Annotated in this window: 48 protein-coding genes and 2 pseudogenes (2 of these 50 only partly in view); 39 read left to right on the top strand and 11 right to left on the bottom strand. The window is 63.3% G+C overall.

The annotated features are described in order from the left end of the window. A protein-coding gene (rsmD, locus tag KI797_RS19155) for a 16S rRNA (guanine(966)-N(2))-methyltransferase RsmD (RefSeq protein WP_226170668.1) crosses the window boundary here: on the bottom strand, positions 1-165 show its 5' portion. 465 nt of this gene lie to the left of the window's left edge; 165 of the gene's 630 nt are visible here — the first part of the coding sequence; its start codon is at positions 163-165; its stop codon lies off the left edge, out of view. A 111-nt stretch (positions 166-276) separates the two neighbouring features. Between rsmD and ftsY the strand changes: the two genes are divergently transcribed. From ftsY to hutH, 10 genes are all read left to right on the top strand, one after another. Beyond that, complete coding sequence (gene ftsY / locus KI797_RS19150) at positions 277-2082, top strand: signal recognition particle-docking protein FtsY (RefSeq protein WP_226170665.1); 1806 nt, start codon at positions 277-279, stop codon at positions 2080-2082. Positions 2083-2152: 70 nt separating this feature from the next. Further along, entirely contained in the window at positions 2153-2824 is a 672-nt protein-coding gene (gene ftsE / locus KI797_RS19145) for a cell division ATP-binding protein FtsE (protein ID WP_005323433.1), read from the top strand. Continuing rightward, positions 2824-3777 carry a permease-like cell division protein FtsX gene (gene ftsX / locus KI797_RS19140; protein ID WP_005323432.1) on the top strand — a complete coding sequence of 318 codons (954 nt, stop codon included), beginning with the start codon at positions 2824-2826 and terminating at the stop codon, positions 3775-3777. The genes ftsE and ftsX overlap by 1 nt, the downstream gene beginning before the upstream one ends. A gap of 464 nt (positions 3778-4241) precedes the next feature. Further along, a complete protein-coding gene (gene rpoH / locus KI797_RS19135) occupies positions 4242-5096 on the top strand; it encodes an RNA polymerase sigma factor RpoH (RefSeq protein WP_043131310.1) in 855 nt (284 codons plus the stop codon). A gap of 202 nt (positions 5097-5298) precedes the next feature. Further along, positions 5299-5958 (top strand): carbonate dehydratase, encoded by a 660-nt coding sequence (can, locus tag KI797_RS19130; RefSeq protein WP_041206790.1) that lies wholly within the window; start codon positions 5299-5301, stop codon positions 5956-5958. Positions 5959-5969: 11 nt separating this feature from the next. Then, complete coding sequence (gene hutC / locus KI797_RS19125; RefSeq protein WP_043131324.1) at positions 5970-6674, top strand: histidine utilization repressor; 705 nt, start codon at positions 5970-5972, stop codon at positions 6672-6674. A 155-nt stretch (positions 6675-6829) separates the two neighbouring features. Further along, a complete protein-coding gene (gene hutI, locus KI797_RS19120; protein WP_226170663.1) occupies positions 6830-8065 on the top strand; it encodes an imidazolonepropionase in 1236 nt (411 codons plus the stop codon). Continuing rightward, positions 8058-8996, top strand: coding sequence for a formimidoylglutamase (gene hutG / locus KI797_RS19115; protein ID WP_226170661.1), 939 nt, complete (start codon positions 8058-8060; stop codon positions 8994-8996). Before hutI ends, hutG begins: the two co-directional genes overlap by 8 nt. Positions 8997-9062: 66 nt before the next feature. Then, positions 9063-10766, top strand: a complete 1704-nt coding sequence (gene hutU, locus KI797_RS19110; protein WP_226170659.1) for a urocanate hydratase — start codon at positions 9063-9065, stop codon at positions 10764-10766. Between the two features lies 1 nt (position 10767). Continuing rightward, positions 10768-12300: a histidine ammonia-lyase gene (hutH, locus tag KI797_RS19105; protein WP_043131319.1), complete on the top strand. Its 1533-nt coding sequence runs from the start codon at positions 10768-10770 to the stop codon at positions 12298-12300. Between the two features lie 127 nt (positions 12301-12427). On the opposite strand, the gene KI797_RS19100 is transcribed toward hutH, so the two are convergent. Together KI797_RS19100 and KI797_RS19095 are read right to left on the bottom strand one after the other, a co-directional pair. After that, positions 12428-13525, bottom strand: a complete 1098-nt coding sequence (locus KI797_RS19100; protein ID WP_226170658.1) for a calcium:proton antiporter — start codon at positions 13523-13525, stop codon at positions 12428-12430. 166 nt (positions 13526-13691) lie between these two features. Beyond that, a pseudogene (locus tag KI797_RS19095) lies at positions 13692-15247 on the bottom strand (EAL domain-containing protein). Between the two features lie 484 nt (positions 15248-15731). Here KI797_RS19095 and KI797_RS19090 point away from each other — a divergent pair. Beyond that, positions 15732-17651 (top strand): EAL domain-containing protein, encoded by a 1920-nt coding sequence (locus KI797_RS19090; RefSeq protein WP_171273063.1) that lies wholly within the window; start codon positions 15732-15734, stop codon positions 17649-17651. Positions 17652-17710: 59 nt separating this feature from the next. On the opposite strand, the gene KI797_RS19085 is transcribed toward KI797_RS19090, so the two are convergent. Next, positions 17711-18631, bottom strand: a complete 921-nt coding sequence (locus KI797_RS19085; protein WP_182787337.1) for a 1-aminocyclopropane-1-carboxylate deaminase/D-cysteine desulfhydrase — start codon at positions 18629-18631, stop codon at positions 17711-17713. A gap of 96 nt (positions 18632-18727) precedes the next feature. Here KI797_RS19085 and KI797_RS19080 point away from each other — a divergent pair, with 96 nt between their 5' ends. From KI797_RS19080 to tldD, 25 genes and pseudogenes are all read left to right on the top strand, one after another. Continuing rightward, entirely contained in the window at positions 18728-19591 is an 864-nt protein-coding gene (locus KI797_RS19080) for an MSHA biogenesis protein MshI (RefSeq protein ID WP_226170656.1), read from the top strand. 109 nt (positions 19592-19700) lie between these two features. Further along, on the top strand, positions 19701-20294 hold the full coding sequence (locus tag KI797_RS19075) for a PilN domain-containing protein (protein WP_139439242.1): 594 nt from the start codon (positions 19701-19703) through the stop codon (positions 20292-20294). Beyond that, complete coding sequence (locus KI797_RS19070) at positions 20294-20941, top strand: type 4a pilus biogenesis protein PilO (RefSeq protein ID WP_226173181.1); 648 nt, start codon at positions 20294-20296, stop codon at positions 20939-20941. The genes KI797_RS19075 and KI797_RS19070 overlap by 1 nt, the downstream gene beginning before the upstream one ends. Then, positions 20934-21248, top strand: a complete 315-nt coding sequence (locus KI797_RS19065; protein WP_226170654.1) for a SctD/MshK family protein — start codon at positions 20934-20936, stop codon at positions 21246-21248. Before KI797_RS19070 ends, KI797_RS19065 begins: the two co-directional genes overlap by 8 nt. A 70-nt stretch (positions 21249-21318) precedes the next feature. Then, complete coding sequence (gene mshL, locus KI797_RS19060) at positions 21319-22998, top strand: pilus (MSHA type) biogenesis protein MshL (RefSeq protein WP_226170652.1); 1680 nt, start codon at positions 21319-21321, stop codon at positions 22996-22998. Between the two features lie 163 nt (positions 22999-23161). Beyond that, a pseudogene (locus KI797_RS19055) lies at positions 23162-24047 on the top strand (ExeA family protein). Then, positions 24044-25159, top strand: coding sequence for a tetratricopeptide repeat protein (locus KI797_RS19050; protein WP_226170650.1), 1116 nt, complete (start codon positions 24044-24046; stop codon positions 25157-25159). Before KI797_RS19055 ends, KI797_RS19050 begins: the two are co-directional and overlap by 4 nt. Positions 25160-25191: 32 nt before the next feature. Beyond that, positions 25192-26904, top strand: coding sequence for an MSHA fimbrial ATPase MshE (mshE, locus tag KI797_RS19045; RefSeq protein ID WP_226170647.1), 1713 nt, complete (start codon positions 25192-25194; stop codon positions 26902-26904). 3 nt (positions 26905-26907) lie between these two features. Beyond that, positions 26908-28128: a type II secretion system F family protein gene (locus tag KI797_RS19040; RefSeq protein WP_226170645.1), complete on the top strand. Its 1221-nt coding sequence runs from the start codon at positions 26908-26910 to the stop codon at positions 28126-28128. Between the two features lie 144 nt (positions 28129-28272). Next, positions 28273-28734, top strand: a complete 462-nt coding sequence (locus KI797_RS19035; RefSeq protein WP_161507629.1) for a hypothetical protein — start codon at positions 28273-28275, stop codon at positions 28732-28734. A 76-nt stretch (positions 28735-28810) separates the two neighbouring features. Further along, positions 28811-29470, top strand: coding sequence for a prepilin-type N-terminal cleavage/methylation domain-containing protein (locus KI797_RS19030; protein WP_226170643.1), 660 nt, complete (start codon positions 28811-28813; stop codon positions 29468-29470). Positions 29471-29488: 18 nt separating this feature from the next. Continuing rightward, the gene (locus KI797_RS19025; RefSeq protein WP_226173180.1) at positions 29489-29947 is read left to right on the top strand and encodes a prepilin-type N-terminal cleavage/methylation domain-containing protein; all 459 of its coding nucleotides are present in this window, start codon (positions 29489-29491) and stop codon (positions 29945-29947) included. A gap of 64 nt (positions 29948-30011) precedes the next feature. Then, entirely contained in the window at positions 30012-30497 is a 486-nt protein-coding gene (locus KI797_RS19020; protein WP_226170641.1) for a pilus assembly FimT family protein, read from the top strand. Then, positions 30484-31056, top strand: coding sequence for a prepilin-type N-terminal cleavage/methylation domain-containing protein (locus tag KI797_RS19015; RefSeq protein ID WP_226170639.1), 573 nt, complete (start codon positions 30484-30486; stop codon positions 31054-31056). The genes KI797_RS19020 and KI797_RS19015 overlap by 14 nt, the downstream gene beginning before the upstream one ends. Next, complete coding sequence (locus KI797_RS19010; RefSeq protein WP_226170636.1) at positions 31056-31835, top strand: PilW family protein; 780 nt, start codon at positions 31056-31058, stop codon at positions 31833-31835. The genes KI797_RS19015 and KI797_RS19010 overlap by 1 nt, the downstream gene beginning before the upstream one ends. Continuing rightward, on the top strand, positions 31825-32286 hold the full coding sequence (locus KI797_RS19005) for an MSHA biogenesis protein MshP (protein ID WP_226170633.1): 462 nt from the start codon (positions 31825-31827) through the stop codon (positions 32284-32286). Before KI797_RS19010 ends, KI797_RS19005 begins: the two co-directional genes overlap by 11 nt. Positions 32287-32408: 122 nt before the next feature. After that, positions 32409-35774: a DUF6701 domain-containing protein gene (locus tag KI797_RS19000; protein WP_455550426.1), complete on the top strand. Its 3366-nt coding sequence runs from the start codon at positions 32409-32411 to the stop codon at positions 35772-35774. A gap of 216 nt (positions 35775-35990) precedes the next feature. After that, entirely contained in the window at positions 35991-37031 is a 1041-nt protein-coding gene (locus KI797_RS18995; RefSeq protein ID WP_005308111.1) for a rod shape-determining protein, read from the top strand. A gap of 41 nt (positions 37032-37072) precedes the next feature. Further along, complete coding sequence (mreC, locus tag KI797_RS18990) at positions 37073-37981, top strand: rod shape-determining protein MreC (RefSeq protein WP_042648847.1); 909 nt, start codon at positions 37073-37075, stop codon at positions 37979-37981. Continuing rightward, positions 37981-38466, top strand: a complete 486-nt coding sequence (mreD, locus tag KI797_RS18985; protein ID WP_005328018.1) for a rod shape-determining protein MreD — start codon at positions 37981-37983, stop codon at positions 38464-38466. The genes mreC and mreD overlap by 1 nt, the downstream gene beginning before the upstream one ends. Positions 38467-38517: 51 nt before the next feature. Then, positions 38518-39105, top strand: a complete 588-nt coding sequence (locus KI797_RS18980; protein WP_005328019.1) for a Maf family protein — start codon at positions 38518-38520, stop codon at positions 39103-39105. A gap of 79 nt (positions 39106-39184) precedes the next feature. Continuing rightward, the gene (gene rng, locus KI797_RS18975; RefSeq protein ID WP_005328020.1) at positions 39185-40654 is read left to right on the top strand and encodes a ribonuclease G; all 1470 of its coding nucleotides are present in this window, start codon (positions 39185-39187) and stop codon (positions 40652-40654) included. Continuing rightward, positions 40655-44557, top strand: a complete 3903-nt coding sequence (locus tag KI797_RS18970; RefSeq protein ID WP_226170630.1) for a YhdP family protein — start codon at positions 40655-40657, stop codon at positions 44555-44557. 121 nt (positions 44558-44678) lie between these two features. After that, positions 44679-45485 (top strand): carbon-nitrogen hydrolase family protein, encoded by an 807-nt coding sequence (locus KI797_RS18965; RefSeq protein WP_226170627.1) that lies wholly within the window; start codon positions 44679-44681, stop codon positions 45483-45485. 113 nt (positions 45486-45598) lie between these two features. Next, positions 45599-47047 (top strand): metalloprotease TldD, encoded by a 1449-nt coding sequence (gene tldD / locus KI797_RS18960; RefSeq protein ID WP_162519299.1) that lies wholly within the window; start codon positions 45599-45601, stop codon positions 47045-47047. A 135-nt stretch (positions 47048-47182) separates the two neighbouring features. On the opposite strand, the gene KI797_RS18955 is transcribed toward tldD, so the two are convergent. The 3 genes from KI797_RS18955 to KI797_RS18945 form a co-directional block, all read right to left on the bottom strand. After that, positions 47183-47386, bottom strand: coding sequence for a hypothetical protein (locus tag KI797_RS18955; RefSeq protein ID WP_041206780.1), 204 nt, complete (start codon positions 47384-47386; stop codon positions 47183-47185). 160 nt (positions 47387-47546) lie between these two features. Beyond that, on the bottom strand, positions 47547-48254 hold the full coding sequence (locus tag KI797_RS18950) for a MarC family NAAT transporter (protein WP_043130706.1): 708 nt from the start codon (positions 48252-48254) through the stop codon (positions 47547-47549). A 131-nt stretch (positions 48255-48385) separates the two neighbouring features. Continuing rightward, complete coding sequence (locus KI797_RS18945; RefSeq protein WP_226170624.1) at positions 48386-49702, bottom strand: MFS transporter; 1317 nt, start codon at positions 49700-49702, stop codon at positions 48386-48388. 154 nt (positions 49703-49856) lie between these two features. Here KI797_RS18945 and KI797_RS18940 point away from each other — a divergent pair, with 154 nt between their 5' ends. After that, a complete protein-coding gene (locus tag KI797_RS18940; RefSeq protein WP_226170621.1) occupies positions 49857-50534 on the top strand; it encodes an adenine nucleotide alpha hydrolase in 678 nt (225 codons plus the stop codon). A 78-nt stretch (positions 50535-50612) separates the two neighbouring features. On the opposite strand, the gene ypfJ is transcribed toward KI797_RS18940, so the two are convergent. Further along, the gene (gene ypfJ / locus KI797_RS18935; RefSeq protein WP_226170618.1) at positions 50613-51467 is read right to left on the bottom strand and encodes a KPN_02809 family neutral zinc metallopeptidase; all 855 of its coding nucleotides are present in this window, start codon (positions 51465-51467) and stop codon (positions 50613-50615) included. Between the two features lie 74 nt (positions 51468-51541). Further along, positions 51542-51805 (bottom strand): hypothetical protein, encoded by a 264-nt coding sequence (locus tag KI797_RS18930; protein WP_005331711.1) that lies wholly within the window; start codon positions 51803-51805, stop codon positions 51542-51544. A 220-nt stretch (positions 51806-52025) separates the two neighbouring features. Between KI797_RS18930 and KI797_RS18925 the strand changes: the two genes are divergently transcribed. Continuing rightward, positions 52026-52547, top strand: coding sequence for a GNAT family N-acetyltransferase (locus KI797_RS18925; RefSeq protein WP_041206779.1), 522 nt, complete (start codon positions 52026-52028; stop codon positions 52545-52547). 113 nt (positions 52548-52660) lie between these two features. Here the strand turns inward: KI797_RS18925 and KI797_RS18920 are convergent, their stop codons facing one another. Both KI797_RS18920 and KI797_RS18915 read right to left on the bottom strand, forming a co-directional pair. After that, positions 52661-52837, bottom strand: a complete 177-nt coding sequence (locus KI797_RS18920) for a hypothetical protein (protein WP_005326732.1) — start codon at positions 52835-52837, stop codon at positions 52661-52663. 449 nt (positions 52838-53286) lie between these two features. After that, a complete protein-coding gene (locus KI797_RS18915; RefSeq protein WP_041206775.1) occupies positions 53287-54564 on the bottom strand; it encodes a cation:proton antiporter in 1278 nt (425 codons plus the stop codon). A 202-nt stretch (positions 54565-54766) separates the two neighbouring features. On the opposite strand from KI797_RS18915, the gene metH reads away from it, so the two are divergent. Continuing rightward, on the top strand, positions 54767-57671 hold the 5' portion of the coding sequence (metH, locus tag KI797_RS18910) for a methionine synthase (protein WP_226170615.1). 791 nt of this gene lie beyond the right edge of the window; only the first 2905 of its 3696 coding nucleotides appear in the window; it begins with the start codon at positions 54767-54769; the stop codon falls past the right edge of the window.

Here is a 57671-nt window from a genome sequence, read left to right as displayed (position 1 = left end):
GATGGTCTCCTTGACGCGATCCGTGGTGGGTCTGAGTCCGTCCACATCCCTGACCGGCAGTTTACGGCCCTTCCACTGGCCGCTGATGATTCTTACCACGCCCGCTCGCCCCTGGGGGGTTGGGCTCTTGCTCGGGCTGTTACGGCTGGATTTCACTCTGGGCATCGCGTTTCGTCGTCAGAAAATAAAGTGGTAGTATAAGGCGGTTCATTTTTATGCCGACCCGCCGAGGGACGGCTATCTTAGCAGTCAGCCAACGAAGTGAGTATTTTTTAGATGGCAAAAGGTTTGTTTTCCTGGCTGGGTTTCGGCCGCAAGAAAGAAGAGGCTGAGGCCGTCCAATCACAGGCCCCTGACGCCACCCCGGCTGTCGCCGAGTCCGAGGCCCCTGCTGTATTGCACGAGGCGCCCCTGGCGACCCCTGACGAAGGTCCCCTGGTGGTGGAGGAACCTGCCTCCGAACTCGAGCCCGTCATCGTCAATGAGGCTCTGATCGCCGCTGAAGCCGAGGCCGCCAACGCTGCATGCGTTGCCGCTGAGGCCCAGGCTGCGGAAACCGCCCGTGTTACCGCCGAAGCTCAGGCTGCGGAAGTCGCTCGTGTTGCCGCCGAGGCACAAGCTGTGGAAGCTGCTCGCGTTGCTGCTGAGGCACAGGCTGCGGAAGCCGCCCGTGTTGCCGTCGAGGCCGAGGCTGTCGAAGCTGCACGCGTTGCCGCCGAGGCCCAGGCTGCGGAAGCTGCACGCGTTGCCGCTGAGGCCCAGGCTGCGGAAGCCGCCCGTGTTGCCGCTGAAGCTCAAGCTGCGGAAGCCGCTCGCGTTGCCGCCGAGGCACAGGCTGCCGAAGCTGCTCGTGTTGCCGCCGAGGCTCAGGCTGCGGAAGCCGCTCGTGTTGCCGCCAAGGCACAAGCTGCCGAAGCTGCTCGTATTGCCGCCGAGGCACAGGCTGCGGAAGCTGCTCGTATTGCTGCCGAGGCACAGGCTGCGGAAGCTGCTCGTGTTGCCGCCGAGGCAGAGGCTGCGGAAGAGGCTCGTATCGCCAAAGAGGCCCAGAGAGCGGAAGATCTGCGTCTGGTGGCCGAGATGGAGGCGGATGCCGCCGCGCTGGCAGCCCTGCCGCTGGCCGCCAAGGTGGACGACGACACTCAGGACAAGCCGCAGCGGGAGGGCTTCTTTGCCCGCCTCAAGCGCAGCCTGGTGCGCACCAAGGAAAATATCGGCTCCGGCTTCTTCGGCCTGTTCCGTGGCAAGAAGATCGATGACGAGCTGTTCGAGGAGCTGGAGACCCAGCTGTTGACCGCTGATCTCGGCGTGGATACCACCAGCCGCATCATTGAAAGCCTGGTGCAGCACGCGGATCGCAAGCAGCTCAAGGATGCCGAGGCGCTCTACGGCCTGCTCAAGCAGGACATGGGCGAGATGCTGGCGAAAGTCGAGCAGCCGCTGGTGATCGACACCAGCAAGAAACCCTATGTGATCCTGATGGTCGGCGTGAACGGCGTCGGCAAGACCACCACCATCGGCAAGCTGGCCAAGCAGTTCCAGGCCGAAGGCAAGAGCGTGATGCTGGCGGCGGGTGATACCTTCCGTGCCGCTGCGGTCGAGCAGTTGCAGGTGTGGGGTCAGCGCAACAATATTCCGGTGATCGCCCAGCACACTGGCGCCGACTCTGCCTCCGTCATCTATGACGCCATCGAGGCAGCCCGCTCCCGAGGTGCCGACGTGTTGATCGCCGATACCGCTGGCCGCCTGCAGAACAAGAGCAACCTGATGGAAGAGCTCAAGAAGGTGGTGCGGGTGATGAAGAAGCTGGATGAGGAAGCGCCTCACGAGATCATGCTGACCCTGGATGCGGGCACAGGCCAGAATGCCCTGAGCCAGGCCAAGCTGTTCAGCGAGGCGGTGGGCTTGAACGGCATCACCCTCACCAAACTGGACGGGACCGCCAAGGGCGGCGTCATCTTCGCGGTGGCCGACAAGTTCCAGATCCCGATCCGCTACATCGGGGTGGGCGAGGGGATCGACGATCTGCGTCCCTTCGTTGCCAACGACTTTATCGAGGCACTCTTCAGCCGCGATGAATGAGTCCGGCCGCGATGAGTAAGTGTTCCATACCCCGGCCCAGGTCGGGGTTTGTCAATATCAGGAAACCGTTATGATCCGTTTTGACAAGGTCAGCAAGGTATACAGCGGTGGCCATCAGGCGCTGCAGAAAGTCAGCTTCCACCTGCGCAAGGGGGAAATGGCCTTCCTGACCGGCCACTCGGGGGCGGGCAAGAGTACCCTCCTCAAGCTCATCAGCGTGATGGAGCGGCCGACCGATGGGCGCGTCTTCTTCCATGGCGATGACGTCAGTCATATCCAGCGCAGCCAGATCCCCTATGTGCGTCGCCAGATCGGCATGATCTTCCAGGATCACCGGCTGCTGATGGACAGAACCGTGTTCGACAACGTGGCCCTGCCCCTGGTGATCGATGGCTATAGCCATGCTGACATCAACAAGCGAGTGGCGGCGGCGCTGGACAAGGTCGGCCTGCTCGGCAAGGAGCGCTACCAGCCACGCATGCTCTCCGGTGGTGAGCAGCAGCGGGTCGGCATCGCTCGCGCCATCGTCAACAAGCCCCCCCTGCTGCTGGCGGATGAACCAACCGGCAACCTGGATCCTCAGCTCTCCATGGACATCATGCGGCTGTTCGAGGAGTTCAACCGCTTCGGGGTCTCGGTGCTGATTGCCACCCACGATCTGGGGCTGATCGCCCGCATGCGCTATCGCACCCTGACCCTGAAGGCAGGGCGCATGTATTCCCAAGAGCAGGAGGAGAGCTGATGGCTATCGTTCGTCATAAACAGCCGCCGCTGCGTCGTCTGATGATGTACGGTGTGGACCACGTGCGTCAGGCCTTTGCCAGCCTGGGAGAGCTGTGGCGCAATCCGCTTGCTTCCCTGATGACGCTGGCGGTGCTTGGTGTCAGTCTGGCGCTGCCCTCCTGCTTTCACGTGCTGCTGAAGAACGCCGAAGTGGTGGAAGGGAGCTGGCAGACCAGCTCCCAGATCTCCCTCTATCTGCGCAAGGATCTGCCGGAGCAGAGCATCCTCGACATGAAGCAGCGGATCCTGCTCTATCCCGAGGTGGAATCCGTCACTTATATGAACCGGGACGAGGCGCTCAAGGAGTTCCGCGAGATCTCCGGTTTCGGCGATGCTCTGGATTACCTCGACAGCAACCCGCTACCGCCGGTGCTGAGCGTCATCCCGGATCCGCGCTGGCAGAATCCGGAAGGGGCCGCCGAGCTGCTCGCCAAGCTGGAGAACGAACCCGGCATCGAGCAGGGCAAGCTGGATCTGCAGTGGCTGACCCGGCTGCAGGGGATCATGAACCTGTTGCGCCACACCATCACCGGCATAGCGGTGCTGCTGCTTTCTGCCGTGCTGCTGATCGTCGGCAACACCCTCAGGCTCAATATTCTCAACCAGAGATCCGAGATCGAAGTGCTCAAGCTGGTGGGGGCGACCGATGCCTTCATTCACCGTCCCTTCCTCTACACCGGCATCTGGTTCGGGGTCATCGGCGGCATGCTGGCCTGGTGGCTGACCGAGGTAATGGTGATCTGGAGCGAGGGGGTGGTGAAGGAGCTGGCGGGGCTTTACAACAGCAACTTCCGGCTGGTGGGGATGGGGGCGTTCGACGGCTTCAACCTCATACTGCTGGGGGCCTTGCTGGGGTTGATCGCGTCCTGGTTCTCGGTGCACAGGCACATTCGTGACATAGAACCGTCCTGATTAATTTATCAGCATTTTAAAGCGCTGGATTTTGCGAACTGGATCAAGTAAAAGAGTGGCCCGTTTCTGGCACGGGCCACTTTCTCAGAGTAATCTGAATGATGCCTACGCCAAGGATCATATTTGGATCCTGTGAACCTTTTGATTTATAAACAGTCTATCTAGTGCAACAGAATGTATACGGGTGTGGCCCCTCTGCCTTGCTCGTCTGACTTGGCAAGCATGTGAAGGTTGCGAGCTCCGCAACAATGGACTTAGCATGCTACTTTTCAGGGGTCCTTCATTGTGACCCCTTTTTTTTGACCGTTCATTCATGATTCATCCCGTCGGCCTAAGATAGGCCGGGCTCACGCTGAGGCCGATGTTTGACTTGTGTTTGATGTGGGCCGCAGAATGACTCCCGGTCAGTAGACAGACCCTCTCAGGGTGTTAGACTGATTCGATTGAAAAGTAAGAGGTAGAACATGGGAACTTCATTGCAACGCACTATGGCTATGATTCCGCAAGGTAGTCTGGAAGGCTATATCCAGGCCGTCAACTCGATCCCCGTGCTGAGCGCGGAGGAAGAGCGTGAACTGGCGATGCGTTTGCAGCAGGGTGGCGACCTCGAGGCTGCCCGTCAGCTGGTCATGTCGCATCTGCGTTTTGTCGTTCACGTGGCCAAGAGCTACTCCGGCTATGGCCTGCCTCAGGCCGATCTGGTGCAGGAAGGCAACATCGGCCTGATGAAGGCCGTCAAGCGCTTCGACCCGAGTGTCGGGGTGCGCCTGGTTTCCTTCGCCGTGCACTGGATCAAGGCCGAGATCCACGAATATGTGCTGCGCAACTGGCGCATGGTCAAGGTGGCCACCACCAAGGCCCAGCGCAAGCTGTTCTTCAACCTGCGCAAGTCCAAGAAGCGTCTGGGCTGGCTGAACCACGAAGAGGTGCAGGCCGTTGCCGCGGATCTCGGGGTCTCTGCCGCGGACGTCACCGAGATGGAAGCGCGCATGAGCAATTACGATCAGGCCTTCGATCTGGTTGGTGACGATGAGGATGAAGGCGGCTTCGCCCCCGTCCATTATCTGGAAGACAAGTCTTCCGATCTGGCCGCGACCATAGAGAACGACAACTGGGACAGCCATGCCACCCGTCGCCTGAGTGCGGCCATGGCGACCCTGGACGAGCGTAGCCAGCACATCATCCGTGCCCGCTGGCTCGATGACGAGAGCAAGACCACCCTGCAGGAGCTGGCCGATACTTACGGCGTCTCGGCCGAGCGTGTGCGCCAGCTTGAGAAGAACGCACTCAAGAAGCTGAAAGACGCCATGGATGCCTGAGGGCATTCGCCGAGCGTGTGCGCCAGCTTGAGAAGAACGCGCTCAAGAAGCTGAAAGACGCCATGAATGCCTGAGGGCATTCTCTTGTAGAAAACAGGGCCTGATGGTCCTGTTTTTGTTTCGCGGAGATCTGGTCGGCCTTGCCTTGGTTACCCTTGTGTATGGTATGTTGCCGCCACTGCCACAGTTAGGGAGAGCAGAAGTGAAACTGTTGAACGACCTGTTTACCAACAACCGCGAGTGGGCGGAACGGATCAAGGCCGAAGATCCCGAGTTCTTCGCTACCCTATCCGCCCAGCAGGCGCCCGAGTACCTCTGGATCGGCTGTTCCGACAGCCGGGTTCCCGCCAACCAGCTGATGGGGCTGCTGCCGGGGGATGTCTTCGTCCACCGCAACGTCGCCAATCTGGTGGTACACACCGATTTCAACTGCCTCTCCGTGCTGCAATACGCGGTGGAGGTGCTCAAGGTGAAGCACATCATCGTCTGCGGCCACTACGGTTGCGGCGGCGTCAAGGCGGCGATGCAGAACCAGGAGCTGGGCCTCATCGACAACTGGCTGCGCAACATCAAGGATGTCTATTTCAAGTACGGCGAAGAGCTCGAAGCCATCGAGGATGAGCACGAGCGCTTCGACTACCTGTGCGAGCTGAACGTGGCCGAGCAGGTCGCCAACGTCTGCCATACCACCATCATCCAGAATGCCTGGCGCAAGGGGCAGGAGCTGGCGGTGCACGGCTGGATCTACGGCATCAAGGACGGTCTGCTGCACGATCTCGATCTCTGCATCAGCGGCCCTGATCAGATCCCGGACGTCTACCGCGCCTGGCCGGACATGCGTCCGCCTCACCGTCGTCGCTGAGGAATCTATTGGTGGCACCCGCCCTCTATCTGCAGATCAAACAGCACATCCTGGACGGGATCCGCGAACGCCACTATCAGGCGGGCGACAGGATCCCGACCGAGGCCGCCCTGTGCGAGCAGTTTGCCGTGAGCCGGATGACGGTCAACAAGGCGCTGCGTGAACTGGTGGCCGAGGGCTGGCTCAATCGCACCGCCGGATCCGGCAGCTTCGTGGCGGACAGGCGTGCCGAGTCGCCGCTGCTGGCCATTCGCAACATAGCCGACGAGATCGCCGAGCGGGGGAGCCAGTACAGTGCCCGGGTGATCCGCCTGCAGCGTCAGGCTGCCGACGAGAAGGTGGCGGTGCGACTGGGTTTGCGGGTCGGGGCGCCCACCTTTCACAGCCTGATCGTCCATCAGGCCGATGGGGAGCCGCTGCAACTGGAGGAGCGTTTCGTCGATGCCGAGCGTCTGCCCGGCTATGGCGAGCAGGACTTCACGAGGCAGACGCCGAACAGCTATCTGATGGAAATCTGCCCGCTCTCCGAGATGGAGCACGTGGTGGAGGCGGTGCTGCCGAGCGCCGGCGAGGCGGGCTTGCTGCAGGTGAGGGTCGATACCCCCTGCCTGCTGCTGCATCGCCGCACCTGGTCGGATGGCTTTCTGGTCTCTTATGCCCGCCTGCTCTCGCCAGGCTCCCGCTACAAGTTGAGCTCCAAGACCCGACTGGCTTAATTGTATATACATATCTTGTTTTCAAAGCCCACCTATTGGTGGGCTTTTTTGTGCTTAAACTCTAATGAAACCGCTGTTATCAAGATGTGAACTTGATCCTTTCTTTCTCATCAGAGATCGGCTATAAATTATTGTATATACATTTAGAGGTCGGTATGAACAAGGAACTGTTGAACTGCGAGCGGGTCTGGCTCAACGTGACACCCGCCACACTGCGCCCCGATCTGGCGGACTACGGTCTGTTGGAACCCCATGCCCTCGGCGTGCATGAAGGCAGGATCCACGCCCTGGTCCCTATGCAGGATCTCAAGGGGCCCTATCCCGCCCACTGGCGCGACATGAAGGGCAGGCTGGTGACCCCTGGCCTCATCGATTGCCACACCCACCTCATCTTTGCCGGCAGCCGGGCTGAAGAGTTCGAGCTGCGCCAGAAGGGGGTCCCTTATGCGGAGATCGCCCGCAAGGGGGGTGGCATCCTCTCCACTGTGCGGGCCACCCGCGCGGCCAGCGAGGATCTGCTCTATGAGCTGGCGGTGCCGAGGATCAAGTCCCTGATCCGGGAAGGGGTCACTACCGTGGAGATCAAGTCCGGCTATGGCCTCACCCTGGCGGACGAGATCAAGATGCTGCGGGTCGCCCGCCGACTGGGGGAGGCGCTGCCCATCCGGGTCAAGACCACCCTGCTGGCCGCCCATGCGGTGCCGCCGGAGTACCGCGACGATCCCGACTCCTGGGTCGAAACTATCTGCCAGGAGATCATCCCGGCAGCGGCCGAGGCGGGTCTGGCGGATGCGGTGGATGTCTTCTGCGAGCACATCGGCTTCTCTCTGGCCCAGACCGAGCAGGTCTATCTGGCGGCGGATCAATACAATCTCGCGGTGAAGGGGCACATGGAGCAGCTCTCCAACCTGGGTGGGAGCACGCTCGCCGCCAACTTCGGTGCCCTCTCGGTGGATCACCTGGAGTATCTGGATCAGGACGGGATCCAGGCGCTGGCCCACCGTGGCGTGGTCGCCACCCTGCTGCCTACCGCCTTCTATTTCCTGAAGGAGACCAAGCTGCCGCCGGTCACCGCCCTGCGCAAGGCGGGCGTGCCCATGGCGGTCTCCTCCGACATCAATCCGGGCACGGCCCCCATCGTCTCCCTGCGCATGGCCATGAACATGGCCTGCACCCTGTTCGGCCTGACCCCGGTGGAGGCCATGGCCGGGGTGACCCGCCACGCCGCCCGGGCGCTCGGCGAGCAGGAGCGTCTGGGGCAGTTGAGGGTGGGTATGCAGGCCGATTTTCTGATCTGGAATTGCGCCCACCCCTCCGAGATCAGCTACCTGATCGGGGTCGATCAACTGGTCAGCCGGGTCCTCAACGGGGAGGAGACGCTCCATGGATAAGTTCAACATGACCGACATGTCGGTCTGGCAGGGGCGCCAGGATCCGGAAGATGGTGAACTGGCCCTGCGCTGGCACAACAAGGTGCAACCCTGGCAAGCCGACAGCGAGCCCGGCGTGGTGCTGCTCGGTTTTGCCTGTGACGAAGGGGTGCGCCGCAACAAGGGGCGGGTCGGCGCCGCCGCCGCACCGCTGGCGATACGCAAGCTGCTGGCCAACACCGCCTGGCATCTGGGCCGACTTGTCCATGACGGCGGCGACGTGCGCTGCGAGGACGGCGATCTCGATGCCGCCCACGACCGTCTGGCGGAACGGGTTGCGAGCGCGCTGGAGCTGGGCCACTTCCCGCTGGTGCTGGGGGGCGGCCACGAGGTGGCCTTCGGCAGCTGGAGCGGTCTCAATCGCCATCTGGGTGGCAAGGGCCGGGTCGGCATCATCAACTTCGATGCCCACTTTGACCTGCGCATGAAACAGGAGCTGGCAAGCTCGGGCACCCCCTTCTTCCAGATTGCCGAGCAGTGCGCCGCCCAGGGTACGCCCTTTACTTACGCCTGCCTCGGGGTGGCGGAGACCGCCAATACCCAAGCGCTGTTTGCCCGCGCCAATGAACTGGGGGTCTGGCACGTGCTGGACGAGGAGATGACTCCGGCTGACCTGCCCGAGCTTCTGAACGGGTTGGATGCCTTTGTCGCCCGTTGCGACCACCTCTACCTCACCCTGGATCTCGACGTGCTGCCTGCCGCCGTGATGCCGGGGGTGAGCGCCCCCGCCGCCCGCGGCGTCGAGCTGGCGGTCATCGAGCCCCTGATCGCCCATATCCGGGCCAGCGGCAAGCTCAGGCTTGCCGATCTGGCCGAGTACAACCCGAGTTTGGATCTGGACAACCGCAGCGCCCGCGTGGCCGCCCGGCTGGTCCATCAACTAACCAAGTAGTCGGCCGACTCGCCAGGGGGCACTGTGCCCCCGCATGGCGGCTGCATTGATAAACAAGGAGTGTCTATGTCTGTGCAACACCAGGATCCCCGTCACGACCCGAGCCGGGTCATTCGCGCCCCCCGTGGCACCGAGTTGACCGCCAAGAGCTGGCTCACCGAAGCGCCGCTGCGGATGCTGATGAACAACCTGGATCCGGAAGTTGCCGAGCATCCCCAGTCCCTGGTGGTCTATGGCGGCATCGGCCGCGCCGCCCGCAACTGGGCCTGCTACGACAAGATCGTCGAGGTGCTGACCCGTCTCGAGGACGACCAGACCCTGCTCGTGCAATCCGGCAAGCCGGTCGGGGTGTTCCAGACCCACAAGGATGCGCCCCGGGTGCTGATCGCCAACTCCAACCTGGTGCCCCACTGGGCCAACTGGGAGCACTTCAACGAACTCGATAAGAAGGGTTTGATGATGTACGGCCAGATGACCGCCGGCTCCTGGATCTACATCGGCACCCAGGGGATAGTGCAGGGCACCTACGAGACCTTCTTCGCGGTGGCGAACCAGCACTTCAACGGCGAGCCGAAAGGGCGCTGGATCCTCACCGGCGGCCTGGGTGGCATGGGCGGCGCCCAGCCTCTGGCGGCCACCATGGCCGGCTTCTCCATGATCGCCGTCGAGTGCGACGAGACCCGCATCGATTTTCGCTTGAAGACCCGCTACGTCGACAAGAAGGCTTACAGTCTGGATGAGGCGCTGGCCATGGTCGAGGAGGCCAAGCAGAGCGGTACCGCCGTCTCCGTCGGTCTGCTCGGCAACGCCGCCGACGTCTTCGCTGAGCTGGTGGCCCGTGGCATCACCCCGGACGTGGTGACCGACCAGACCTCGGCCCACGACCCGATCCACGGCTACCTGCCGCAAGGATGGAGCGTCGCCCAGTGGCGCGAGCTGCAAAAATCTGCGCCCCAGGAGGTGAACCAGGCGGCTCGTCACTCCATGGCGCGCCAGGTGGAAGCCATGCTGACCCTGCAAGCCCGCGGCGCGGCCACCCTGGATTACGGCAACAACATCCGCCAGATGGCGTTGGAGGAAGGGGTGAAAAACGCCTTCGACTTCCCCGGCTTCGTACCGGCCTACATTCGTCCGCTGTTCTGCGAGGGCATTGGCCCCTTCCGCTGGGTGGCTCTGTCCGGTGATCCGGAAGACATCTACAAGACCGACCAGAAGGTGAAGGAGCTGATCCCCGATGATCCTCATCTGCACAACTGGCTCGACATGGCCCGCGAGCGCATCGCCTTCCAGGGCCTGCCGGCGCGGATCTGCTGGGTCGGGGTCAAGGATAGAGTGCGCCTCGGTCTCGCCTTCAACGAGATGGTGAAGAACGGCAAGCTGAAAGCCCCCGTGGTGATCGGTCGCGACCACCTGGACTCCGGCTCGGTGGCGAGCCCGAACCGCGAGACCGAATCCATGATGGACGGCTCCGATGCCGTCTCCGACTGGCCGCTGCTCAACGCCCTGCTCAACACCGCAGGCGGCGCGACCTGGGTCTCCCTGCACCACGGTGGTGGTGTCGGCATGGGCTTCTCCCAGCACTCCGGCGTGGTCATCGTCTGTGACGGTACCGATGACGCCGCCAAGCGGGTCGGCCGCGTGCTGCGCAACGACCCGGCCACCGGGGTGATGCGTCACGCCGACGCCGGCTACGAGATTGCCATCAACTGCGCCCATGAGGCGAAACTGGATCTGCCGATGCTGAACACAGCTGGCAAGGGAGCGAAATAAGATGTTCGAACTCAATCTGCAACCGGGCAAGCTCTGCCTCGCCACCCTGCGCCGCGTCAGCCGCGAGCCTGTGCATGTCAGCCTGGATCCGGCCGCCCTGGCGGGGATCCACGCCTCCGCAGCCGTGGTCACCAAGGTGATAGAGCAAAACCGCGTGGTCTACGGCATCAACACCGGCTTTGGCCTGCTGGCCAACACCCGCATCCCGGTGGAGCAGCTGGACGAGCTGCAACGCTCCATCGTGCTCTCCCATGCCGCAGGGATTGGCGAGTACATGGATGACGCTACCGTGCGGCTGATGATGGTGCTCAAGGTCAACTCGCTGGCGCGGGGCTTCTCCGGCATCCGCCTGACGGTGCTCGAGGCCCTGATGCGCCTCATCAACACCGAAGTCTATCCCGTGGTGCCGAAGAAGGGCTCCGTCGGCGCCTCCGGTGACCTGGCCCCCCTGGCCCATATGAGCTGCCTGCTGATAGGTGAAGGCAAGGCCCGCCACAAGGGCGAGCTTATCGACGCCGCCACGGCGCTCAAGATTGCGGGCCTCGAGCCCATCGCCCTGGCGCCGAAAGAGGGGCTGGCCCTGCTCAACGGCACCCAGGCCAGCACGGCGTTCGCTCTGGAAGGCTTGTTCCATGCCGAGGATCTGTTCGCCGGTGCCATCACTATAGGCGCCATGAGTGTGGAGGCGGCCCTCGGTAGTCGCCGGCCGTTCGATGCCCGCATCCATGAGGTGCGCGGCCAGCGCGGCCAGATCGACGCCGCCGCCTGCTATCGCCACCTGCTGGTGGATGGCAGCGAGATCGGCATGTCCCACCACAACTGCGAGAAGGTGCAGGATCCCTACTCGTTGCGCTGCCAGCCCCAGGTGATGGGGGCCTGTCTGGCCCAGATCCGCCACGCCGCCGAGGTGCTGGTGTGCGAGGCCAACGCGGTCTCCGACAACCCCCTGGTGTTCGCCGAGGATGAGGAGATCCTCTCCGGCGGCAACTTCCACGCAGAGCCGGTGGCCTTCGCCGCCGACAACCTGGCCCTGGCCATCGCCGAGATTGGCTCGCTCTCCGAGCGACGCATGGCGCTGCTCATCGACTCGCGCATGTCGGGCCTGCCCGCCTTCCTGGTCAACAATGGTGGGGTGAATTCGGGCTTCATGATTGCCCAGGTCACCTCGGCGGCACTCGCCTCCGAGAACAAAACCCTGGCCCACCCGGCCTCGGTGGACAGCCTGCCCACCTCCGCCAACCAGGAGGATCATGTCTCCATGGCCACCTTCGCCGGTCGCCGTCTGGCGGACATGGCGGAGAACACCCGCGGCATACTGGCGGTCGAGCTGCTCGCCGCCGCCCAGGGCCTGGACTTCCGCGCCCCCCTGCGCAGCACCGAGCTTATCGAACTGGCCAAGGGGCGACTGCGTGAAGAGGTCAGCTTCTACGACAAGGACAGATACTTCTCGCCGGACATCGAGGCCGCCGCCGCCCTGCTGGGCGCCGCCAGCTACAACGATCTGATCCCGGCAGGGGTGCTGCCCAGCCTCTAAGGGGTCAGCCCGCACATAACAAAAGACCGCCCGATGGGCGGTCTTGTCGTTTCTGGCGCCGGTTATTCGTGCTCGAACATCAGGAACAGATAGACCACGAACAGCAACTGCTGAGTGCTGGCGCCGGTTATTCGTGTTCAAACATCAGGAACAGATAAACGACAAACAGCACCAGGTGGGTGGCGCCGTGCAGGGCATGGGTGCGGCCGCTGCTGAAGGTCACCTTGCAGACCATCAGGGTGGTGATGAGCAGCACCATGTTGGCAGCGTCGAGACCGAGGCGCACCTCCTGCCCGAGCAGGGCGCCGATGAACAGCACCGAGGGGACCGTCAGGGCTATGGTGGCCAGCACGGACCCGAAGTAGAGGTTCATGGCGCGCTGCAACTGGTTGTTGAAGGCCGCCTTGATGGCGCCGACCGCCTCCGGCGCGAGCACGATACAGGCCACGATGAAACCGCCCAGCGCGGCCGGGGCCTCCATCACATGCACCCCGTAGTTGATGGGGATGGCCAGGGTCTTGGCCAGCAGGATCACCACCACCAGGTAGGTGAGCAGCAGCAGGGTGTGGTAGACGTTGCTGCGCAGTATGCCGTGATGATCCTCGTGATCCTCGTGGTCGCTGTCGACGAAGAAGTGGCTGTGACTGCGGGTCTGGATCAGCAGGAAGACGCCGTAGAGCAGCACCGAGATGATGATCAGCATCCAGGACATGGCGCTGGACATGCTGCCGAGGGTGCCGCCCCGGGTGAAGTTTGGCAGCACCAGGCAGAGCAGGGCCAGCGGAATGATGGCGACCAGGTAGGATTTTACCCCGTCCAGATTGAAGTTCTGGGTGTGATAGCGCCAGCCGCCAAACAGCAGGGTGAAGCCCACCAGGCCGTTGGTCACCAGCATCACCACCGCGAACATGGTGTCGCGGGCCATGGTGGGATTGGGCTCACCGGTCAGCATCACGGAGGAGATCATCACTACTTCCAGGGAGATGACCGAGAGGGTCAGGATCAGGGTACCGAAAGGTTCACCCAGCTTGATGGCCAGGGCGTCGGAGTGACGTACGACGGAGAAGATGGCCCAGGTGACGATGGCGAGCAGGGCCAGTGACACCGGCAGGTAGACCGCAAGAGGGGTTGCTTCCGTCAGCAGGTCGCTGCCCAGGGTCTTGAAGAAGAGCAGGGTCAGCAGGCCAACGGGCAGGGCAATCTCTTGCCGGATAAATGACTTCATAGGCAGTGGTTCTCATCTCGGGGCGGCCGTAGCCGACGGGTAGGGAGACAACAGGCCGCGCCACAGGGGCGCGCCAGCCCATGATAAAGGGAGTTGTCCCGTCAGAGGAGAATCATTTTGTTGCAAGGAATGAGGGTCTCCTGGCGGGAACCCTCGTGTTTCGCGCTCATTGCCTGCCGGGCTGGCTCTGCCGCCATGCCAGCAGCCAGATCTTCAGCTTGTGGAGTGCCATGGGTCTGGCATAGACATAGCCCTGGATCAGGTGGACACCACGGCGGTGCAGGTAGTCGACCTGCTCCAGGGTCTCGACCCCTTCGGCGATCATCTCCATATCGGATTCATGGCCGAAGGCGATGATGGCGTCCAGCAGGGTGCGTTTGAGATCGTCGGTGCCTATGGTGTCGACGAACATCTTGTCGATCTTGATCTGGCGGATGCCGAGGCGCTGCAGGTAGGCGAAACCGCCATAACCGGTGCCAAAGTCATCCAGCTTGAAGTGATACCCCTTCTCCTGCAGCAGCGCTATCTCCCCCATGGCCGCCTTGATATCGGTGATCGGCTTGCGCTCGGTCAGCTCGAAGGTGAGTCTGGCCGGGGAGGGCCAGCCGTGGCGTTGCAACAGAGGGCGTAGATGGGGTTGCTCCAGGTGGGCGGCCACTATGTTGACGCTGACCCACTGCGTCGGCTCCAGCCAGGGCAGATCTGCGATGACCCGCTCCAGCAATTGCTCCGTCATGGGCAGAATCAACCCCTGTGTCTCCGCATAGTCGATGAAGGTGCCTGGCGGTACCAGCTCCCGGCCCCGCTGCCAGCGCAGCAGCGCCTCGAAACCGACCACCTTTCTGCTGCCGCTGTCCACTATGGGTTGATAGAAGGGGATGAACTCTCGCCGGACCAGGCCTGCCTGCAGCACAGTCCCTTGAGGGAGCGGCGATAGTTGCGCAGCCCCCAATAGGCGGCGACCAGCAGGAGTCCCAGTGCACCGCCATACAAGAGGCCATAGTGGCGGGCCTGTTGCTTCGCATACTCCTCCAGTGCCTTGCCCGCCCACAGGGTCTGCCTGATCTGGGGATCCGCATCGAAGAAGCTCAGACTCTGGTTGCCGGGCTCTTGCTTGATGGATTTGTCGCCACGGGGGAAGAGAGCGGTGACCTTGCCCGGGCTCTGCTGGCCAAACTCGAGGTAGAAGCAGCCCGAGCAGGGGGATTGCAGCTGATCGTGGCCCCAGCTGTTGTTCAGCACCCAATAGGCAACGTGATCTCCCTGTCTGAAATAGGCGACCAGCTCCTGCTCGGTGTTGAAGCGGGCATGGGTGGCCGTGAGGCCAAACTGCTCCTGTTTGGGATAGGGGGGCAGCTCGGCCAGGGTGAAGGGCAGATCCAGCCCCAGGCTGGAACAGCCACGGCCGGAGGCGAGCAGGATCCCCTGCAGCCGGATATGACTGTTGTAGAAGCGGGGATCCCGCAGCAGAGCCATGTCTGCTGGACCGCAATCGAAGGCGAACCTGGACAGCTGAGTGCGGATATTGTCATCCAGCGTCTTGTGGCGTTCCGTCAGCGCGGCCTCTATCTGCGCCTTCTTCTGCTGCAACAGCTGGTGGGCCAGGGGACTGCCCAGCAACTGGCTGAGGGGAAGGCTCGCCAGCACGGGCAGGCAGAGCAGCAGCAGACTGATCCAGAAGGGAGACGATCGTCGCAAGGGATACCTGCCCGGTGGGCGCATGGGATGCAAATGGATGGCAACATCATAGCATTAGCTGGTTCTATTTGAGTCACATCGGTCACACTTGGAACAATAATCATAATCCATTGATATACAACAAATATGACAAATTGATTGATGGAGATTCAATCGCTGACCTGTCATAAATGACAATTGTCCAGCTTATCTGAAATCGCTAGAGTAGCAGTGCGGTTTGACTCACCGTGTGTTCAATACTCCTGTATCTATTTTTGTCAGTAGCACAGAGTGTTAGTTTTGATATGAGTGTTTCTTTTGGTCCCCGCAGTGGGACCATTTTTCTGCCCGCCGTTTGGCTGGTTGCCCGATTTTATCCTCTCCCGAGTCCCCCCGTACGAATGACCCACGCCCGGGCATGAGCGGCCGCCGCGCTTATTTGCAGAAGCGGGATCTTCATCCATAGGTGGGGTTTGGCCAAGGCTGATACCATGAGGCTCTATGGATGCTGTCGGCTACGGAAAGGCACATGAAACTGACCACTCAACTCGTCTCCTTTATTACGCTGTGCGTGATCGCGGCCATGGCCGTGGTGATGCTGGGCGGGGTATTCAGTTTCCGCCAGATGGGGATGGAGCTGCAGCAGAACCGGGTCGACTCCCTGGTGGAGATCATCGACAAGCAACTGGGAGTGACCGACGATCAGCAGGCCTTGGCCCGCTGGCTGCCCTCCCTGTTGCGGGCTTCCCACGTGGTCGAGCTGGAGATCCGCCAGGACAGGCAGCGGGTCTACTGGTTTCGCGACGTACAACAACAGACCGACGAGAGTCTGCTGATCCCCTACAGCAAAGCCATTCCCAATCAGGTCGGCATGCAGGCCGAGTTCAAGCTGGACAGGCCGTTCAAGGAGTTTGAGTACTCCATGCAGGCCATGTTCGGCATCTCCCTCGGGGTCTTCATCGTGGTGTTCGGTCTCTGGTATTCCATCCGCTGGTTGCGACAGCAGCTGCGTGGTGCCGAGCTGCTGGCGGAGCGGGCCCAACTGATCCTGGATGGCAAACTCACCAAGCTGGCCCATGATCCCGCCGACGAATGGCCCCTCCCCGCCAGCCAGGCGCTCACCCATCTGCTGGCCGAGCTGGCCGATGCCCGCAAGGAGCGCAGCCGGTTCGACAACTTCATCCGCAGCAACGCCTTCGTCGACAAGACCACCGGCATTGGCAACCGCCTCTTCTTCGACAACCGGCTGGAAAACGCCATCATGGAGGCGAGCGTGATCAGTGGTGGTGTCCTGCTGATCGAGCTGGCCGGGCTGGAGGAGCTGGATCCCGAACTGAGCGGGCGCCCGAGTCAGGATCTGCTGATGGAGGCGAGTGCCTCCATCGGTGCCTTCGTGCGCAAGCACAGCGGTGCCCTGCAGGCCCGCTACGCCGGCCAGGTCTTTGCCGTGCTGCTGCCCAACATGTCCGAGAGCGAGATGGTGGACGGCGCCAGTCAGTTGCTCAAGAGCCTGCAGCGCCTGCACTGGCCCGAGTCGGTCAATCTGGACACGGCCGTCTATCTCGGTGCCGTCTGTTACCAGGCCGAGGACTCCCTGCTCAAGGTGCAGGAAGAGGCCGAGCTGGCGCTCAAGAGTGCACGCCTGCAGGGTCACAGCGGCTGGTTCCTCTACGAGAAGTCGCTGGACGAGGAGGCGAGCAACAAGGGGACGGTGCGCTGGCGCACCCTGATCAACCGCCGCATCGAGGAGCGGGGGATCTCCTTCTATCTGCAGCCGGTGCAGCAGGAGCGGGATCAGGTGGTGCTGCAACAGGAGCTGCTGATCCGCATTCATGACGAGCAGGGGCGGGAGTTGCAGGCAGGAGTCTTCATGCCCATGGCGGAGAAGGCCGGCCTGTTGCTGCCGTTGGACCGGCTGGTGGTCGCCCAGACCCTTCGCCTGCTGCGCCAGCGGCCGGAGTCGAGCTGCCCCGTCTGCCTGTCGCTCAGTGCCCAGAACCTGCTCAATCGCGAGTTCCAGCGGGATCTTTTCTTTGAGCTGTTCCAACTGCCGCGCAGCCTCAATGAGGGGTTGATCCTGCAGTTGTCGGAGTCTCAGGTGACCCGCCACTACGAGGCGCTCAAGCGGCCACTGCGGGCGCTGCGCATGTTGGGATGCCGGCTGGCCATCGATCACGCGGGCCAGGATGTGGTGAGCACGCAGTACATCAAGGAGTTCGAGATCAACTTCCTCAAGCTGCACCCCAGCCTAGTGCGGGAGATCCACCTGCGACAGGTCAACCAGATGGCGGTGCGCAGCCTGGTGGGGGGTTGCGCCAATACCCAGACCCGGGTGATTGCGGTCGGGGTGGAGAGCGGCGACGAGTGGAAGATGCTGCGTCATCTCGGCGTGCACGCGGGCCAGGGGCCCTGGTTCGCCGAACCACAGCGGCTGATCATGCCCGCCTGACGGGCCCGCCTGGTTCAGTGGCGACCCGACCCCTCTCCGGGCCCCTGAATCGCCCTGGCCTACAGCCTGCCCTGCTCCTTGAGGCCCGCCAGCCCCTGCAGGCCCCCGGTGTGGATGAAGACCACCTCGCTGCCGCGGGGGATGCGCCCGGCGGCCAGTTCCCGGAACAGCCCCCACATCGCCTTGCCGCTGTAGATGGGCTCGAGCGGCAGCCCGGTGTGAGCGCTGAAGGCCTGTACCCACTGCCACAGGGCCGGACTGAACCTGGCATAGCCGCCATCGTGATGATCCAGCGCAATGCGCCAGCCATCGGTGATGGCCGCCGCAGGATAGAGCCGGCACACCTCGTCGGCGATGAAGCCACCCCCCTTGAGCACGGCGATGGCGAGGATCTGCTCCCGTGCCTGCTTGCCCGCGATGAGCCCCGCCAGGGTGCCACCGCTGGCGCAGGGCAGCACCCAGAGATCCGGCGAGAAGGGCACCTCGGCCACCAGCTCGGCCACCCCGGGGATGGCGAGCGGGCTGCTCCCCCCCTCCGGCACTATCAGGGTGTCAGGTGCCGCGAACTGGGCCAGCCAGTCGGGATCCTGGCGGCGCCGGTAGCTCTGGCGGTCCACAAAAACGAGATCCATGCCCCAGCCTTTGGCCGCGCTCAGGGTTGCGTTGCTGACGCTGTCAGCCTCACCGCGTATGATGCCGGTGGTGCGCAGCCCGGACCTGAGGCCGGCCGCCGCCAGGGCGTGAATGTGATTGGAGTAGGCGCCCCCAAACGACAGCAGGTGGGTCTTGCCCTGCGCCCGAGCCTGTTGCAGGTGGTACTTGAGCTTGCGCCACTTGTTGCCGGAGAGGGTCGGGTGGATCAGATCATCCCGCTTGCACCAGAGCCGCACGCCGTGGGCATCCAGCAGAGGGTGGTGGACAGGGTGCAGGGGGGAGGGGATCTGAGCGGGTTCCAGTGGCGCATCCCAGGGGGAGGTCATCTTGGCCGTCAATGCATCGTTTGTCATAAAGTTGGAGGCTAATGGCCTGTTTATGTTAAGGTTTAATCCGTTTCATGCAGCCAGGTCCAGGTCTCGATGAAGTCACTTTTCCGACGTTCGCACCCCAGCCCTCAGGTGGGACTCCTGCTGGCCAGCGATCGCATCCTGCTGGCTTGTGTGGAACCCGTCCCGATCTTTACCAGTCGCGCCATCAATGGTCCTCACGACTGGCCCAGGGCCATGGGGGAGCTGTTTGCCCAGCATGGCCTGGCCAAGTCTAAGGTGCGGGTGGCCCTGGCCGCCAGCCTTTATCAGCAGATCCAGATAGACAAGCCCGCCGTGCCCGACGCCGAAATGGCGGGGGCCCTGCCCTGGGCCATCAAGGATTTCGTCAACGAACCCGTGTTGCAGCTCGCCATGGACTATGTGGACCTGCCGACGCCCCCTGCGGGTCGGCCGCGCATCAACGTGATCTGCGTGCCCAAAGCGCGGGTGCAGCAACTGGCGGACGCGGTCAACGGCGTGGCGACTCTGGAGGCCATCGTCAGCGACGAGTTGGCCATGACGGCCCTCTACGAGGCGGATCAGACGGTGCGCATGCTGCTCTGGCAGCCGAGGGGACAGGAGTTGCAACTGCTGGTCTTTCATCGGGGAGGGCTCTGCTTCTCCCGTCAGTTCCGCGGGTTCGCCAGCCTCACCGGTACCCATGAGCCCGATCAGGAGATGCTCGACGGGCTGGCGCTGGAGATCCAGCGCTCCCTCGACTACCTGGCGGGTCATCTCAAGCTGCCGGAGCCGGGCCAGTTGCAACTCGCCATCGCCTCCTCCGCCATCGGGTTGCTGGTCCGCCACCTGGAACAGGTCTTCGGTTTCCCGGTCTCCGCCATGGCCAACAAGGCGGTGCTGGCCGGTGTCGAATACCTCTGTGCCTATGGTGCGGCCCTGGGAGGCGAACGATGAACCGGGTTGCTGACGTCATCCTTCACTCCTCCATGGCCAACAAGACCCAGTGGCAGGCCGGTGTCGAATACCTCTGCGCTTACGGCGCCGCCCTGGGCAGGAGCGAAGGATGAAACACCATATCAATCTCTATGGCGCCGAATTCAGGCCAAGGCGCCTGTGGGCCAGCCTCAATCAGATGGCCCTGGTCTGGGGCGGCTGCCTGCTGCTGCTGGTCGCGGCCACCTTTTTCTATGGCTGGCAACAGCGGGGTGTCGACCGTGAGCTGGCCCAGGTGCGTGCGCTGCTCGATGTGCAGCGCGGCGAGGCAACACGGCTCGATGCCGCGCTGGCGCGCCATCAGGCAGACGGTCAGCTGCAACAGCAACTGGTCGACAAGCGCGAGGAGCTGGCTGCCAAGCAGGCGCTGATACGCCAGCTCGGCAGCCTCTCCCTGCAAAAATCCCAGGGCTACGCCGGCGTGATGGCGGATCTGGCCCGTCTGCGGGATGCCCGCCTCTCCCTGCAACGGATCGAGATAAGTGATGGGCGCATCAACCTCTCCGGGGTGGCCGAACGCAGTCAGGATGTCCCCGCCTGGGTGAACCGCTTCAAGCAGACCCCGTCCCTGGCGGGCAAGCAGTTTGGCGAGCTGACCCTGAGCCGGGACAAGGCTGGCCAGCTGGCCTTCCAGCTTAGCGGCATAGCACGGGAGACCCCATGATGGAGATGAAAGCACAGTGGCTGGCCTGGGCACAGCACGTGGCCGCCCTCAGCCTGCGTGAGCGGGTCTTGATCCTGTTGACGGGCATCATCCTGCTGGGGGCGGCCGGGATCTACGGCTGGCTGGATGCCGCCGACACCCGCCTGAGCCAGGAGCGGCAGGCGCTGACGGCGGCGCAGCGGGATCTGGAGATCCTGACCCTGGAGAACCAGGGCAAGCAGGCCCGGCTGGGGCGGGATCCCAACGCCCAGGTGCGCCAGCAGTTGGCTGGCGTTGAGGCGTCCCTCGGCCGGCTGGACGCAGAGCTCAAGGCCCAGACGGTGGATCTGATCCCGGCCCACGAGATGCCGGCCGTGCTGGAGGCCCTGTTGTCTCGCTCCGCCAACCTGCATATGCTGGCGCTCACCTCCCTCAAGCCCGAGCCGCTGATGGCTGGCGAGCAGAAGGCCAACCTGTTCAAGCACGGGATCCGGCTCCAGCTGGAGGGGGGCTATTTCGATGTCTACCAGTACCTGAAGGCGCTGGAAGCCCTGCCTCGCCACTTCTACTGGAAAGGTTTCGACTACAGGGTGGTTGAGCACCCCAAGGCGGCGGTGGAGATGGAGATCTACACCCTGAGTACCAGCAAGGAGTTCATTCGTGGCTAAGTGGCTGACATTGTTGTGCTGCCTGCTGGGCCCGCTGGCCCAGGCAGAGGTGTTGCAGGACCCGACCGCCCCCCTGGCCGGCAGCGGCGCGGCGGCGAGCCCGAGCAAGGGCGCCGGTCTGCCCAGGTTGCAGAGCGTCATCCTGGGCAACGGACCGGCGCTGGCGGTGCTCAACGGTCAGAGCTATCGGGTGGGCCAGCGGATCGACGGTTTTCTGCTGGTGGGCATCAGCGCCGATGCCGTGGTACTGGAGAAAGCGAGCAAGCGTCAGACACTGACCCTGTTTGGCAGCAAGATCCGGATGTGAAGTGGGTTCCGCGCAGGATGCTGCGGGCCAGGGTTATCGAGTTTCATTGCGAGTCAGGTGCACCAATAACATGAAAAAACACCATTTCTGTCTGCTTCCCCTCGCATTGGCGGTGGCGGCTTGTACCAGCTACCAGCACCCCGAACCGGTGCAGGCCAAAGACGCGCTCAAGCAGGCCATGACCGAGCAGACCCCGACCGCGCCGCTGACTACCCTGCCTCCCTCGGTGCAGAGCGAACTGCTGCAGCTCAATCGTCCCCAGCAGCCCCTGGCGGTTCCGGAGAAACGACTGCGCATCGCGGCCCATGACGTCGATGCGGTGGAGTTCTTCGGCTCCCTGTTCAAGGGATCCCGCTACAGCGTCGCCGTCCACCCCGGGGTGGCCGGTGCCATCTCGGTAGAATTGAAAGACGTGACCCTGCAGGAGGCGCTGGCCACGGTCGGCGACATGTACGGCTTCGACGTGCAGCGCAAGGGCAACGTGTTTCATGTCTATCCGGCGGGTCTGCGCACCGAGACCATCCCGGTCAACTATCTGATGATGGCCCGTCGCGGCCTCTCCCGGACGTCGGTCAGTACCGGCGGGGTGACCGCCAACGACAACAACAATAACGGCAACAACAACGTCGACAGCAGCGGCAACAATAACGGCGGCAACAACAACCTCGGCTCTTCCAACGGGGACAACGGCAACAGCAACAACAGCAACGGCACCCGGATCGAGACGGACAGCAACAACGACTACTGGACCGATCTGCGGGATGCCCTGCAGACCCTGATCGGTACCGGCGAGGGGCGGGCCGTCATCACCAGTCCCCAGGCGGGGCTGGTCACCGTGCGTGCCTATCCGAAAGAGCTGAAAGCGGTGCGCGAGTTTCTGGATCAGTCCGGCGAACACCTCAAGCGCCAGGTGGTGCTGGAGGCCCGGATCCTGGAGGTCTCCCTCAACGAGGGCTACGAGCAGGGGGTGGACTGGAGCGGCCTCTCCGCCAGCTGGGACGGTAACAAGGGCATCACGGGAGGCGGCTCCCTGCTCGACAGCCCCATCGCCTCGACCCCCAACCAGATCTTCAGGGCCCTGGGGGGCGGCGCCGGTTTCACCATCTCCGATGGCAACTTCAACGTGGCGGTCAGCCTGCTCAAGACCCAGGGGGACGTGAACACCCTCTCGAGCCCGCGCGTCACCGCCACCAACAACCAGAAGGCGGTGATCAAGGTGGGGACGGACGAATACTTCGTCACCAACGCCTCGACCACCACCACCACCTCGGGCAACTCGGCGCCCATCGTCACGCCGAACGTGGAGCTGACCCCCTTCTTCTCCGGCATCGCCCTGGACGTGACCCCGCAGATCGACGAGGCAGGCCGGGTGCTGCTGCACATCCATCCCTCCGTCATCGACACCGAGGAGCAGAACAAGACCATCAACGTCGGCACGGCGGATCCCCTGGTGCTGCCACTCGCCAAGAGCGCCATTCGTGAATCTGATACCGTGGTGCAGGCCAACAACGGCGACATCATCGTCATCGGCGGTCTGATGAAGACCGACAAGCAGGAGATCGTCAGCAAGGTGCCACTGCTGGGGGACATCCCCTGGGTCGGTGAGGCCTTCACCAACCGCCGGGAGAGCACCAAGAAGGTCGAGCTGGTGATCCTGCTCAAGCCGACCGTGGTGGAGAAGGATACCTGGCAGCAGGAGCTGCAACGCTCCTCCGAGCTGCTCGACAAATGGTATCCGCCCAAGGGCTAAGCCATGAACCAGCATGCGATTGGCCTTGTCCCCTACGGCCCGTGGCTCTATGCCACGACAGGCCCCCAGGCCGGTGACGACTCATGTACCTGAACCATACCGGTTTGCAGGTGTTCTCCTTCGGCCTGGTCGGCACTGGCCGTGATGGGCACAGGAAGGGCGCATGTACCTGAGTCACTTCGGTTTGCAGGAGGCTCCCTTCGGTCTGACCCCGAACACCGGCTTCTACTACGGCCTGCCTCCCCACGAGGAGGCCATGCAGGTGCTGAACTGGGCGCTGGCGCAGGGGGAGGGCTTCATCAAGGTGACCGGCGAGGTGGGCACCGGCAAGACACTGCTCTGCCGCAAGCTGCTGAGCGAGCTCGGCTCCGAGGCGTGTCCGGTGCGCCTGGCCTGGCTGCCCAATCCCCACCTCACCCCGGGGGAGCTGCGTACCGCCCTGGCCCTGGAGCTGGGGCTGGCGGTGCAGGGAGAGAGCGAGCTGGATCTCACGGACCGCATCCATCGTCACCTCATCACCCTGCACCAGCAGGGGAGCCGGGTGGTGGTGCTGATCGACGAGGCGCAGGCCCTGCCGGACGAGACCCTGGAGGCCATCCGGCTGTTTGGCAACCTGGAGACGGAGTCCAGCAAGCTGTTGCAAATCGTGCTGTTCGGCCAGCCCGAGCTGGATGTCCGGCTGGCGAGGCCCCACTTGCGCCAGTTGCGCCAGCGCATCGGCTTCTCCTACTGCCTGCGGCCGCTGCGGTGCGACGAGACCCGGGCTTATCTGGAGCACAGGCTGCACGTCTCGGGTTATCGCGGGGCGGCGCTGTTTGGCGGCCCTGCGCCTGTTGTGGCGGGCGTCCTGCGGCATTCCCCGGCTCATCAACGTGCTGGCCCAGAAGTGCCTGATGCTGGCCTATGGCCGCGGGGTGCGCCGGATAGACAGCGCCCTGGTGCGACTCGCCATTCGCGATACCGACGACGCCCGCCGTGGCGCCTTGGTACGCTGGTGGCCCCTGTTGCTGCTGCTGGGTGCTGCCCTGACCTATGGAGTCTGGTCATGAGCGTGATCAATCAGATGCTCAAAGATCTGGAGCAGCGTCAGCCAGGATCCGAGGGCGCCGCCGTCTATGTGGCGCCGGTGCGTCAGCAGGGGTGGTGGATGCTGGTGCTGACCCTGTTGTGCACCCTGGCGCTGGCCATCCTCGGCTGGCGTACCTGGATCTACTGGCAGCAGAGCCAGCGCACGGCGCAGCCGACCGTTCAGCTGACTACCCGGCTCGTCCCGGCGAGCGGTGAGCAGACGCTGCCTGCCTCCTCTGCCGCCGAGGTGGTTGCCGTTGCCCCCGCGCCCCAGGTGGCTGCCGCTTCCGGGGCGGTTGGGGTGGATGGCTCCATAGCGGCGAGGGCAAGCGACACCGCTGACCTGGCGCCGCAGACCCTGGCCGAGACGCCGCCAGAGGATGACGTCATCCCGAGCGACGAAGAGTTGCAGCCGGATCTCTATGCCGAGCTGGCGGCCGAGCAGGATGCCGAAGAGGCGCCAGTGCCGACAGCCCCGCGCAAGCCCGGAATCTTGAAGATAGAGACGGTGGAGCTCTCCGAGCCCGAGCTGGCGGCCCTGGCCGAGCGCAAGGCGACCACCGCCATAGCCAAGGGTCAGATGCAGGAAGCGCAGGACAACTACTACGAGGTGCTGGTCCATGACCCGCACAATCAGGGGGCGCGGGAACAGCTGGCTGGCCTGCTCTATGGGGCGGGACGGCTGGCGGAGGCCGGCCAGGTGCTGGAAGAGGGGTTGAGACTGGATCCCGAGCAGGCCGACCTGCGTCTGCTGCTGGCCCGGGTGGCCATCGGTGGCGGTGATCGCCAGAAGGCGCTGGACTGGCTGACCGGCTATCAACCGGATCTGGCCGCCAATCTGGATTACTACGCCACCTGGGCCGGGCTTGCCCAGGAGCTGGGTCAGCCTGCCCGGGCGTCGGAGCTCTACGTCAAGCTGCTGCGCCAGCAGCCGGATCAGGGGCGCTGGTGGCTGGGGCTCGGCGTGGCCGAGGATGGCCAGGGCCATCGCCAGCGTGCGCTGGATGCCTATCGCAACGCCCAGTTGCACGGGAACCTGGGCGAGGCCTCGACCCGCTGGCTGGAACAGCGAATTGCACAGCTTGCCCCCTGACGGGCAGCCGGGATCACTTTTTTGGAGTTTGCATGGCACAACCCAGACTGAAAATGCGCCTCGGCGACCTGCTGGTACAGGAGCGGATCATCTCGGATGATCAGTTGCAGCTCGCCCTGCAGCAGCAGCGCCACACCGGCCGCAAGCTGGGCACCACCCTCATCGATCTCGGCTTCATCAGCGAGGTGCAACTGCTGACCTTCCTCGCCCGTCAGCTGGACGTGCCCTTCTTCGATCTCAACAACCTCACCATAGACGCCTCGGCCGTGACCCTGTTGCCCGAGGTGCAGGCGCGCCGCTACCGGGCGCTGGCGGTCAACCTCAGCGACGACAAGGTCACCGTGGTGATGTCGGATCCCGCCGACTTGAGCGCCCTCGATGCCATCGCCGCCCTGCTGAGTCCGCGGGAGCTGGTGCTGGCGGTGGCCCGGGAAGGCCAGTTGCTGGAGTATTTCGACCGCCTCTATCGCCGCACCCGGGAGATAGAGAACTTCGCGGTGCAGCTGCACGAGGAGCATCAGGAGACCGGCTTCGAGCTGGGTGCCAGCAGCCTCAACGCCGGGGCAGATGAGGGGGAGGCGACGGTGGCCAAGCTGCTGCGCTCCCTGTTCGAAGACGCGGTGCAGGTGGGAGCCTCGGACATTCATATCGAGCCGGACGAGAAGGTGCTGCGCATCCGCCAGCGCATCGACGGCGTGCTGCACGAGAACATCCTGAGCGAGGTGCGCATTGCCCAGGCGCTGGTGCTGCGTCTGAAGCTGGTGGCCGGGCTCGACATCTCGGAGAAGCGGCTGCCCCAGGATGGCCGCTTCGCCATGAAGGTACGCGGTCGTGACGTGGATGTGCGGATGTCCACCATGCCGGTGCAATACGGGGAATCTGTGGTGATGCGGCTGCTGGATCAATCCACCGGCATACTGTCGCTGGCCGAGACCGGCATGCCGCCCGCCATCCTGACCCGCTTCCGCCGCCAGCTCAAGCGCCCGCACGGCATGATACTGGTGACGGGGCCCACCGGCAGCGGCAAGACCACCACGCTCTATGGCGCCCTCTCCGAACTCAACCAGGCCAGCCACAAGATCATCACGGTGGAAGATCCGGTGGAGTACCGGCTGCCTCGCGTCAACCAGGTGCAGGTCAATCACAAGATCGGCCTCACCTTCTCCCAGGTGCTGCGTTCCACCCTGCGCCAGGATCCTGACATCCTGCTGGTGGGGGAGATGCGAGACAACGAGACGGTGGAGATTGGCCTGCGCGGCGCCATCACCGGCCATCTGGTGCTGACCACCTTGCACACCAACGACGCCGTCACCAGTGCCCTGCGCCTCATCGACATGGGGGCTCCCGGCTATCTGGTGGCGAGCGCCCTGCGGGCCGTGGTGGCCCAGCGGTTGGTGCGGCGAGTGTGCGAACACTGCGCCTGTGAGACGGCACCGGATGAGGGGCAGGCCACCTGGCTTGGCGCGCTCTCCGGCGAGGTGCCGGGTCAGCACGTCTATCGCAAGGGGCGCGGCTGCCAGAGCTGCAACTTCACCGGCTATGCGGGCCGGATCGGGGTCTACGAGTTGCTGGAGCTGGATCAATCCATGATGGATGCCCTGCGTCGCAACGATGCCGAGGGCTTTGCCCGGGCTGCGCGCGAGCACGAGCACTACCGGCCGCTGGCCCTGACCGCCCTCGACTATGCCCGGGAGGGGATCACCTCGGTGGACGAGGTGCTGCGGCTGGCCGAGGATCTGGGCTAAGTCATGGGATCATTTGCGTACAAAGGCCGCGACAGCCAGGGCAATGCCGTCAACGGCGTGGTGGAGGCCGCCAGCGAGCTGGCCGCCGCCGAGCAACTGATGCGCCGTGGCGTGATGCCTACCGAGCTGAAGGCGGGCAAGGCCAGATCCGCCGCCATCGACTGGTCGCTGCTGCTGGAGGGGGGCGTCAAGCTGGAGGAGCTGGTGGTGTTCAGCCGCCAGATGTATGCCCTGACCCGGGCGGGCATCCCCATACTGCGGGCCATCGCCGGGCTGGAGGAGAGCGCCCACAGCAAGCCCCTCAAGCGGGCGCTCCACGCTCTGGGGGAGGATCTCGGCAACGGGCGGCTGCTGTCGAGCTCGATGCAGGCTCACCCCAAGGTGTTCAGCAGCCTGTTCGTGGCCATCATCCACGTCGGCGAGAACACCGGCCAGCTGGAGGAGGCCTTCCTGCAGCTCGCCAACTATTTCGATCTGGAGCTGGAGACCCGCAAGCGGATCAAGACTGCCATGCGCTACCCCAGCTTCGTGATGATAGCCATCGGCATCGCCATGGTGATCCTCAACATCATGGTGATCCCGGTGTTTGCCGGCATGTTCGCCAAGTTCGGGGTGGAGCTGCCGCTCGCGACCCGGATCCTGCTCGCCACCTCCCACTTCTTCGTCCACTACTGGTGGCTGCTGCTCGCGATCTTGGTGGGAACGATCGTCGGCTGGCGGCGCTGGGTCGCCACGGCCCGGGGCAAGCTGACCTGGCACCGATGGCAGCTCAGGCTGCCCATCGTCGGCTCCATCATAGAGCGCTCCCTGCTGGCCCGCTTCGCCCGCAGCTTCTCCATGATGCTCAAGGCCGGGGTGCCGCTGAACACGGCGCTGACCCTGGTGGCCGATGCGGTGGACAACGCCTGGATGGCGGGGCAGATCCGCGACATGCGGGGCGGTATCGAGCGAGGCGAGAGCCTGCTGCGCACCGCCGGCGCCAGCGGCCTGTTCACCCCATTGGTGATGCAGATGATCGCGGTGGGGGAAGAGACGGGCCAGGTGGACGAGCTGCTGCACGAGGCGGCCGAATACTACGAGCGGGAGGTGGACTATGACCTCAAGAGCCTCACCGCCCGCATCGAACCGATCCTCATCGGCATAGTGGCCGTCATGGTGCTGGTGCTGGCGCTCGGTATCTTTACGCCCATGTGGGACATGATGAGGGCGGTGCGGGGTCAGTAGGCGGTATCTTCACTCCTCCTGGTGGGGGGCGTGATGCGAGCGGTGCGCGGTCAGTAAGCTGCCGGTATGGCAGGGGGTATCTTCACTCTTCCTAATGGAGCCAGTGATGCATGCTGTTTGCGGTAGACAAGGGGCGGGAGAGGCATGAGCAGACAGTCCGAGCAGGATGAGCGCTGGCTGGGGGGCTACAGGCGGATGGTCGTCTGTGCCCTGTTGCTGGTCATCCTTGCCACCCTGGCCCTGAGCTATCGCAGCCACAGGGCAGAGGCGTTGGCGGTCAGCCTGAGCCTGCTGGGGGAGCAATTTGCCGAGCGGGCCCAGCGACTGCACGGGCGCTGGCTCGATGAGCGGCGACCCGCCGTGCTGCATGCGGAGGGGGTGGCCTGGCAGTTCGATGAACGGGGCTGGCCGCTGGCGGTGTTGCCGCTGCAGTCCCCGTCCGGTAACTGCCGCCAGCTCTGGTTGATGCTGATCGGTCCGGACGATCCGGGGTTGCCATCCTGGCAGGCCCTCGCCAGCCAGGATGGGGGCGGCTGCGAGTTTGGTTGGGAGGGGCATTGGCTGCGCTACCGTTTCAGTGACGGCCGGGTGCTGGCAAAGCCGTGAAGCGATCTCTCAAGTGCTTCAGCCACATGATTTTTTTCTATCTGCATGAAATAATGCGGACCATTACGGAGGTTGCATGGCAGCAAAGAGAGTGAGCCCCGGCCAGGGACCAGGTCAGATGGCCGGTTTTTCCCTGATAGAGCTGGTGATCGTCATCGTGATCCTGGGGATCCTGGCCGTCACCGCCTTGCCCCGTTTTCTCGACGTGACCGACGAGGCGAAGAAGGCCAGCGTGGAAGGGGTGTCCGGCGGTTTCGCCACCGGGGTCTCCCTGGTGCGAGCCCAGTGGGAAGCCGAGGGTCGTGCCAAACAGGACAGTCTCAATACCGTGCTCTACGACGGCTCCCGTTTCTATCTGACCACGCCGACCGACAGCCAGGTCAGCAATGGCGAGCTCTCCCCCGGTTATCCCATGGACACGGCGGCGAGCGGCGCTCCCGATGTGGATCCGGCCAATCTGACGGCGGTCCGCTGTCTCAATATTTGGGAGGGCTTGTTGCAGAATCCTCCCAAGGCTACTGCCAACTTTGACGAGGTGCGCGGTAGCGGCAATGACCTGAAGTTCTATGCCACGGTGAGCAACAATGGACTGGATTCGGTCTGCCGTTACTATCTGGTCAACAGCCTGAGCAAGGGAAGTGATGGGCGCTATCAGGACCCGCAAGGGAGCACCGATGCCTACATGAGTTTCAGTTACCGCCCGGCCTCCGGCCAGGTGACCACCCATATCAATTGATAAACCGAGGAAAACGTAATAAAAAAGCAGGCGGGTTTTACCCTGATCGAACTGGTGATCGTGATCATCATCCTGGGCATTCTGGCGGTCACCGCCGCGCCCAAGTTCCTGAATCTGCAGGATGATGCGCGTACTTCCACCCTGAAAGGGGTTGAGGGCTCGCTGAATTCTGCCGGTGCCATGGTCTATAGCAAGGCCGTTATCGCGGGTAAGGACACGGCTCCTTCTGAAACGCTGGATGTTGGCAATAACGTCAGCGTGAACATCGTCTATGGCTACCCCAAGGCAACCCAGGCAGATCTCGAGAAGGTACTCGAGCTGAGCTCTGGTGACTGGAGTTACAAAGCTTCCGGTGCCAGCAGCGTTCTGATTTTCCCGGCCGCTGTTTCTTCCACCACTGCAACCGAGTGCTTCGTCACTTATACCCAGGCAACTTCGGTATCCCAGCCGACCTCTGAAGTGACTGCCTGTAAGTAAGGTCAATCTCAATCAAGATGGAGAGAGATGCTCTCTCCATCTTCCTTCCAAGGAGTGCTGTGTCATGACGGCACGAAGTGATGGCTTCACCCTGATAGAACTGGTGATCGTGATCCTGTTGCTCGGGATTCTGGCCGCCTTTGCCGTGCCCAAGTGGCTGGGCAAAGGCGGCTTTGAAACCCATACCCTGCGTGACGAGCTGGTGACCCGGCTGCGGCTGGTGCAGACCATGAACATGCATGAAGGGGAGGCGCGCTGCACCCAGCTGGTGCTGGAGCAGAGTCGCTTCGCTCACCTGACCCAGACGGGCAGCTGTGCGCCCGGGTCCATCATAGATAAATGGAATGCGGACGAGCGGAGCCGGGGGCGCGTTGTCACGGCCTCCGGCGGCATCACCCTGCCGCAAGGCAGCTTTACTTTCGACAAGCGCAGCGGCCGTCCGCTCTCACCCTCCACCTGCGTCAATAGTTGCAACCTGGTGGTGAGCAGCGGGCAGGAGAGCGCCCGGCTGCGCATCGAGCCGGAAGGGTATATTCATGCGATCCCCTAAGGCCCGTCGCGGCTTCACCCTGATCGAGTTTATCGTCGGCATAGTGCTGCTGGCGGTGGCGCTTACCGGCATTCTGGGGTTGCTGGTCAACCAGGCGCCCCAGTCAGTGGATCCGGTGCAGCAGGTGCGGGCCGCCCAGCTGGCCCAGCGGATCCTCGGCGAGGTGCTGCAAAAATCTTTCGATGAACACTCGGATCACAATGGCGGCCGTTTTCGCTGCGGCGAGACCGTCGGCACGCCTCCCGAGATCTATCCCGCCTGCACCCCAGTCGCCGATTACGGTCCGGATGGGGGCGAGACGCGCCCCTACGCCTTCAACGACGTGGATGATTTCGATACTGCGGGTAACTGGGTGGACGCCAACCAGTTCACCCAGAGCTCTGTCAGCGCCAGCGACGAGGAGTATCGCCACTATCAGCTGAAGATCCGTGTCACGGCTGATGACCTGTTTGCCAGTGCAGGCAAGGGTGCCTCGTCCATCGGCAAGCGTATCGAGTTGACGGTGCGGCTGCCTGATCGCAGCGAAGTCGAGTTTGCGCTCTACCGGGGTAACTACTGATGAGCCAGCGCATTGCACGGGGCTTCACCTTGGTGGAACTGGTGATGGTGATCCTGCTGCTCGGAGTGATGGCCACCTTTACCAGCCAGTTTATCGGTATCGGCACCCAGATTTACGGGGATGCCAGCCGCCGGGAGCAGCTGATGAGCGATGCCCGCTTCGCCCTGGAGCGGCTCAACCGCGAGCTGCGCGATGCGGTGCCGGGCTCGGTGCGCATCGAGGATGAGGCGGGCAACCCTCTGGATCAGGGGGCCTGTCTGCGCTTCTGGCCCATCGTCACCGCCAGCCGCTATCTGGGCTCCGCGGCCAGCGCCGGACTCACCATAGTGGTGCCCGAGGTGCTGCCCGAGCGGAATAAGGACCTGGCCATCGTCTACCCCCTTGCCGATCCGAATATCACCCTGGAGCAGGGGTGCCTCCATGGCAACTGCGTGGCCAGCGTCACCTCTGTTGGGGCATCCGTGTCGGGGGCGCTACCGCTGACGGTGGATGGCTCCTTCGCCAAGGGGTCGCCGGGGCAGCGTATCTATTTTGCCCGCCAACAGGTGCGTTACTGCGTGATGAATGCCGCCCTGACCCGAGCCAGCGCCGCTATCGGCACTGACATTCGCGGGAGCACACCGGTCCTGATGGCCGAGCATATCCGTTTTTCGCCCTATTACTTCTATCGTGAGCCCGCCGCTTTCAATCAGAGCGAGGTGGGGCTGCGGATGGAGTTCGAGCAGCGTGGCGAGCGCGTCCTCTTCAACCACAAGCTGGAGACGCTCAATGTTCCCTAGGCCCCCCCGCAGGTCGGCGCCCCAGCGCGGCAGCGCCATCATGATCGCGCTCTTCGTCATCGTCATCATGGGCCTGCTGGCGGCGGCCATGGGCCGCTTCCTGGTGGACAGCGGCGAGAAGAATACGGTGGAGGTGCGCGGGGTGCGTGCCCTGATGGCGGCACAGAGCGGGCTGGAAATTGCCCTCTACCGGCTCTATCCCAACGACCACTGGCAGGCCCAGAAGTGCGACGCCCTGACCCGAACCCCGTTTGCGGTGCCCGGGCTGGTGGACTGCGAAGCCGAGGTGAGCTGCCAGCGGATCGCCGTGAGCGCGGCCGGCGGGACCCAGACAGGTTACAGATTCCGCAGCGAAGGGCGTTGTGGCAGCCCGAGTCAGAGCGGCGCCAACCCGGATTTTGCCGTCAGCCGCACCCTGGTGGCGGAAGCCTTTGATGGAGTGATGCCGTGATAGGTCGTCTTTGTTCCGTTCTGTTTTTACTGCTGTTCGGCTTGCCTGTGCAGGCAGCACTGGATTGCAACAGCATCTTCCCTGGCCCGATCCAGAGCCATGACGCGGCTGGCACGCTTTACATGCAGTCAGGTGCACGAGTGGAGAATTACAATGGCCTAGAGGTCTGTTTCAAACGTGTCGCTGGTTATGACTATGAAATGAATTCACAAGCCTGTGGTTCGGGCAAATGCCAGGTAACCGGCTTTGCCAGCTTGAAGCAGACTCGGCCCACGTTTCCAGGCAGTACGGATTCTGCCAGTTATACAGCTGCGAATTGGACTACCCCCACGGTCATCCTCGGTACCACTCCGAATTACGGCAAGCCAGCCAGCAGCAGTCGCTGGGACCTGGGCAACCTGACCATAGATGGCTCGGTCAATTCCAATGGGTCGGGTAATGTCAGCTTCTCGGACAGTTACACCACCTATGTGATAAAAAACTTGACCATGCAGAATAGTGGCGTGATGACGTTGACGGCGGGCAAGACCTATATCATCGAGGGGGACCTGAATCTGAATGGGGGCAGTCTCATCAAGCTAGTTGGTACTGGCACGACCTCGTTTTATGTTAAGGGCAATATGTCCGTCCACAATGACTCGCAACTGCAGACGGGATCTGGTTTCAAGGCTTATGTGGTCGGCAGCATGACGCTGACCGGCAGCGACCAACTGGCGGGAACCTTCTATGCGGAAGGGGATGCCACCTTCGAAAATCAGGTGGTGTTGCGTGGCCAGCTGAGCGCGAAGAACGTCAGTCTGAAAGGAAACAGCAAGGTTATTTATGAGGCGGCCTTCTCCACCTGCAAAGATATTTTCACCGATCCCCCGACGGAGGGGGTCAGCATGACACCGCCCCCCGGTGTGCTGGTGCCACCCCTTGGGGACCTGGTGTGCAGCAAGCAGGGGAGTGGCACCAGCTGTACCGGCCACAGTGGCAACAGCTTTGGGCCCGGGGATCACGACTTCGACGACGGCAGCATCAGCAACCAGGCCGAGATCATCGCCACCGGCGTGACGGCGAGGCTCTATTTCAACAACCTCGATCTGAACAACGCCAGGCTCAACCTCCGCAATCCGCCCGAGCATCTCTTCATCTACGTGAAGGGGGATCTCTCCATCGCTGGCCAGAACCAGATCAATGCCGTCGTCTATGTGACGGGCAATGTCCGCATGGCCGGCAACGCCACGCTCGAGGGGGCGCTGGCGACGGGAGGCAATGTCGATATCAGCGGAAACGGTGACTACTACTTCGATCAGGATGCCGTCGACAAGGTGGACCTCGGTGGTAACACCTGCGGAGGGAGCACGGGCGGGTCCCAGATCGATCACTTCGAGCTCAGCCACTCCGGCCAGGCGCTCACCTGCAACCCCGAGACTGTGGTCATCAAGGCCTGTGCCGATGCGAGCTGTTCCCGGCTCGTCACCGAGCAGGTCAGCGCGGCCCTTAGCCTCACCCCCGACACCGCCAGCAATGGCTGGGTGGGGGGCAACCAGCTGACCTTCAGCGGGGGCTCGACCACGGCCCGGCTGCACAACAACACGGCGGGCACCGTGACCATGGGCGTGGCCAGCTCGACACCGGTATTCCAGCACCAGACCCTGTGCCGGGCGGGCAGCGGGGTGCCGAGTGTCGCCGCCTGTACCCTCAACTTTGCCGACAGTGGCTTTATTTTTGATGTGCTGGATACCGATGCCAACAAGCCCCAGCATGTGCTGGATACCTATGCCAACAAGCCTCAGCAAGTGCAGATGAAGGCGGTCCGAAAGGACAACGTGAGCCAGCAGTGCGTACCGAGCTTTGCCAGCGTGAGCAAGCCGATCCGTTTCTGGAGCGACTATATCAGCCCGGCGAGCAATGCCTTCGGCAGCAGAATCACCGTCAATGGCAATGCTATCGCCACCTCGCAAGGGGCGGCCACCGTCAGTAATCTGAGCTTCGATGCCAAGGGTGAGACCACTCTTACCGTGAATTACCCGGATGCGGGCCAGATGCGGCTCAACGCCCGTCACGATGGCAGCGGGGATACCGCGGGTCTGGTGATGACGGGCTCGGATCTGTTCGTCAGCCGCCCGGTGGGGCTCTGCATCACGCCTGCCCAGGGGGCCTGTGCGGCAGGGGATGCCAGTTGTCCGGTGTTCAAGAGGACGGGAGACACCTTCCCACTGAATATCCAGGCCATGGCCTGGCAGAGCGACAACGATGGCAATATCTGCGTCGGCAACGGCACCACGCCGAACTTCGTGTTGCCAGATATCGCCCTGACCACTGAGCTGGTGGTTCCCCAAGGGGGGGGCGTCGCTCAGGTCATCCCGAACAAGTACAGCCACGTTGCGGCCAGCAACAGTCTCAACACGCCCACCCTCAGTCTCAACGAGGTCGGGGTCTTCAGGATCAAGGCGACACCGCCTGCCGCGATACCCCCGGCAACGGGCTATTTTGGCTACAACATTCCTCCCGCCAGCAGCGTGCCGGTAGGGCGTTTCGTGCCCTGGGACTTCAGCATGACGAGCGGCACTGTCACCCCGGCTTGCGGTGGCTTCAGCTATATGAGTCAGCCGTTTGGCGTGGATGCGATTGTGGTTGCGCGCAACAAGGAGGGGGGGGTCACGAAAAATTACCGGGATGCCTTTGCCAAGGGCGCGCTCATTCTGGCGGCTGCCAATAACCAGGACGGGGTGGATCGCTCCAATCGGTTGGTGCCGCTGGCCGCCAGCTGGTCCGAAGGTACCGGCAAGGCTACCGGCCAGAGCCGGTTCATGCGGCTGCGTGAGCTGACCCCGAGCCTGACTGCACCGGAAGAGCCCTTGCCGCTCCTGCGACTAGGGCTCAGGGTAGCGGACGGCGAGACTCTCGAGACCAGCTTCCTTGCCGATCGAAACATGAACCCCGCCGTGACCGGTACCTGCGATAACGGGGTTAATTGCACCGCGAAGCAGCTCCTCATCCCGCAGGGTGCGAACGATACCATGATTGCCTATTACGGCCGTCTGCTGGCCAGTACCCGCCAGGGAGCGGTCAGCGCACCGCTGGCGCTGCCGCTTCAGGTTCAATATTTCGAAGGTGGGCTGTGGCGCGCCAATTCGCAGGATGTCTGCACTCAGATCGCCCTGACGGGGGACGGCATGGATTTCACCGACGCCAATCAACACTATGATGCTGCGAGCGGGGATCTCGTCCTGCAGGATGGTGCCCGCATTCGCCTCGGGTTCGGCAATCAGGCCCCAGGAGGTAGCCAGACTCGGTTCAATAGCGGTGAAACCTGGTTCCATTTTGCACCACCGAATCAGGCCGTACGCATCCCCTACCGTATCGTGCTGGAGAAACAACCTGATCAACCGCTCTGGCTGGCGGACCCCGCCACGGCGGATCATCTGTCGGGAGAGGCCATCTTTGGCCGTGACAGGGGCAACGATCGCATTATTTATCGCCGCGAAGTGATGCCCTGAAAATGATATGGGGACGGGGAGAGGGGCGCTTTGGGGTGAGCCTGCGTCTTATCTCCTTGTTTCGTAGTGTTTGTCGGCCTGAGCGGGTGAGTGATGACTCGCATTTTTGTCGCGCTTGATTGACTGGCGACAGTTTGAGCGCTTGCCCATTGGGGTGGGCATTGGTAAAGTTAGCCGGTTTTCTGCACCTCCAAATTCTTAGGATTTCCCGTAGCCATGTTCAAAAAGCTCAGAGGCGTCTTTTCCAACGATCTGTCGATCGATTTGGGAACTGCCAACACCCTGATCTACGTAAAAGATCAAGGGATCGTCCTTAACGAACCCTCAGTTGTCGCCATTCGCCAAGAGCGCGGGAACGCCAAATCGGTCGCTGCCGTCGGTCATGCCGCCAAGCAGATGCTGGGTCGTACCCCAGGCAACATCTCCGCCATTCGTCCGATGAAAGACGGCGTGATCGCCGATTTCTACGTGACCGAGAAGATGCTGCAGCACTTCATCAAGCAGGTTCACGACAACAACTATTTCCGCCCCAGCCCCCGTGTGCTGGTGTGCGTGCCGTGCGGCTCCACCCAGGTCGAGCGTCGTGCCATCAAGGAATCCGCGTTGGGCGCCGGTGCCCGCGAGGTTTACCTGATCGATGAGCCCATGGCCGCCGCCATCGGTGCCGGCCTGCCGGTCTCCGAAGCGACCGGTTCCATGGTGGTGGACATCGGTGGTGGTACCACAGAAGTGGCCATCATCTCCCTGAACGGCGTGGTCTACTCCCAGTCCGTGCGCATCGGTGGCGACAAGTTCGATGAAGCCATCATCAGCTACGTGCGCCGCAACTACGGCAGCCTGATCGGGGAAGCCACCGCCGAGCGCATCAAGCACGAGATCGGCTCTGCCTACCCGGGCGAAGAGGTGCGCGAGATCGAAGTCCGTGGTCGTAACCTGGCCGAAGGTGTTCCGCGCAGCTTCACCCTGAACTCCAACGAGATCCTGGAAGCGCTGCAAGAGCCGCTGTCCGGCATCGTCTCTGCCGTCATGGTCGCCCTGGAGCAGTCCCCGCCCGAGCTGGCGTCCGACATCTCCGAGCGCGGCATGGTGCTGACCGGTGGTGGCGCCCTGCTCAAAGACATCGACCGTCTGCTGATGGAAGAGACCGGCATCCCGGTCGTCGTGGCTGAAGATCCCCTCACCTGTGTCGCCCGTGGCGGTGGCAAGGCGCTGGAACTGATCGATATGCACGGTGGCGATCTGTTCCACTACGAATAAGACCCAAAGCCGGCCGAGCGCCGGCTCTTTTTTGACGACTCATGAAACCCATCTTTGGTAGAGGCCCTTCGCTTCAGTTACGGTTGTTTCTCGCCGTCATCATCTCTGTCGCTGCCATCGTCGCGGATTCCCGCTTCGGTGTGTTCACGCACGTCCGCGTCTATCTGAGTTCGCTGGTCAGCCCGCTGCAATACATCGCCAATGCGCCCGGTACCCTGCTCGACACCATGTCGACTCAGGTGCAGACCCGATCCAGTTTGATCGAGCAGACCAAGCAGCAGGAGCAGCAGCTGTTAACTCTGCGCTCCCGCCTGCTCAAGCTGGATCAGCTGGAGCACGAGAATCAGCGTCTGCGCGAGCTGCTCGGTTCGCCTGTGCACAAGGAGTCCCGCAAGATGGTGGCCGAGCTGCTGTCGGTGGATTCCGACCCCTTCAGCCATCAGGTGCTGATCAACAAGGGGGCGCTGGACGGCGTCTATAACGGCCAGCCGGTGATCAACGATCAGGGGGTGGTTGGTCAAGTGCTGCACGTGGGTTCCACCACCAGCCGCGTCCTGCTCATCACCGACTCCAGCCACGGCATCCCGGTGCGGGTGCTGCGCAACGATCTGCGCGCCATCGCCTCCGGCAGTGGCGAGCTGGACAAGCTGGAGCTGCGCAACCTGCCGCGCAACACCGACGTCCAGGTTGGCGATCTGCTGGTCACCTCGGGCCTCGGCGGCCGCTTCCCGGAAGGCTATCCGGTGGCGACCGTGACCCGATCCGACTATGTGGAGGGCAAGCCCTTCGCCCAGATCGAGGCCAAGCCGCTGGTGGCGCTGGACAGGCTGCGTTATCTGCTGCTGCTGTGGACCGACAAGAAGCCGGAAGTGCATGACGACGATGCCCTGGCGCCTGCCGCGACGCCCTCTGCGGCGACGGCTACCTCGGCGGCGGAGGCAACGCGCTGATGCTGCAACCCGCCAGCGGCAGGATCTGGATCTGGATCTCGATCCTGCTGGCCCTGTGTCTCTCGATCCTGCCGCTTCCCTTTCAATTCGAACCCTTCCGGCCGGACTGGCTCGCCATGGTCCTCATCTATTGGGCGCTGGCGCTGCCGCATCGGGCCAACGTCGGCACCGCCTGGGTGGCTGGCCTGCTGCTGGACGTGCTGCTCGGCAGCACGCTCGGCGTGAGGGCCATGGCCATGGCCATCACCACCTATCTGGCGGCCTTCCAGTTCCAGAAGATCCGCAACTTCTCCCTCTGGCAGCAGGCGTTGATCATCGGTCTGCTCTCCCTGGTGGGCAAGATCACCGTGTTCTGGGCCGAGCACCTGTTCAGCCGTGCCAGTCTCAATCTGGCCTATTTTTGGTCGACGTTGACGACGATGTTAATATGGCCCTGGATTTTTATGGTCTTGCGCAAGGTACGCCGTCGCTTCAATATCAAGTGAACATGAGCAAAAACAACGGATTGTAACTGCGTCTCGCCTCATTGAGTGAATATGAACAAGCACAACGAACTGCAACTCTATCTCGCCTCGGGCTCACCCCGCCGGCATGAACTGCTGACCCAGCTGGGCTACCGCTTCGAGGTGCTCAGGCTGGATGTGCCCGAGCAGCGGGACGCGGGCGAAAAGCCCCAGGATTATGTCTGCCGGCTGGCCCGTGACAAGGCGATGGCCGGTGTGGCCGCGGCCCCGACCGCATTGCCGGTGCTGGGGGCCGACACCATAGTGGTGCTGGGAGACAGGGTGCTGGAGAAACCCTCCGACCTGCTCGATGCCAAAGACATGCTGGAAGCGCTCTCCGGCAAGGTCCATCAGGTGATGACGGCGGTGGCACTGGCTACCCCGGATCGCTGCGATGTGCGGTTGGTGACCACCAATGTGGCATTCCGCAAGCTGGACGAGGCCGAGATCGAGGCCTACTGGCGCACAGGTGAACCCTGTGACAAGGCCGGTGCCTATGCCATCCAGGGAATAGCCGGCAAGTTCGTCAGCCGCATCGAGGGGAGCTACAGCGCCGTGGTCGGCCTGCCCCTGCTGGAGACGGATCTGTTGATCAAGCAGCACCTCGAGCAGACCCGGTAATCCCCTCGTCAGCAGTTCGCTGCTGAGTTACCCGTTGTTCGTCGTGCCAGAATTCAAAACTAGAAAGGCAAGGTAACTTATGTCAGTAGAACTGCTGGTGAACGTCACCCCCTCAGAGACCCGGGTCGCCCTGGTCGAGAACGGGCTGCTGCAGGAAGTGCATGTAGAACGTCAGGCCAAGCGCGGCATCGTGGGCAACATCTACAAGGGCAAGATCAGCCGGGTGTTGCCCGGCATGCAGGCCGCCTTCGTCGACATCGGCATGGACAAGGCCGCCTTCCTGCACGCCTCCGACATAGTGCCCCACACCGAGTGCGTGGCGATCAAGGAGAAGGAGCAGTTCCAGGCGGGCAACATCGCCGAGCTGGTGCGCCAGGGCCAGGACATCATGGTGCAGGTGGTTAAAGATCCGCTGGGCACCAAGGGAGCCCGCCTCACCACCGACATCACCTTGCCGTCCCGCTATCTGGTCTTCATGCCGGGCAGTGCTCACGTCGGCGTCTCCCAGCGCATCGAGTCCGAAGCGGAGCGCGAGCGCCTCAAGCGCACCGTGGCGGGCTATGTGGACGAGCTGGGTGGCTACATCATCCGTACCGCTGCCGAAGGGGTGGGAGAGCAGGAGCTGGAGCAGGATGCCGCCTTCTTGAAGCGCCTGTGGCGCAAGATCCTGGAGCGCAAGCAGAAGTACCCGCCGTGCAAGATCCTCTACGAGGATCCCAGCCTGGCCTTCCGGGTAGTGCGCGACTTTGTCGGCGCCGAACTCGACAAGATCCGCGTCGATTCCCGCCAGAGCTTCGAGCTGCTTTCGCACTTCACCGGCGAGTATGTGCCCGAGCTGGCCAGCAAGCTGGAGTACTACTCCGGCGAGTCGCCCATCTTCGATCTCTACGACGTGGAGAACGAGATCCAGCGTGCCCTTGAGCGCAAGGTGGAGCTGAAATCCGGCGGTTACCTCATCATCGACCAGACCGAAGCCATGACCACGGTGGACATCAACACAGGTGCCTTCGTCGGCCATCGCAACCTGGAAGAGACCATCTTCAACACCAACGTCGAGGCCACCGCCGCCATTGCCCGCCACCTGCGCCTGCGCAACCTGGGCGGCATCATCATCATCGACTTCATCGACATGCAGTCCGAGGATCACCGCCGCCGGGTGCTGCACAGCCTGGAGCTGGCGCTGGCGAAAGACAGGGCCAAGACCAACGTCAACGGCTTCTCCCAGCTCGGCCTGGTGGAGATGACCCGCAAGCGCACCCGGGAGAGCCTGGAACACGTGCTCTGCTCCGAGTGCCCCGAGTGCAAGGGGCGCGGCCGGGTCAAGACGGTGGAGTCGGTCTGTTTCGAGATCCTGCGAGAGATCATCCGGGTCAACCGTGCCTACGACGCGGATCAGTTCACCGTCTATGCGGCGCCTTCGGTGGCCGATTACCTGCGAGGGGAGGAATCCCACAGTCTGGCGGAGCTGGAAGTCTTCATCGGCAAGCAGGTCAGGGTGGTGACGGAGCCGCTCTGTGGGCAGGAACAATTCGATGTGGTGATGATGTAATTGATCTATCGCTGGCTGAGTCGGGGCTGGTTGGCCCTCGGAGTCCTCTTCGTGCTGCTGGCCATCCTGGTCAGCGTGGTACGGCTTGGCGGTCCCCTGCTCAACCAGCACCGGCAGGCCGTGATAGCGACCCTGCTGGGGGACAACCAGCTGGAGGTGAGCGTCGAGCACGTCGGGTTGAGCTGGACCCGGCGCGGCCCGGCCCTCGAGCTGCAAGAGCTCGCCATCGCCCCCGATTCGGGACGTTTTTCCCTGCGCCTCGGCAAGGTGTGGGCCCACCTCGACTTCTGGCGCTCCCTCAACGACTGGAAGCTGGTGTTCGGCCAGTTGTTGCTGAGCGACGGCGACATCGCGCTGGATCTGGCACAGCCGGCGGCACCGGAAAATGACAAGAATCCCAGCCAGCAGGCGGCCCTGCTGCGCTTCCTGCTGACCCAGCTCTCCACCTTCGACATTCACGACAGCCGACTGAGCATCACCACGGCGCTGGGGGAGGTGCGTGCCCTCAACATCGCCCAGTTGCGTTGGCAGAATCGCGGCAAGCGCCATCAGGGGGTGGGCAAGGCCTACCTGATCAACGGGGTGGGCGAGAGCACCCTGGATCTCATCATCGACGTGGATGCCCCGCAAGTGCGCCTCGACAAGCTCAAGGGCCAGCTCTACCTGGGTGCCAGCGAGCTGGACATCAGTCCCATGCTGGCGCGGATCCATGCCGGCGAACCCAGGGTGACCGGGCAGCTCGACTTCCAGCTGTGGAGCGAGTTCGAGGGGGGGAGGCTCGGCAACTCCCTGCTGGCCTTTGGCAACAACCACCTGATCTGGAAGGACGAGGTCAAGGGTGAGCCGCACCGGCTCGACCTGCGAGGCGGCAAGATCCAGCTGCGGCGCGACGGTGAGGAGTGGCAGCTCGCCAGCCACGACGTGACCTTCAAGCTCGACGGGGCGACCTGGCTGCAGAGCCGGTTGCAGCTAGAGCGGGTCGGCTCCCGCATCCAGGGCTATGTGCCCGCCATCGATCTCGACCAGGTCGCCAACCTGAGCCAGCTGGTGTCCGGCCTCTATCCCGAGCTGACCACGACCCTCAAACATACCCAGCCCAAGGGCAAGTTGCAGGAGCTGGTGCTGCAGGCAGATGGCGACTGGCAGGGGCTCTCCCTGAGCGGCCAGCTCAGGGGCTTCGAGACCAAGGCCTGGCACGATGTGCCCGGCCTGCAGAAACTGGACGGCGACTTCTGGCTGACCCCGGTCGGGGGCAGCGCCCGCCTGACCCTGGGCAAGGGCAAGGTGGATCCCGCCCGTCACTTCAAGGTGCCGATCCCGGTGGACAGCCTCTTTGCGCGCCTCGACTGGTGGCGCGAGACGCAAGGCTGGGTGCTCTACGGCCAGGACATTGCGCTGGATAACGAGGATTTGCGCCTCGCCAGTCGTTTCCGCCTCGAGCTCTTTGAACATCCCTTCCTCGCCCTGACCGGCCGCATCGACGTGAAGAATGCGGCCCATGCGGATCGCTATTATCCGCTGGCCGTGATGAGCGACGGTCTGGTGGACTACCTGAGCGGTGCCATCAAGGGGGGCAAGGCCAAGGGGGCTGACCTGCTCTGGTATGGCGAGTTCCGGGACTTCCCTTACGACAACGGCAAGGGGGTCTTCCAGGTCGCCGTACCGCTGGAGCAGGCCACCTACGAGTTCTTCCCCGGTTGGCAGCCACTCACCGACCTGCAGATCGATCTGCTGTTCCAGAACGCGGGTCTGGACATGCGCAGCAGCGCCACTCGCCTCGGCAAGGCCAGATCCGACGCTGTGCATGCCTGGATCCCGGATCTCTCCCCCGGGGCGCACCTCTATGTGGATGCCAGGGTCCAGGGGGAGGGGCAGGCCATCAGCGGTTACCTGCAGGATTCTCCCCTCGCGGGCTCTGTGGGTCAGGCGCTGCGGGAGATCGAGATCCGTGGTCCCATGGAGGGCACGGTCAAGCTCGACATACCGCTGGATGGCAAGGGCGAGGTCAAGGCCAGCGGGGAGGCGAGCTTCCATGACAACAGTGTCAGGATCGCCACCCTGGATCTGCCCCTGGAGAAGGTGCAGGGACGGCTCGAATACGACAACGAGCACACGCACTTCAGCAACCTCAAGGCCAGCCTGTGGAACCAGCCGCTGACCCTGGATTACCGGGGCAAACAGTTGCCCCACGGCTATCAGGCGGATCTCAAGTTCAAGGGACTCTGGGACAGCAGCCGCCAGCGCCAGGACATTCCTGCCCTAGAAATGCTCAAGGGACGCAGCAACTGGACGGGGACCCTGGGGCTGACCCTGCCCGAGAACAATGCCTTCAGCTTCCAGCTGGCGCTGGACTCCAACCTGCAGGGGATGGGGCTGGATCTGCCGGTGCCGCTGACCAAGGCGCCCGAGAGCCGGCTCCCCCTCAAGGTCACGGCACGGGGCCGCGACGGCAGTGCCGACATTCGCGCGGTGCTGGGGGCCGATGTGGATATGCAGAGCCGGCTGGTGTACGGCGAGGGGGCTCCCTACCTCAGCCGGGTGCGGGTCAACGTCGGCCAGCCCGGGGCCCGGGTGCTGCAAGACAAGCCCATGCTGCTCGCCATCAATCAGCCCCAGGCCGACGTGGCCGGCTGGCTGGCGCGGCTCACGCGCTGGTTGCCGGGCAAGGGGACGCAGAGCAGCGGCAACGCGGTGGTCGGCCCTGCCTTCCTGCCCCAGGAGTGGGGGGTCGATGGTCTGCTCGCCCGGGCCGATATCGGCAGCGCCAACCTCAAGGCGGTGCACTTCACCGTGGGGCCGGTGAACCTGGCCACCGAGGTGATGATCGACAGCCCCGAGGTGATGGGGGTAGTGCGCATTCCCGTGACGGACAGGCAGCCCATCGACGCCAAGTTCGCTCGTATTCACTGGTCAGGCAAGGGATCCGATCTCAGCCCCGAGCCCGATGCCCGTCAGGACAAGGCCATCATGGATGCCATCCCCTGGCTCACCTTCAGCTGCGTGGATTGTCGCTTCGGGGAGTTGCCCCTCGGGGAGCTGAAAGGCGAACTGGTACCCGGCGCCAACCGGCTCGATCTCAAGGGGCTGGAGATGCGGCTCGCCGGCAGCACCCTGAGCGGGAGCGCCGAGTGGCTGGCGCAGCCCGGCCAGATGCAGACCCGGGTCCGTGCCCACCTCAGCACCCAGAACAGCGAACTGCTGCTCAAGCGACTCGGCTTCACCTCGCCCATCGGCGACGCGCCGGGCAAGCTGGCGCTGGATCTGAGCTGGCGTGACGTGCCCTACCGGCTGGACTTGCCGACCCTGGCAGGCAGTGCCGACCACCAGCTTGAGGGGGGCACCCTGCGGGAGGTCAACGACAAGGGGGCGCGCCTGCTCTCCCTGCTGAGCCTCGACTCCCTGATGCGCAAGCTGCGCCTCGATTTTCGTGATGTGTTCGACAAGGGATTCTATTTCGAATCCATGTCGGCCTCCGCCAAGATCAAGCAGGGGGTGGTGGAGAACAACGACTTCTACATGAAGGGGGCCGCCGGCAACCTGCGTGGCGAGGGTGTCGCCGATCTGGTGCGCTGGCGCCTCGATTACGATCTGAGCTTCTCGCCGAACCTGGGGGGCACCCTGCCGGTGGTGGCAGCTTTCTCCCTGACCCCGATCACCGGGCTCTATGTGCTGGCGCTCTCCAAGCTGCTGGAACCTGTGGTGGATGTGGTGACTCGCATCGATTTCCGGGTCTCGGGCCCGCTGGACGACCCCAAGCTGATCGAGGCGGGCCGGGATCGCGCCCGTATCAAGCTCAACCAGCAGCAGAAACAGGCGGTGGATGCGGTGGCGCCGAATCTGCCCACCGAGGAGGTCACCCCCTTCCTGCTGACCCCCAAACACGGCGGGCCTGCCCAGCGCTGAGGAGCGGCATCGCGGTGCCAAAACCCTTTCGTCCGGGGCCCGAACCCCTCATAGTGCAGGGATTCCCCCGCAAGCCGAGGATGCAGAGTCCGGCGGCTTGCCCAATCACAAGGAGCGTGTCATGTGGTTAGCCGCAATACAGCTGATATCAGGCCGTCACTGGCAGGATAACCGGGCACAGATCGCCGCCGAGCTGGCGGCCCTGCCCAAGGAGCGCCCCTTGCTGGTGCTGCTGCCTGAAAACTTCGCCCTGTTTGGCGAGCGCCAGGGCTATCTGGATGGCGCAGAGGCCCTGGGTGAGGGCCCTATCCAGACCCAGCTGGCCGCCTGGGCGCGGGAGCACGGGATCTGGCTGGTGGCTGGGGCCATGCCCACCACCATCGCCGGTTCCGACCATATCCACACCAGCTCGCTGGTGTTCGATTCCAGCGGTGAGCTCAAAGGCCACTACCACAAGATCCACCTGTTCGACGTGGACGTGGCCGACAACCACGGCCGCTACCGGGAGTCCGAGACCTTCAGCCCCGGCCAGGAGTGCGTGGTGCTGGACTCCCCCTTTGGTCCCCTCGGCCTCTCTATCTGTTATGATCTGCGCTTCCCCGAGCTCTATCGCCGGCTGGCCCGGGCCGGTGCCCGCGTGCTGCTGGTGCCTGCCGCCTTCACCGCCGTGACCGGCGAGGCGCACTGGGAGCCGCTCTTGCGGGCTCGCGCCATCGAGAACCAGTGCTATGTGGTGGCCGCCAATCAGGGGGGTACTCACGAGACGGGGCGCCAGACCTGGGGCCACAGCATGGTGATCGATCCCTGGGGTCGGGTGCTGGCCTGTCAACGCACGGGGCGCGACACCGTGCTGGCGAAGATGGAGCCCGGGCTGGTCGACGAATTGAAACGCACCATGCCGGTGCTGCAACATGCCCGGCTGTTGTGATGCCGTGGCGTTGATTGGCACCGGGGGCCATGAGCTCCGCTGATTGCACTCGACGAACCCACACCGGATGAATTAACCGTTACGACTTCTCACAGCGAGAGTGGAGAGAAAGATTGAGTCTATTGAGCCAGGTTAGTGCCTCATTGTTGGCCCCGAACGATCTCGACGAAGGGCGGCTGCAGCAGCTGCTCGGCAGCCTGATGAGCCATCAGGTGGAGTTCGGCGACCTCTATTTCCAGCGCAGCTGGCACGAGTCCTGGATGCTGGAGGACGGCATCGTCAAGGATGGCAGCTACAACATCGATCAGGGTGTGGGGGTGCGCGCCGTCAGCGGCGAGAAGACCGGCTTCGCCTACTCGGACGAGCTGAGCCTGCTGGCGCTGCAACAGTCGGTGACCGCCGCCCGCGGCATCGCCGCCGCCGGGGCCCAGGGCAAGGTGAAAGCCTGGGCCAGAACCGAAGCGAACCTGCTCTATCCGGCCATGGATCCGCTGCAGACCCTCGACAAGCAGCAGAAGATCGCCCTGCTGGAGCAGATGGACAAGTTTGCCCGCAGCCTGGATCCCGCCATCAATCAGGTGATGGCCTCCATCAGTGGCGTCTATGAAGAGATCCTGGTGGCCGCTACCGATGGCACCCTGGCCGCCGACGTGCGCCCTCTGGTGCGCCTCTCGGTGACCGTCATCGCCGAGAAGGGCGATCGCCGGGAGCGCGGCAGCGCCGGGGGCGGCGGTCGCTTCGGCTACGACTATTTCCTGGAGCTGGACGGACTGGAAAGCCGGGCGTTTGGCTATGTGCGCGAAGCGGTGCGCCAGGCCCTGGTGAACCTCGAGGCCATAGACGCGCCGGCCGGCACCATGCCGGTGGTGCTGGGTGCCGGCTGGCCCGGCGTGCTGCTGCACGAGGCGGTGGGTCACGGGCTGGAGGGGGACTTCAACCGCAAGGGATCGTCCGCCTTCGCCGGTCGCATCGGCGAGCAGGTCGCCTCCAAACACTGCACCATAGTCGATGACGGCACCCTGGTGGGTCGGCGCGGCTCCGTCTCCATCGACGACGAGGGGACGCCTGGGGGCTACAACGTGCTGATCGAGAACGGCATCCTCAAGGGCTACCTGCAGGACAAGCAGAACGCCCGCCTGATGGGGGTTCCGCTCACCGGCAACGGCCGCCGCGAATCCTACGCCGCCCTGCCGATGCCGCGCATGACTAACACCTACATGCTGGCGGGTCAGCACGATCCGGCGGAGATCATCGCCTCGGTGAAGAAGGGCATCTATGCCCCCAACTTCGGCGGCGGTCAGGTGGACATCACCTCCGGCAAGTTCGTCTTCTCCGCCTCCGAGGCCTACCTCATCGAGGATGGCAGGATCACTGCCCCCATCAAGGGTGCCACGCTCATCGGCAACGGCCCCGAGGCCATGAGTCAGGTTTCCATGGTGGGTAGCGATCTCGCGCTCGATCGCGGGGTGGGTGTCTGCGGCAAGGAGGGGCAGAGCGTGCCGGTCGGCGTCGGTCAGCCCACTCTCAAGCTGGATCAGCTCACCGTGGGCGGCACTTCCTAGGTTGGCTTGGCCGCGCAGCGGCATGACTCTACGCAATCAAACCCCGGCCCACCGCCGGGGTTTTGTTTTCTTTGGGGCGCACCAATAAAAAACCCCGGTCAGTGGACCGGGGCGGGTGAATGGGGTTGATGGGGATCAGTTGACCGATATGGCACGGGCATCGATATAGAATCGCGCGTGGCCTTGCGGATCTATCCTGATCTGGGCGACCAGCCGATCGCTTCGCTTGTATTCCCATCTGCTCTTGATCCGGGTCAGGGCTGGGCTGGCGGCCCCGACTACGTTCAGATATTCATGAAACAGGCTGTAGCTTCCAATCTCGGTCAGCATCTCTTCCATTTGCATGTCTCCTCAAGTGATTGGGTCTGCATCGGTCACGTTAGCCGCGACCCTCTGAACCCTGCCTGTACAAAAAAAAGACTAACCCATCCGAGCATGGACAACATGATCAGGCGCAACTTCGGTGACGATTCCCGAGCCGAGATGACACCGTTTTCAGTCAGGGCTGGTGCGGGGCCGGCAGGTGATCGGGTGCGTGGGACAACGCAGGGGCTGTCTGCACCGTAGTTGCGCCGTGGAACACGGGATCCTGCGCCACCTCCTTGATGCCGTTGATGCAGAATTGCATGCCCATGCACACCAGCAGGAAGCCCATGATGCGGGTCATGGCGTCGATGCCGGTGGCACCGAGGATCTTGCAGACCGGATCCGCCAGCTTGAGCACGCCCCAGCTGAGCAGGCTCATCAGGGCGAAGGCGGTCACCATGGCGGCATAGATGACGAAACGGTTGTACTCGTCGGGCAGCTCGGCAATCTGGGCGGCGCCGCTGATCACCAGGGCCATGGTGCCCGGCCCGCACATGCTGGGCATGGTGAGCGGCACGAAGGCGATGCTCTGGTTGATGTCGACCCCGGCGGCCTGGCTGGGGGCCGGGAACAGCATGCGAAAGCCGATGAAGGCGATAATGAGGCCACCGGCCAGCCGCAGACCGGGAATGGAGATCCCGAACAGATCCAGGATGGAGGATCCGATGAAGAAGCTGACGCAGAGGGTGGCGAACAGATAGATGGCGGCCAGATTGATCTGACGGCGTATGTGCTCACGGGACATGCCCTTGCTCAATCCCAGCAGCAGGGTTGCCGTGGTGGGGGGATTGACCATGGGAAGCAGCGCGAGCAAGGCGATGAATACGACCTGGAAAAACATCTTGCACCTCGGGGTGGTTGGCAAACAACAGGGCCAGACGCGGGTCTGGCCTTAAGGGGGGGCAACTCTACGGGAGCCCGGCTGAATATAGCCGGAACAAGCGGGCCCCGACAGTCCGGGGTCCGTATTGATCAGGCGGTTTGTGGCGTGACCTGACGCCGAGTGCGCTGGCGCAGCCAGAGCCAGAGGCCCAGTACGAAGCCGAGACCGGCCAGACTGACCACATAGTGGGAGGGTGCCAGCACGTCGTTCTTCATCCAGAGGGTGACCAGCATGGGAGTGAGCCCGCCGAAGATGGCGTAGGCCACGTTGTAGGAGAACGACAGCCCGGAGAAGCGCACCACGGGCGGGAAGGCGTTGACCATGACATAGGGCACGGCGCCGACGATCCCTACCGCAAAGCCCGCCAGCATGTAGAGCGGTATCAGCTGAGCCATGCCCGCCGCCAGGCTGTGGTAGAAGGCATAGGTGGCACCGGCCAGCAGCAGGGAACCCAGGACGAAGGTGGGGCCGCTGCCGAGGCTGTCTATCAGTCGACCGTAGAAGATGCAGCCCAGGGTGAGCGCGACGATGGCCAGGGAGTTGGCGGTCAGGGCATCGGCGGGGCTGATGCCATGCACCTTCTGCAGATAGGTCGGGGTCATCAGGATCACCACGACGATGCCGGCGGAGAGCAGCCAGGTCAGCAGCATGGAGACGATGACGCTGCCCTTGTGTTCACGGAGCACCGTCTTGAGGGGCAGCTCCTCGGCCAGGGCCTTGTTGGCCTGCATCTCGGCGAAGACCGGGGTCTCGTGCAGCCAGCGGCGCAGGTACATGGCGACGATGCCGAACACACCGCCGAGCACGAAGGCCAGACGCCAGCCCCACTCGCTCACCTCGATCGGGCTCATGCCGCGGTTGATGGCGGTGGCCACCAGGGAGCCGAGCAGTATGCCGGCCGTCAGCCCTGCCGTGAGGGTGCCGCAGGCGACGCCGACCCGGCGGGCAGGCACGTGTTCGGCCACGAAGACCCAGGCCCCCGGGACTTCGCCCCCGATGGCGGCCCCTTGCAGGATCCGCAGCAACAGCAGCAACAGCGGGGCGACGATGCCGAGGGTGGCATAGGTGGGCAGCAGGCCTATCAGCAGGGTCGGCAGCGCCATCAGGATGATGCTGAGGGTGAACATCCGCTTGCGGCCGATGAGATCGCCGAAGTGGGCCATGATGATGCCCCCCAGCGGGCGGGCCAGGTAACCGGCGGCGAAGATGCCGAAGGTCTGGAACTGGCGCAGCCACTCGGGAATGTCCGCCGGGAAGAACAGCTCGCCTATCACCACGGCGAAGAAGACGAAGATGATGAAGTCGTAGAATTCGAGGGCGCCGCCCAGCGCCGCCAGGCTCAGGGTCTTGTAATCCTGTCGGTTGAGGGGGCGATTGTGGTCATGATGTGTGCTGACTGTGGTCATATCCTTATGTTTCCCATCGTTTTTTTAGTTATTCTCCCCCACGTTCTGCGGGGATACGCTCACCCACGAGGGTATGCTTTTGTGTCCCTCGATGTAAATCGCACAATTCGCAACACTGTCTTGCAGCACCTTGCGACAAGGGATTGGAGAGATCATGACGAAGAAAAAGGTACTGCTCTCCTGGAGCAGCGGAAAAGACAGCGCCTGGGCCCTGCATCGCTTGCGCCAGGATCCGGCGATCGAGGTGGTGGGACTCTTCACCACCCTGAATCAGGCGTTCGAGCGGGTGGCCATGCACGGGGTGCGCAAGCAGTTGCTGACGGAGCAGGCTGCGTGCGTGGGGCTGCCACTGCACTGCATCGATCTGCCCTGGCCCTGCAGCAACGAAGACTATGGCCGGATCATGACCGGCTTCATCGCCGAGGTGCTGGCCATAGGGATCCGCCACATGGCATTCGGGGATCTCTTCCTCGAAGATGTGCGCGCCTATAGAGAGAAACAGCTGGCGGGCACCGGCATAGCGCCCCTGTTCCCGCTCTGGGGTAGCGACACGAGCGAGCTGGCGCAGGAGATGATGGCCGCCGGCTTGAGGGCCAGGATCTGCACGCTCGACCCCAAGAAGCTGGATATGAGCCTGGGGGGGCACGAGTTCGACGAGGTGCTGCTGGCGGCGCTGCCGGATGGGGTGGATCCGTGCGGCGAGAACGGCGAGTTCCACACCCTGGCCTTTGATGGCCCCATGTTCCTGCGGCCCTTGGCGATCCGGGTGGGGGAGACAGTGGTGCGGGATGGCTTCGTCTTTACCGATCTGCTGCCGGATGAGGCCCCCTGAGGGCGGCAGGTCCATCTCCCGTTTGCTGGATGCGATAAGGCCGGATCCCTGGGGACCCGGCCTTGTCGTCTGCCCGGCTCAGCGGGCTGCGAAGGTGTCGCAGCTAGCGGGCTTGCCGCTGTCAAAGCCCCGCTTGAACCAGGCGAGGCGCTGGGCCGAGCTGCCGTGGGTGAAGCTGTCCGGCACCACCCGGCCCTGACCACGCTGCTGCAGGCGGTCGTCACCGATGGCCTGGGCGGCGTTGAGGGCCTCCTCCAGATCGCCGTGCTCCAGCACCTGCTCCTTCTCCATATGGTGACCCCAGACTCCGGCGAAGCAGTCGGCCTGCAGCTCCAGCTTGACCGACAACCTGTTCTGCCCGGCCTGGCTCAGCCCCTGCTGTTGCTGGCGCACCTTGGTCGAGATGCCGAGCAGGTACTGCACGTGGTGGCCCACCTCGTGGGCGACCACATAGCCCTGGGCGAAGTCGCCATCGGCCCCGAGCTTGTCGCGCATGTCCTGATAGAAGGAGAGATCGATGTAGACGGTGCTGTCTGCCGGGCAGTAGAAGGGGCCCATGACGGACTGGCCCTGACCGCAGCCGGTCTGGGTGGCTCCGCGATAGAGCACCAGCCTGGGGGGCTGATACTGGTTGCCGCTTCGGGAGAAGATCTCGCCCCAGGTGTCTTCGGTGGAGGCGAGCATCACAGAGGTGAATCTGGCCAGGGGATCGCTGGCCGGCTGAGACACATTCTGGCGCGGCGCCTGGCTCTGCTGGGCCGGCTCGTCGAGCAATGGGCTCAAGTCCACGCCGTAGTAACCCGCCACCATGACCACGACAATCAGGATGAGGCGGCCCTTGCCGCCGAGGGGCAGGCCGCCGCCCCCGCTGCCACTGCCCTGTTGGCGCCTGTCTTCCACGTTGCTGCTCTCACGGCGATCTTGCCAGCGCATAGCCCCATACTCCCGTCATTGGTGGTGGCAGTAATGATAATGTCTGCTGGCGCGGCCTGCCTGATGAGGGGGTGTTATTCGGCCCAGGGCATCTCGGGCAGGCAGTCGAGGAACTCGGCGTAGCGGGTCAGATTGAAGGGGCCCTGTTCGGCCTCCATGGCCATCAGCTCGGCACCGAGGGCGCAGGCGATGTATTGCAGCGCCTCGTCCCGCGGGGTGCCCTTCATCACCAGTCGCATCAGGGTGGCTTTCACCTGCAGGGGATGGCCGTCGGCGAGCTGGTTGTCCACCATCTCCAGCAGCGTCTGTTCGTCAAAGAACTCGGTGGTGTCCGTCATGGGGGATCTCCTGTTTGTTGTACTGTGGATTGGGATAGGGCGGGCAGTATAGCCGGAACCGCCGTGCGACTCATGTGGCAGGGACTAAATGTCGGCTGCCGGGGGCTGTGGTCGCCGGTTTGCGGTCCAAGACGGCCTCCTTTTGGCCGGGGATCTTGCCAAGCGCTGGCTGTGGGGGCAGTCTTGATGGCTGTTGTTCTCATCACACGAGCCCTTTGCCATGATCTTCTCCGAGCGCCTCATCCTGCGCGAGCTCAATACCGACGATGCCCCCTTCATTCTCGAACTGCTCAACGACCCCGATTTCCATCGCTACATCGGCGATCGCGGGATCCGCACCCTGGACGACGCCGAAAACTACATCCAGCAGGGGCCGGCGGTCAGCTATGCCCAGCACGGGCACGGTCTCTATCTGGTGATGCGACGGGAAGACGAGGCCAAGTTGGGCATCTGCGGGCTCATCAAGCGCGACACCCTGCCGTGCGAAGACATCGGCTACGCCTTCCTGCCCGCCTGGCGTGGTCAGGGCTATGGCATAGAGGCGGCGCAGGCGGCGATCAAGGATGGGCGGGAGCGGCTCGGCATCGAGCGGGTCATCGCCATCGTCACCCCGGGCAACGAGCGATCTGTGGCGCTGCTGGGCAAGCTGGGTCTGGTGCGCAGCCGTCTGGTCAGGCTGAGCGAGGATGCCGACGAGTGTCTGTTGCTGGAAGCGGCCGATACCCAGGCCTGTACTGTCTGAGGGATGGCAGGGCCGTCAATCAGAAGAGGGGATCATAAGGCTGAAGGCGAGGGAGACAAGGGGGCCGCCGTGAGTTGCGGCCTGTCTGCATCGTGTGCTGCCGGTGGGCAGGATCAGTTGAGCTCTTCGATGGAGAACTCGCCAGGGATGCCATCACAGGAGATGGCGAAGCCACCGCTGGAGCGGGTGCTGAACTGGATCAGAAACGCATCATAATCATGCTCTTGCACGGGCAGGTTGATGGGTTTGCTGCGACGCAGGGGTTTGTGTGTTTGTACGGCTTTCATCATGGTATTTCTCTATATAAATTAAATAATTGCTCCTTGTATTTGCAAATGTAGGTCAATGGGCGCGGTCAGATCCGCGCAGGAATACCCAGCCCCATAAGGGCGTCTGCACTATCAAGGAATATGCGGATGCATAGTTCAAATTGGGTGGGCAGATCGGGTCTGCACCGTGAGAGCCGGGCAACGCAGGCAGACAGCCTGACGGTTCTCAAGGCGAGTAAATCAGAGGAAGGTTATGTGGGTACTGGCAGGATTCATCTAACGTTGAAGCATTGCGAACATAAACTGGGCTGATTAACTAGCCGGTGCGCATTCTCTCTTCGAAATGAATAAAAAGCAAACACTAATTGTGCGATGTCGCGACGATGCCGCATCTTCCATTGCCAGACCGCCAACGAGAAGGGCTCCCGAGGGAGCCCTTCTGCCTTTGCCAGTCACGGCCTGCGGCTGACTCAGTAGTCGCCGCTGGCCTTCTTGGCGGCGGTGATCATCGGGGTGATGGTCATGCCTTGCACCACGATGGAGAACATCACCACCGAGTAGGTCATCACCAGGATCACCTCCCGCAGATCGACGCCCTGCTCTGGCAGCACCATGACCCCGGAGGGCAGTGCCAGCGCCATGGCCATGGCCAGACCGCCGCGCAGGCCGCCCCAGGTGAGAATGCGCACCGAGAAGCGGTTGTAGCTGCGGAACTTGCGGAAGGCCACATAGGGCAGGGAGACGCTGATGAAGCGGGCGGCGAGGCAGAGCGGCACCGCGATGACCAGCAGGATCCAGTCTTGCCAGGCCAGATCCAGCAGCACCAGGGCCAGGCCGATCAGCAGGAACAGCAGGGCGTTGAGGAACTGGTCCATCAACTCCCAGAAGTGATCCAGGTGGTGGCGGCTCTGCTCGGAGAAGCCTGACTGACGGGTCCAGTTGCCTATCATGATGCCGGTGACCACCATGGCCAGGGCGCCGGAGACGCCGATCATGTTGGCAAAGGCGAAGCCCGCGGTCGGGATGCACAGTGTCAGCAGCAGCTCCAGGGAGCCGTCGTCGGTGGCGCTGATCATCACGTGGGCAATGAGGCCCAGCACGGCGCCGAACAGGATGCCGCCGAGGGCTTCATGCAGGAACAGGCCAGCCACGCTGCCGAAGGTGGGCTCGACGCCGCCAAAGGCCACGGCGAAGACGGTGGCGAAGATCACCAGGCCGACCCCGTCGTTGAACAGGGACTCCCCTTCGATCTGGATGGCGATCTGGGGAGGTGCCTTCATCTTCTTGACGATGGCGAGCACGGCAATGGGGTCGGTGGGGGAGATCAGGGCACCGAACAGCATGCAATAGACCAGCGGCAGTTCCCAGCCCAGCAGCTTGGCGATGAACCAGAAGCCGTAGCCGATGATGAAGGTGGAGAGCAGGGTCGCCGCGATGGAGAGAATGGTGATCTCCCATTTCTGGCTGCGCAATGCCTTCAGATTGATGCCGAGACCGCCGGCAAACAGCAGGAAGCCCAGGATCCCCTTCAGCAGGAAGTTCTGGAAGTCGATGCTTTCCATGGTCTCGACGGCCAGAGGTTCCAGATTGAACCAACCCAACTTACCAAACAGCACCATCAGGGCGGAGATCAGCATGGATCCTGCGGTGATGGCGATGGTGGTCTGGATCTTCACGACATACTGGTTGGCAAAGGCGATGAAGATCGCCAACGCTGCCAAGAAACAGAGTGTGTAGTAGACGCTCATAGTTATTTTTCTCTTTAGTAAACAGCAAGCACGTATCCCCGTTGAGGACGGGCATAGGGTACTCTCGGGCCACATCTTACTCATTACCCATTTGTGAGTATATGCTCGATATTTCGGACAGATAGACGGCTAGATTTCCATTTGATTTTTTTGCTGCTAGGATGGACCTCACGCAGTTGCATGGATGTAAGGGGTAGAAGCGGTGTCGAGCATAGAGTCGAGCAAGAAGTCGGACGTAACAAAGAAACTGGAAGCCTGTCTCAAGGAGCGGATCCTGATCATCGACGGTGCCATGGGCACCATGATCCAGGGGTACAGGCTCGGTGAGGCGGATTATCGCGGTGAACGGTTTGCCGACTGGCATACCGACATCAAGGGCAACAACGATCTGCTGGTGCTGACCCGGCCGGCGGTGATCCGCGAGATCCACGATCAATACTGTGCCGCCGGGGCCGACATCCTCGAGACCAACACCTTCAACGCCACTCGCATCGCCATGGCCGACTACGAGATGGAAGCGTTCTCGGCCGAGATCAACCGGGAGGCGGCCCGTCTGGCCCGTGCCGTGGCAGACGAGTGGACGGCCAAAGAGCCCCACAAGCCGCGCTTCGTGGCAGGGGTGCTGGGTCCCACCAACCGCACCGCCTCCATCTCGCCGGACGTGAACGATCCCGGCAAGCGCAACGTCACCTATGACCAGCTGGTGGCCGCCTACACAGAATCGACCCACGCCCTCATCGAGGGGGGCGCCGACCTCATACTGATCGAGACCATCTTCGACACCCTCAACGCCAAGGCCGCCGCCTTCGCGGTGGATCTGGTGTTCGAAGAGCTGGGCTACAGCCTGCCGGTGATGATTTCCGGCACCATCACGGATGCCTCCGGCCGCACCCTCTCGGGCCAGACCACGGAAGCCTTCTATCATTCGCTTCGCCACGTCAAACCCGTGTCGTTCGGCCTCAACTGTGCGCTGGGCCCGGACGAGCTGCGCCAGTACGTGGAGGAGTTGTCCCGCATCAGCGAGACCCATGTCAGCGCCCACCCCAACGCCGGTCTGCCCAATGCCTTCGGCGAGTACGATCTGGATGCGGGTGAAATGGCGGATCATATCCGCGAATGGGCCCAGAGCGGCTTCCTCAACCTGGTGGGGGGCTGCTGCGGCACTACCCCGACCCATATTCGTGCCATGGCGGACGCCGTGGCGGGCATCAAGCCCCGCGCCCTGCCCGAGCTGCCGGTGGCCTGCCGGCTGTCCGGCCTCGAGCCCCTCATCATCACCTCTGAGTCCATGTTCGTGAACGTGGGGGAGCGCACCAACGTCACCGGCTCGGCCAAGTTCAAGCGCCTCATCAAGGAGGGGCTCTACGACGAGGCCCTGGATGTGGCCAAGCAGCAGGTGGAGAGCGGCGCCCAGATCATCGACATCAACATGGACGAGGGGATGCTGGACGCCGAAGCGGCCATGGTGCGCTTCCTCAACCTCATCGCTGGCGAGCCCGACATCGCCCGGGTGCCCGTGATGATCGACTCCTCCAAGTGGGAGGTGCTGGAGGCGGGCCTCAAGTGCGTGCAGGGCAAGCCGGTGGTCAACTCCATCTCCATGAAGGAGGGGGAGGATAAATTCATCGAGCAGGCCAAGCTGCTGCGCCGCTACGGTGCCGCCGTCATCGTGATGGCGTTCGACGAGGTGGGCCAGGCCGATACCCGTGCCCGCAAGTTCGAGATCTGCCAGCGCGCCTACCGGATCCTGGTGGACAGGGTCGGCTTCCCGCCGGAAGACATCATCTTCGATCCCAACATCTTCGCGGTAGCGACCGGCATCGACGAGCACAACAACTATGCGGTGGACTTCATCGAGGCGGTGAAGGACATCAAGACCCATCTGCCCCACGCCATGATCTCCGGCGGCGTCTCCAACGTCTCCTTCTCCTTCCGCGGCAACGAGCCAGTGCGGGAAGCCATTCACGCCGTCTTCCTCTACCACGCCATCCAGAACGGCATGGACATGGGGATAGTCAACGCCGGTCAGCTCGCCATCTACGAAGACATTCCGGCGGAGCTGAAGGCGAAGGTCGAGGCCGTGGTGCTCAACTTGAGTGACAGCGCCACCGAGGATCTGCTGGCCATCGCCGAGAAGTATCGCGGCGCCGGCGCCCAGGCGGAGGATCCCCGGGATCAGGAGTGGCGCAGCTGGCCGGTGGGCAAGCGGCTGGAGCATGCCCTGGTCAAGGGCATCACCGACTTCATCGAGGAGGACACCGAAGAGGCACGGGCCGGGGCCGAGAAGCCGCTGCACGTGATCGAGGGGCCGCTGATGGACGGCATGAACGTGGTGGGTGACCTGTTCGGCGCCGGCAAGATGTTCCTGCCCCAGGTGGTGAAGTCGGCGCGAGTGATGAAGCGGGCGGTCGCCTACCTGCAGCCCTATATAGAGGCGGAGAAGTCCGGCGGTTCCAGCAACGGCAAAATCGTGATGGCCACCGTCAAGGGGGACGTGCACGACATCGGCAAGAACATTGTCGGTGTGGTGCTGCAGTGCAACAACTACGAGATCGTCGATCTCGGGGTCATGGTCTCCTGCGAGACCATCCTCAAGACTGCGCGGGAAGTGGGGGCGGACATCATAGGCCTGTCCGGCCTTATTACCCCGTCCCTGGACGAGATGGTGCACGTGGCGAAAGAGATGGAGCGCCAGGGCTTCAAGCTGCCGCTCTTGATCGGCGGCGCCACCACCTCCAAGGCCCACACCGCGGTGAAGATAGAGCAGAACTATTCCGAACCCGTGGTTTATGTGTCGAACGCCTCCCGCGCCGTCGGGGTGGCCCAGAGCCTGCTGAACCCCGAGCTCAAGCCCGCCTTCGTCGCCCGCATCGACAAGGAGTACGAGATAGCGCGGGATCAGCATGCCCGCAAGCAGCCACGCTCCAAGCCGGTTTCCCTGGCCCACGCCCGCGCCAACCGCCATCAGCTGGACTGGGTCGGCTATGAGCCCCCTGCGCCCCGCGAGCCGGGTGTGCAGACCTTTGAGAATGTGCCCGTCTCGGTGCTGCGCCCCTACATCGACTGGACGCCGTTTTTCCTGAGCTGGGAGCTGGCGGGCAAGTATC

This window comes from Aeromonas media, assembly GCF_020423125.1.
In the GTDB taxonomy this organism is placed as follows: Bacteria; Pseudomonadota; Gammaproteobacteria; order Enterobacterales; family Aeromonadaceae; genus Aeromonas; species Aeromonas media.
The sequence above is the reverse complement of the archived record's forward strand: the minus strand, read 5'-3'. Positions and strand labels throughout refer to the sequence as shown.

Coding starts and splice junctions, on each gene's coding strand:
- KI797_RS18955 (WP_041206780.1), bottom strand. CDS start 47,386: ATGGAAGAGATGCTGACCGAGATTGGAAGCTACAGCCTGTTTCATGAA.
- mreD (WP_005328018.1), top strand. CDS start 37,981: ATGCTGCAACCCGCCAGCGGCAGGATCTGGATCTGGATCTCGATCCTG.
- ypfJ (WP_226170618.1), bottom strand. CDS start 51,467: ATGCGCTGGCAAGATCGCCGTGAGAGCAGCAACGTGGAAGACAGGCGC.
- KI797_RS18930 (WP_005331711.1), bottom strand. CDS start 51,805: ATGACGGACACCACCGAGTTCTTTGACGAACAGACGCTGCTGGAGATG.
- KI797_RS19085 (WP_182787337.1), bottom strand. CDS start 18,631: ATGACCTCCCCCTGGGATGCGCCACTGGAACCCGCTCAGATCCCCTCC.
- mshE (WP_226170647.1), top strand. CDS start 25,192: ATGGCACAACCCAGACTGAAAATGCGCCTCGGCGACCTGCTGGTACAG.
- mshL (WP_226170652.1), top strand. CDS start 21,319: ATGAAAAAACACCATTTCTGTCTGCTTCCCCTCGCATTGGCGGTGGCG.
- KI797_RS19030 (WP_226170643.1), top strand. CDS start 28,811: ATGGCAGCAAAGAGAGTGAGCCCCGGCCAGGGACCAGGTCAGATGGCC.
- KI797_RS18980 (WP_005328019.1), top strand. CDS start 38,518: ATGAACAAGCACAACGAACTGCAACTCTATCTCGCCTCGGGCTCACCC.
- rpoH (WP_043131310.1), top strand. CDS start 4,242: ATGGGAACTTCATTGCAACGCACTATGGCTATGATTCCGCAAGGTAGT.
- KI797_RS18925 (WP_041206779.1), top strand. CDS start 52,026: ATGATCTTCTCCGAGCGCCTCATCCTGCGCGAGCTCAATACCGACGAT.
- KI797_RS19050 (WP_226170650.1), top strand. CDS start 24,044: ATGAGCGTGATCAATCAGATGCTCAAAGATCTGGAGCAGCGTCAGCCA.
- KI797_RS19000 (WP_455550426.1), top strand. CDS start 32,409: ATGCAGTCAGGTGCACGAGTGGAGAATTACAATGGCCTAGAGGTCTGT.
- KI797_RS18945 (WP_226170624.1), bottom strand. CDS start 49,702: ATGACCACAGTCAGCACACATCATGACCACAATCGCCCCCTCAACCGA.
- hutU (WP_226170659.1), top strand. CDS start 9,063: ATGTCTGTGCAACACCAGGATCCCCGTCACGACCCGAGCCGGGTCATT.
- KI797_RS19080 (WP_226170656.1), top strand. CDS start 18,728: ATGAAGTCACTTTTCCGACGTTCGCACCCCAGCCCTCAGGTGGGACTC.
- KI797_RS19090 (WP_171273063.1), top strand. CDS start 15,732: ATGAAACTGACCACTCAACTCGTCTCCTTTATTACGCTGTGCGTGATC.
- KI797_RS18920 (WP_005326732.1), bottom strand. CDS start 52,837: ATGATGAAAGCCGTACAAACACACAAACCCCTGCGTCGCAGCAAACCC.
- hutH (WP_043131319.1), top strand. CDS start 10,768: ATGTTCGAACTCAATCTGCAACCGGGCAAGCTCTGCCTCGCCACCCTG.
- KI797_RS19075 (WP_139439242.1), top strand. CDS start 19,701: ATGAAACACCATATCAATCTCTATGGCGCCGAATTCAGGCCAAGGCGC.
- KI797_RS19100 (WP_226170658.1), bottom strand. CDS start 13,525: ATGAAGTCATTTATCCGGCAAGAGATTGCCCTGCCCGTTGGCCTGCTG.
- KI797_RS18940 (WP_226170621.1), top strand. CDS start 49,857: ATGACGAAGAAAAAGGTACTGCTCTCCTGGAGCAGCGGAAAAGACAGC.
- hutG (WP_226170661.1), top strand. CDS start 8,058: ATGGATAAGTTCAACATGACCGACATGTCGGTCTGGCAGGGGCGCCAG.
- KI797_RS19035 (WP_161507629.1), top strand. CDS start 28,273: ATGAGCAGACAGTCCGAGCAGGATGAGCGCTGGCTGGGGGGCTACAGG.
- KI797_RS18915 (WP_041206775.1), bottom strand. CDS start 54,564: ATGAGCGTCTACTACACACTCTGTTTCTTGGCAGCGTTGGCGATCTTC.
- KI797_RS18995 (WP_005308111.1), top strand. CDS start 35,991: ATGTTCAAAAAGCTCAGAGGCGTCTTTTCCAACGATCTGTCGATCGAT.
- KI797_RS19010 (WP_226170636.1), top strand. CDS start 31,056: ATGAGCCAGCGCATTGCACGGGGCTTCACCTTGGTGGAACTGGTGATG.
- mreC (WP_042648847.1), top strand. CDS start 37,073: ATGAAACCCATCTTTGGTAGAGGCCCTTCGCTTCAGTTACGGTTGTTT.
- hutI (WP_226170663.1), top strand. CDS start 6,830: ATGAACAAGGAACTGTTGAACTGCGAGCGGGTCTGGCTCAACGTGACA.
- KI797_RS19020 (WP_226170641.1), top strand. CDS start 30,012: ATGACGGCACGAAGTGATGGCTTCACCCTGATAGAACTGGTGATCGTG.
- ftsX (WP_005323432.1), top strand. CDS start 2,824: ATGGCTATCGTTCGTCATAAACAGCCGCCGCTGCGTCGTCTGATGATG.
- KI797_RS19015 (WP_226170639.1), top strand. CDS start 30,484: ATGCGATCCCCTAAGGCCCGTCGCGGCTTCACCCTGATCGAGTTTATC.
- KI797_RS18965 (WP_226170627.1), top strand. CDS start 44,679: ATGTGGTTAGCCGCAATACAGCTGATATCAGGCCGTCACTGGCAGGAT.
- KI797_RS18950 (WP_043130706.1), bottom strand. CDS start 48,254: ATGTTTTTCCAGGTCGTATTCATCGCCTTGCTCGCGCTGCTTCCCATG.
- ftsY (WP_226170665.1), top strand. CDS start 277: ATGGCAAAAGGTTTGTTTTCCTGGCTGGGTTTCGGCCGCAAGAAAGAA.
- ftsE (WP_005323433.1), top strand. CDS start 2,153: ATGATCCGTTTTGACAAGGTCAGCAAGGTATACAGCGGTGGCCATCAG.
- KI797_RS19005 (WP_226170633.1), top strand. CDS start 31,825: ATGTTCCCTAGGCCCCCCCGCAGGTCGGCGCCCCAGCGCGGCAGCGCC.
- KI797_RS19040 (WP_226170645.1), top strand. CDS start 26,908: ATGGGATCATTTGCGTACAAAGGCCGCGACAGCCAGGGCAATGCCGTC.
- KI797_RS19070 (WP_226173181.1), top strand. CDS start 20,294: ATGGAGATGAAAGCACAGTGGCTGGCCTGGGCACAGCACGTGGCCGCC.
- rng (WP_005328020.1), top strand. CDS start 39,185: ATGTCAGTAGAACTGCTGGTGAACGTCACCCCCTCAGAGACCCGGGTC.